This window comes from Ferrovibrio sp. (genome assembly GCF_046297595.1).
Lineage (GTDB): Bacteria > Pseudomonadota > Alphaproteobacteria > Ferrovibrionales > Ferrovibrionaceae > Ferrovibrio.
On record NZ_JBKBHT010000001.1, the window covers coordinates 108,543 to 163,433 of the forward strand.

The window sequence follows — 54,891 nt, forward strand, 5'->3', positions numbered from 1 at the left end:
TTAGATGAATAGATTACTTCTTACGGCGAACCTTGAACCGGCCCTTCGCCGCCCTACTTAATTCTCATCGCTCTTGCCCATCGTGAATCAGCATGTCCGTGCCGGCCCGCCAGCCGGCATTTTGCATTTTCAGGCCCCGGCGCGAACGGGATCGAACTGGCCCTGAACGGGATCGAACGGGTATCCAACTGGATCGAACTGGCATCGAACCGGCCATCAACTGGCCCGAACTGGTCGCCAACCGGCCCCAACAGGCCGCCGCTTCCGGCGCGGGATTGGCCGGAATTGGCAATCATTGGCGATAATTGTCGATTATTGTCGATAATTGGCGAGGGTCTGGCCGGCCCGGAACACCGCCCTGGCCGTCACGCCACCGCCTTCGCCGGGCCGTGTCGCGCAGACCGGCCCAGCTTTATCAGCAGCTTGTCGGCTATTCCGCCGCCGCCGATGCCTTGCCGCCCTGGGCCATGGCCGCCGGCTCAGGTTTCGCCTTGGCCAGCGGCACGAGGTTGTTCAGGAACTGGTCGGTGCAGGCATCCCAGGAATACTGCAAAGCCAGCGCGCGGCACGCTTCGGGCGATTTGCCCAGCGCTTTTTTGATCGCCACCGCCAGGTCCTCGTGCAGGGCGCCCACCTCCGGGTGCGGCCCCACGATGTCGATGGGCCCGGTCACCGGATAGGCCGCCACCGGCACGCCCGAGGCCAAAGCCTCCAGCAGCACCAGGCCGAAAGTGTCGGTCAGGCTGGGGAAGACGAACACGTCGGCGGCGGCGAAATAGCTGGCCAGGTGGCCGTTCTCCAGATAGCCGGCGAACACGGCCTCGGGGTATTTGGCGCGATAGCCTTCCAGGTCGGGGCCGATGCCCACCACCAGCTTGGTGCCGTCGAGCTTGAGCTGCAGGAAGGCCTCGATGTTCTTGTCCACCACCACGCGGCCGGCATAGAGATAGATCGGCCGCGGCAGATCGAGGATGTCTTTCGGGCGCGGCTTGAAGCGTTCGATGTCCACGCCGCGCGACCAGGTCTTCAGGTTCCTGAAGCCCCAGTCCGACAGGCTCTTGGCCAGGCTGTCGGTCGCCACCATCACGCCGGCCGAGCCGCCATGGAACCAGCGCATGAAGGCATAGCTCCATTTCAGCGGCAGCTTCGTGCGCTCGTGAATATATTCGGGGAATTTGGTGTGATAGGCGGTGGTGAAGATCAGGCCGTTGCGCTTGCAGTATTTGCGCGCCGCCATGCCCAGCGGCCCCTCGGTGGCGATGTGGATCGCATCCGGGTTGAAGGCCTCGATCAGTTTCACCAGCCGGCGATAGGGCAGGATCGAAAGCTCGATCTCGGGGTAAGTGGGGCATGGCACGCGGCGGAACTGCTCCGGCCCGATTACCTCCACCACATGGCCGCGGCGCTCCAGCACCTCGCGGGTCTTGGTCAGGGTCCGCACCACGCCGTTCACCTGCGGGTGCCATGCATCGGAAACGATCAGAATGCGCATGGATTGATCTCGCTTTTTTATCCGGGCCGACCAGCCGTGATTCACCGATTCCCGATCCCATCACGATTCGATGACAGGGCGATGAAAGCCTGGGGATAAGTCGGAGACAGTCGTGACACCCGCGTGACAATCCACAGGGCTGCGCCGTCGCGCCGTTTCGCTCTGGAGGCCTGCTGAGCTGCGGCATCCGGCATTGCTGCGACCGGCCGGCCTTGTCATAATTCGGCCATCCACGGGGAGCCGACCATGCGCCACAGCCGTCCTTTCGCCATCCTTGCCGCCGCCGCCCTCGCCCTGGCGGTCGCCGCCTTCGGCCCGGCCGTCCGGGCCCAGGACAAGGTGGTGAACATCTACAACTGGTCGGATTACATCGATCCGCAGGTGCTGAAGGATTTCGAGGCCGAGACCGGCATCCGCGTGCGCTACGACGTCTACGATTCCAACGACACGCTGGAATCCAAGCTGCTGGCCGGCAAGACCGGCTACGACATCGTGGTGCCGACGCAATACTACATGGCGCGCCAGGTGCAGGCCAAACTGCTGCGGCCGCTCGACAAGGCCAAGATCCCCAACCTGAAGAATCTCGACCCCGAGCTGATGCAGCGTCTGGCGAAGTTCGACCCGGAGAACAGACACGCCGCCATCTATCTGTGGGGCACAAGCGGCATTGGCCTGAACCCCGACAAGATCAAGCAGCGCATGCCCAACCCGCCGGCCAATTCCCTGCGCATGCTGTTCGATCCGGCGGTGGTGTCGAAATTCGCCGATTGCGGGGTGGTGGTGCTGGATGCGCCCGACGAGCTGATGACGGCGGCGCTGAAATATCTCGGCCTCGATCCCAACGCCAAGGATGCCGACAGCATCGGCAAGGCCGAGGCCGTGCTGATGAAGGTGCGGCCCTATATCCGCAAATTCCACTCCTCGCAGTACATCAACGATCTGGCCAATGGCGATGCCTGCCTGGCCTATGGTTTCTCGGGCGATATCCTGCAGGCCCGCACCCGCGCCGAGGAAGCCAAGAAGGGCGTGCGCGTGCAATACCTGCTGCCCAAGGAAGGCGCGCAGCAATGGTTCGACGTGATGGCGATTCCCGCCGATGCGCCGAATGCCGACAACGCCCATGCCTTCATCAACTACATCCTGCAGCCCAAGGTGATCGCGAAAATCACCAATGCCGTGCAGTATCCCAATGCCGTCCCGGCCTCGCTGCCCTTCGTCGACAAGGAGGCGATGGCAGACAAGGACGTGTTCCCCACCGCCGAGATCATCAAGACGCTGTATACCGTGCAGCCCTTCAACCAGAGCGAACAGCGCCTGCTGACCCGCGCCTGGACCCGCGTGAAGGGCGGCAACTGAGATCATGGCGCTGCTGGAGCTGCGCGGCGTCGCCAAGCAATACGGTGGCGAAACGGCGGTCGATGCCATCGACCTGAATGTCGAGGCCGGGGAAATCCTGGTCCTGCTCGGCCCTTCGGGCTGCGGCAAGTCCACCCTGCTGCGCATGATCGCCGGCCTGGAACTGCCCGATGGCGGCCGCATCCTGCTGGATGGGCAGGACATCACATCCCTGCCCGCCTATCGCCGGCCGGTGAACATGATGTTCCAGTCCTATGCCTTGTTCCCGCATCTTTCGGTGCGCGACAACATCGCCTTCGGCCTGCGCCGCGAGGGCCTGCCTTCGCCTGAAATCACCACGCGCGTGGATGAGGCCATGGCGATGCTCGAGATCGCCGGCTTCGCCGGCCGCAAACCTGATCAGCTTTCCGGCGGCCAGCAGCAGCGTGTTGCGCTGGCCCGCGCGCTGGTGAAACGGCCGCGCCTGCTGCTGCTGGATGAACCGCTCGGCGCGCTCGACAAGCGCCTGCGCCAGCAGACCCAGGCCGAACTGCGCCGGCTCAACCGCCAGACCGGCATCGCCTTCGTGTTTGTGACCCACGACAACGACGAAGCCATGGCGCTGGCCGACCGCATCGCCGTGATGCAGGCCGGCCGCCTGCGCCAGGTGGATCATCCGCGCCGCATCTATGATCGCCCGGTGGATCGTTTCGTCGCTAGCCTGATGTGCGACATCAACCTGTTCGACGCCGAGGTGCAGGCCGAAAGCGGCGACCTCGTTGTTGCCAAGGCCGGCAGCCTAGACCTGCGTTTTCCCGCCGATGCCACGCCGCGCGCGGCCGGCGGCCGGCAGTTGCTCGGCCTGCGGCTGGAGCAGATCGAGATTTCGCGCGAACCCCTGCCCGCCGCGCCCAACACGGCCTCGGGTGTGGTCACCGATATCGAGTATATCGGCGACATGACCACCATCGCGGCGAAGCTGGCCGATGGCCGCATCCTCAAGGCCTCGCAGCTCAACGCCATCCACGAGCCGCTGCTGGAGCTGGACCAGACCGTCTGGCTGCAATGGGAAGCGGCCGCCGTGATTCCGCTGGCCGACTGAGATGACCCGACGCGGCTTTGTCCTGATCGCCCTGCCGGCCCTGTGGACCGCGCTGCTGGTGGCCGTGCCGCTGCTGATGGTGCTGAAGATCAGTTTCGCCGAACCGCAGATGGCGCAGCCGCCCTATACGCCGCTATTTGCCGACGGCGCGCTGAGAATCCACTTCGGCAACTACGCCCTGCTGATGGCGGACGCGCTGTATCTGCGCGCGCTGGGCAACAGCCTGCTCTATGCCGGCATCGGCACGATCTGTTGCCTCGCGCTAGGCCTCGCCATCGCCCGCGCGGTGGAGCGCGCGGCGCCGCGCTGGCAGCCCTTTCTGCTGGTGCTGATCATCCTGCCCTTCTGGACCTCCTTCCTGATCCGCGTCTATGCCTGGATCGCGCTGCTGAAACCCGAAGGCCTGATCAATGCCGCACTGATCTGGCTCGGCCTGATCGACGAGCCGCTGGTGATGATCAACACCGGTTTCGGCGTGGCTTTGGGCATGACCTATTCCTACCTGCCGTTTGCCATCCTGCCGATCTATGCCAGCCTGGTGGGCCAGTCGCCGAAACTCACCGAGGCTGCCGTCGATCTCGGCGCCTCGCCGCTGCAGGCCTTCTGGCTGGTCACCCTGCCCCTGGCGCGGCCCGGCCTGATCGCCGCCGGCCTGATGGTGTTCATCCCCATGGTCGGCGAATTCGTGATCCCCGACCTGCTCGGCGGTTCGGCCACCATCATGCTGGGCCAGACCCTGTGGAGCGAATTCTTCTCCAACCGCGACTGGACCATGGCCAGCGCGCTGGCCGTTCTGCTCACCCTGCTGCTGCTCGGGCCGGCCTTGTGGCTGCAGCGGCTGGAACTGGGGGGCCGCACGCGATGAGGCGGTTCAGCGGCATCAACCTCGCGGCTTTGGCCTTCGGGCTGGCCTTCCTCTACCTGCCGATCCTGCTGGTGGTGATCTTTTCCTTCAACGCCTCCAAGCTGGTCACGGTCTGGGGCGGCTTTTCGCTGCACTGGTATGGCGTGCTGTTCTCCAATCCAGCCTATCTGGAAGCCGCGCTGCATTCCCTGCAGATCGCCGTCGCCGCCGCCACGCTGGCAACCCTGCTCGGCACGCTCGGCGCGCTGGCGCTCACCCGGCTTGGCCGTTTCCCCGGCCGGCAGCTTTTCGGCGGCCTGATGCTGGCGCCGATGGTGCTGCCCGAGGTGATCCTCGGCGTCTCTGCTTTGATGCTGTTCGTCGCCCTCGACCTGGAACGTGGCCTGCTCACCGTGGCGCTGGCCCATGCCACCTTCGGCACGGCCTTTGCGCTGGTGATCATCCAGTCGAAACTCGTCAGCCTCGATCCCAACCTGGAAGCCGCCGCGCGCGACCTCGGCGCCGGCCCGGTCTCGGCCTTCCTGCTGGTGACGGTGCCCAGCCTGCTGCCGGCCCTGGTGGCAAGCTGGCTGCTGGCCTTCACGCTGTCGCTCGACGACGTGGTGATCGCCTCCTTCGTCAACGGCCCCGGTGCGACCACCCTGCCCGTGCGGGTCTACAGCGCCGTGCGGTTGGGCGTCTCACCCGAGATCAACGCGATCTCGACCATCATGCTGGCGCTGGTCAGCCTCTGCGTCATCGTCGCCAGCCTGCTGCACAAGCGTACGCTGGTCGCCAGCCGCTGAGCACGGGCAGGTACGACGCAGGCGCTGGCAGAGCCGTCTCCGCCAGCACCCGCCCGCCTGTTCGTCCCGGTCAGATGACCTGGCCACCGGAGACCTCGATCCGCTGGGCATTGATCCAGCGGTTGTCCTCCGACAGCAGGTTGGCGATCATCGGGCCGATGTCATCCGGCAGGCCCACGCGGCCAAGCGCGGTCATGTCGGCGAAGGCCTTGTTGATTTCCGCATTGTCGCGCACCGCGCCGCCACCGAAGTCGGTCTCGATGGCGCCCGGCGCCACCGTGTTGACCGCGATGCCGCGCGAGCCCAGCTCCTTGGCCAGATATACGCTCAGCACTTCGATAGCCCCCTTCACTGCCGCATAGGCGGCGTAGCCGGGATAGGATATCCGGGTCAGGCCCGATGACAGGTTGACGATGCGGCCGCCATCGGCGATCAGCGGCAGCAGCGTCTGCGTCAGGAAGTAGACGCCCTTGAAGTGGACGTTAACCAGACCATCGAACTGCGCCTCGGTGGTCTCGCCGATCAGCGCATAGTCGCCATGGCCGGCATTGTTCACCAGATGGTCGAAAGTCTCGCGCCCCCAGATGTCCCGCAGGGCCGCCCGCAGCCGCTCGGCGAAGGGTGCAAAGGCGGTCATGTCGCCGCTGTCGAGTTGGAAAGCGACCGCCTTGCGACCCATGGCCTGAATCTCCGCCACCACGGCCTCCGCATCGGCGCTGCGGCTCTGGTAGGTCAGGATGACGTCGCCGCCCCGGCGGGCGATGCTGAGGGCGGCGTTGCGGCCGAGGCCGCGGCTGGCGCCAGTAATCAAGGTGATCTTGCTCATGTCGGGCTCCTGGGCTGGGGTGTCGTGACACCCTGAATATCTCCCTGGAAAACCGCCCTTTGTTGCCGGATGCTCGGCGTTCCTTGCCTAATCCTCCAAAACCTCGTGCGTCGACGGCAGCGACCCGCTAGGCTGTCGGCATGACCATGCTGCTGAACACGGCCCGCCGCTATGCCGACGCCCATGCCGATGCGAACGGCATCGCGCAGACGCCGATCCCCGGCCTGTTCCTCGTGCGCGCGACCATGCCCAGCGACCTGGTTTATGCGATCTCGCGGCCGATGGTCTGTCTCGTCCTACAGGGCAGCAAGCATGTCACCATGGGCATGCAGGGCTTCGCCTTCACCGCCGGCGATTCTCTGCTGGTCACCGCCGACGTGCCGACCGTGAGCCAGATCACGCGCGCCAGTGCCGGCGCGCCCTATTATTCGCTCGTGCTGGACCTTGACCTGCCTGTCATCGCCGAGCTGGCGGTGGAGATGAAAGCGGCGCATGTGGCCGACCCTGCCCCCGTGCGGGTCGATCCCACCGATACCGAAGTCGCCGACGCTGCGTTGCGGTTGATGCGTCTGCTGGACCGCCCGTCATCCGTGCCGGTGCTGCAGGCGCAGCTGCTGCGCGAAATGCATTACTGGCTGTTGACCGGGCGGCACGGATCGGCGATCCGGCGTCTGGGCTGGCCGGACGGCCATGTCCAGCGCGTGGCGCGGGCGGTGGCCGTGCTGAGGGCCGAGTTCGCCCAGCGCGTGCCGGTCGAACGTCTGGCGGCCGTGGCCGGGATGAGCCCGTCATCCTTCCACCAGCACTTCCGCGCCGTCACTTCGCTGTCGCCGCTGCAGTTCCAGAAGCAGCTGCGCATGATCGAGGCCCGTCGGCTGATGCTGTCGGAGGGTTTGAGCGCGAGCAACGCCGCCTTCGCTGTCGGCTATGAGAGCGTATCGCAGTTCACCCGCGAATATGGCCGGCTGTTCGGCCTGCCGCCCGTGCGGGACATAGAAGCCGCAAAGGCGAGGCTACGCTCGGTCGCCTAGAGCGAGAAACCCTAAAGCGCGGCGTCGAAACGCCGCCAGAATTCCGTTTCGTCGGCAGGCAGGCCAAACCGCATCCAGTGCGGCTGGTGCTTGAAGATGCGCACATGCACGCCCTGTTGCCTCAGCGCCGCCGCCAGCTTCGCCGCGTCGGGTATCTCGGCCAGGCGATACAGGCTGGTACCGCCCAGCACAGGGATGCCGCGCGCACGCAGGCCAAGATCGAAGCGTTCGGCGCGGGCGCGCAACTCATTCCGCATGGCGGCCTGCCAGGCTGCGTCGTTCAGCGCCGCAGCGCCAATCGTCAGCGCCGGGCCACTCACCGCCCATGGCCCCAGCGATGCACGCAGTGCCTCTGCCATCGCCGGCTGTGCCAGCACAAAACCCAGCCGCAGGCCGGCCAGGCCAAAGAACTTGCCGAACGAGCGCAGGACGATCAGCCCCTCGGTGCCAGCTTCCTTGGCAAGGCTTGCTTCCGGCGTCACGTCGGCAAAGGCCTCATCGATCACCAGCACGCCGCCCTTCGCCGCCAGCGCCTGCCGCCAGTGCCGCAGTATCTCGGGCTCAACCACGCGGCCATCGGGATTGTTGGGATTCACCACGACCAAGATGTCGGTATCCGCCAGATTGCCGGGCAGTCCCTCAAGCTCGGTCACGCTATGCCCCAGCAGACCCCAGGCATAGGCATGTTCGGCATAGGTGGGGCCGAGGATCGTCACCCGCGCCGGTTTGAACAGGCGCGGCAATACCTGGATCGCCGCCTGCGTGCCGGGCAGTGCGACGATGCCGGCCTCGACCGTGCAGCCATAGGCCTTGCGCGCCGCCGCCAGCAGATCGTCCAAGGCGGCAGCGGACGGCAGTCGCGTCCAGTCGTCGGCCAATAGCGGCGGCAGCGGATAGGCAAACGGATTGATGCCCGTGCTGAGGTCCAGCCAGTCGCCGGCATAGGCACCCGGCATGGTTTTCAACGCACTGAGATCGCCGCCATGAACCGGCGGCATATCTCCGGGGGCAGGTTGACGGGATGGCAAAGCCTCGCCCATGGTGGTGTTCTCTTTCATCGGCGGCGATCTTACGGTGTACTCGGCAACGATCAACCTCTGGCTCCTCGTCATCGCGCTCGGGCTCGATGCCGCTTTCGGCTGGCCGGATGCGCTCTATCGCGCCATCCGCCATCCGGTAGTGTGGATCGGCGCACTGATCGGCCTGCTCGACCGCAGCCTCAACCGCCCGGCCTGGCGTGTCTGGCAGCGGCAGATGGCCGGTATCATTGCCCTGCTGATCCTGCTGGGCATCTGCATTGGCACGGCCGCCGTGATCAGCGCATTCCTGCGCGCCCTGCCCTGGGGCTGGCTGATCGAAGGCCTGCTGGCCGCCAGCCTGATCGCCCAACGCAGTCTGTACGACCATGTCGCCGCCGTGGCGCGTGGACTGGAACTGGATGGCCTGGCCGGCGGCCGCAGGGCCGTGGCGATGATCGTCGGCCGCGATCCTGAAAGCCTGGATGAAGCCGGCGTCAGCCGCGCCGCCATCGAAAGTCTGGCCGAGAATTTTTCCGACGGCGTGGTGGCGCCGGCCGTCTGGCTGGCCCTGCTCGGCCTGCCCGGCATCGTGCTCTACAAGGCCGCCAACACGGCCGACAGCATGATCGGCCACAGGAACGACAAATACCGCGCCTTCGGCTGGGCGGCGGCGCGGTTCGACGACCTGCTCAACCTGCCGGCCTCGCGGCTTTCCGCCCTGCTGCTGATCCTGGCCGCGCTGCTTACGCCCAAGGCTTCGCCCGCCGACGCCTTCGCCGCCGTTGAGCGCGACGCCGGCCAGCACAAATCCCCCAATGCCGGCTGGCCTGAGGCCGCCATGGCCGGCGCGCTTGACCTGAAGCTGGCCGGGCCGCGCCGCTATGGCGAGCGCTGGGTCGAGGATCACTGGATGGGGCATGGCAGCGAAAACGCCAATGCGGCCGACATCCGCCGCGCATTACGGCTGTTTGTCGTCGCCTGCCTGTTGCTGTTCGCTGCGGCCGTGCTGGCGGCTATCGCGCTGCGCTGATCAGCGCATCGACATCCAGATGTAGCTCGATGGCGGCGGCCAGGGCATCCAGCGCGCTGTCCACGCCGGCCTCGTAATTGCCCGGCGCCACGTCGCGCCCGCCCAGCAGCGTCAGATAGGCTGCGCGAAAGGCATCGGATGCAAACAGGCCATGCAGGTAACACCCGGCCACGCTGCCATCGGCCGAGACGGCACCGTCATGTCGGTTGTCCAGCCGCAGCAGGGGCCGTTCCGCATCGGGGCCGGTGGTGCGGCCCACATGCATCTCGTAACCGCGCACGGCCTCGCCGGTGAAACGCTCGAAGCCTTCCGCCTCGTGCAGCGCCTTATTGCCGGTCAGCTCGGTCTCGACATCCAGCAGGCCAAGCCCTTCTACGGTTTCCGGCTTCCCTTCGATGCCTTGCGGATCGCTCACCGCACGCCCTAGCATCTGGTAACCGCCGCAGATACCGAGTACACGTCCGCCGCGCCGCAGATGGCCGGCCATATCCACGTCCCAGCCCTGCTGGCGCAGGAATTTCAGGTCGGCGATGGTGGCCTTGGAACCCGGCAGGATCACCAGCGCGGCATCGGCCGGCAGCGGTTGGCCGGCCGGCACAAAAACCAGCTTCACCCCGGACTGCTGCCGCAGCGGGTCGAAATCGTCGAAATTGGCGATATGGGCCAGACGCGGTACGGCGATGACGATGCCGCCATCCGTGGCCGTGGCACCGTCCAGCGCCACGCTGTCCTCGGCCGGAAGGCGCGCCACCTCGGACAGATGCGGCAGCACGCCAAAACTGCGCCAGCCGGTGCGCTGGCTGATGATCCGCAGGCCATCGTCGAACAGGCTGACATCGCCGCGAAACTTGTTGATCAGGAAGCCGACAATCTGCGCCGCCTCGTCCGGCTCCAGCAAAGCCGCCGTGCCGACCAGCGAGGCGATCACGCCGCCCCGGTCGATATCGCCCACCAACACGACCGGAACACCGGCACGGGTGGCGAAACCCATATTGGCGATGTCGTTGGCGCGCAGGTTCACCTCGGCCGGCGAACCGGCGCCTTCCACCACCACGAAATCGGCATCCTGCTTCAACCTGTCGAAGCTCTCGGCAACGAAGGGCCACAGCTCGGCCTTCTTCGCCAGATAGCCGCGCGCATCGGTGCTGCCATGGATGCGGCCCTGCACCACGATCTGGCTGGTGCGGTCGCCCTGCGGTTTCAGCAGCACGGGATTCATGTGCACGCTGGGCGCCACGCCGGCGGCACGCGCCTGCAGGGCCTGGGCACGGCCGATCTCGCCGCCATCGGCGGTGACGGCGGCATTGTTCGACATGTTCTGCGGCTTGAACGGCCGCACGCTGTGGCCGCGCCTCACCAGCGCCCGGATCACGCCGGCGCAGAGCACCGACTTGCCGACATCCGAGCCGGTGCCCTGGAACATCAGGCAGCGCGCGGTCATTTCAGAAACCCGTCACTTCAGCACCAGCGGCAGGCCCGCCGCCATGAACACGGCATGGTCGGCCCGCGCCGCGACGGCCTGGTTCAGGCGGCCCTGATGGTCGCGGAAGTCACGGGCGAGTTTGTTGTCCGGCACGATACCCAGCCCGACCTCGTTGGAGACCAGCAGCACGGGGAACCGCACGGCATCGAGCGCGGTCAGCAGGCCGGCGGTTTCCGCCGCGATGTCGCGGTTGGCATGCATAAGGTTGGACAGCCACAACGTCAGGCAATCGACCAGCACCGCGCCGGTATCGGCCGGAAGGGCCCGCAGCACCTCGGCGATGGCAATCGGCGCCTCGATATCGTGCCAGCGGTCGCCGCGCCGAGCCTTGTGTTCGGCGATGCGGGTGCGCATCTCGTCGTCCCAGGCTTCCGCCGTGGCGATATAGACCAGCTTGCCGTTGCGCTTCTGCGCCAGGTCTTCGGCCAGGCGCGACTTGCCCGACCGCGCGCCGCCGAGGATCAGGGTGATCTTCGCATCGGCACGCGCAGACGACATTATGCCTTCACCTTCTCGCGCAGGGTGACGAATTCCTCAGCTGCCGTCGGATGGATGCCCACGGTGGCATCGAAATCGGTCTTGGTGGCCTTGGCCTTGATGGCGATGGCGATGCCCTGGATGATCTCGCCGGCCTCCGGCCCCACCATGTGGGCGCCGACCACGCGATCAGACTTCGCATCCACCACCAGCTTCATCAGGATGCGTTCCTCGCGACCCGAGACGGTGGCGCGCATCGGTCGGAAGGTGGTGCGATAGACATCCACCTCGCCATAGGTCTTGCGCGCATCCTCCTCGCTCAGGCCCACGGTGCCGACGCTGGGCTGGCTGAACACGGCGGCCGGCACGTCGTTATGGTCGGCCTTGCGCGGTTTGTTGCCGAACACGGTATCGGCGAAGGCATGGCCCTCGCGGATCGCCACCGGTGTCAGGTTGATGCGGTTGGTCACATCGCCCACGGCGTAGATGTTTTCCACGCTGGAGCGCGAATAGGCATCCACCACCACCGCGCCATCGGCATCGGTCTTCACACCCACGGCGTCCAGGCCCAAGCCATCGGTGTTGGGCTTGCGGCCGGTGGCGGCCATCACGGCATCGACTTCCATCGTGCTGCCATCGGTGAGGTGCGCCAGCAGGCCGCCGGCCACCTTCTCGATCTTGGTGACGTCGGTTTTCAGTTTCAGGTCGATGCCGCTTTTAACCAACTCGCCGGCCAGGTGGTTGCGGATATCGTGATCGAAGCCGCGCAGGATCTGCTCGCCGCGATAAAGCTGCGTCACCTTCGCGCCGAAGCCATTGAAGATGCCGGCGAACTCGCAGGCGATGTAACCACCGCCGATCACGATGATCCGCTTCGGCATCTCCTTCAGATGAAACGCCTCGTTGGAGGTGATCATCAGCTCGGCGCCGGGGATGGCCGGCTTCACCGGATGGCCGCCCGTGGCGATCAGGATCGTGCCGGCCGTGACGGGCTTGTCGTTGATCAGAACGGTATGGGCGTCTTTCAGTGTGGCGCGGCCGTCGAAGGTCTTGGCGCCGGCATTCTCGAACAGGCCGCGGTAGATTTTCTCCAGCCGGCCGATTTCCTTGTCCTTGGCGGCGATCATCGCCGGCCAGTCGAAGCGGCTTTCGCCCACACTCCAGCCGAAGCCGGCCGCGTCCTCGAAGGCATGGGAGAATTCCGAGCCGTAGACCAGCAGTTTCTTGGGCACGCAGCCGCGGATCACGCAGGTGCCGCCATAGCGGTATTCCTCGGCCACCGCGACACGGGCGCCATGGCCGGCCGCGATCCGCCCGGCGCGCACGCCGCCGGAGCCGCCGCCGATCACAAAGAGGTCGAAATCATACTGGCTCATGAGGGCCGGATCCTTCCACAGCATATTCCGCAGGCAATTCATGCCCACGACCGACGCTGGAGATCAAGGTCCGAACCTCGGGATAACGATGGGCTGTGGCAATGTGGTGCAGCCGCAGGGCTTCGACAAGCGCGCCGCCCAGGCCCAGCATGCGGTCGGCATGACGGATCATGACGGTATTGGGCCAGGTCTGCGGCCGGATTTCGGCCAGCGTGGCGAAAATATCCGCCTCGCGGCCAGGATTGCGCTGCGCCATCAGGCTGACGGCCGCCGCCGTGGAGCGCGACACGCCGGCGAAGCAATGCACCAGCAGGTGATCGACGCGATCGGCCGCCAGGCGGTCACCCACTTCCAGGATGGCGGCGACATCCCGCTCGCCCGGCAGATCGCGGCCTTCGCTCGGCGTCACGATATCGTAGAAGCGGAATTCGTTGCGCCGGGCCGCCGGATGATGGGCGTAACCATCGGGCTGCGGCGTGCCGGGGTCGAGAATGCCGAGAATATGCGTCACGTCGCCGGCAAACTGATGCAGCTCCGCCACGCCGCAGATGCTGAGGCGGAACGGCAGCAGGCCACGCGCGACGACACTCATAGCATCCCTTTCAGTTGTACTTCTTCATAATGCGGTGATACGCATCGGTAACAACAGTTATTATATCTTGACTGCCGGAAAATCGGATAACGAGTGGCTTTATATTGTAGCCCGGCGTTGAGTTTCTCTCGGCTTCAAGCCATGCCGCCAGGCTTTGATAGAAAGCCTCCGGCAAATCGTTCAGATCAGCGTAGTCCTTTGAGGCGATCATCAGATCGCCATTGTCCAATGCTCGCCGCGGGTCTTGATAAACCAGCCGGCGCTGATCCTGATACAGGAAATGACGAATCACAATGACCAGATGACCGACATCCGTATCCACCCAGACAAAACCCTTCTCAGGGCAGAAATGCGGTCGACACGCGCTCGCGACGATATAGCGTTTATCGACCATACGGACCGGGTTTGGGGGGGCTCCTAATAGTATCCCAATGTGATGTCGCAGCATCTCCTCATGCTGCGATGTGCCGAGATAAAGCGGCATCGGGTTCGGTACCGCCCCGTCAAGTAACTGCTGGAACTTCCGTTCCCCAACCAGCTGATTTGTAGACAGTCCAGGCTTTGCCGCTACGTAACCAGCCAACCACTCAACTAAATCCGCTCGCTCCGGATCGCTGGCAGGCTTTGCATTTATTGGCGTCGCCATGACGAGCGCCACCACGGCGGCCCAGCCAACGATGTTTCGAAGCGCTGCCCTCATTCAACCGTAACCGATTTCGCTAGGTTGCGCGGCTGGTCCACATCGGTGCCCTTCAGCACGGCGACGTGATAGGCCAGCAGCTGCACCGGAATGGCGTAAAGGATCGGCGCCACGAAAGGCTCGACCTCGGGCAGTTCCACGGTGGCGAAAGTGCGTTCGTCGATATGCCTGAAGCCGGCCTTGTCCGACATGAAGATCACCTTGCCGCCGCGCGCCATCACTTCCTGCATGTTCGAGATGGTCTTCTCGAACAGGCTGTCGCTCGGCGCGATCACGATCACCGGCACCTGCTCGTCGATCAGGGCGATCGGGCCATGCTTCAACTCGCCGGCGGCGTAACCTTCGGCATGGATATAGGAGATTTCCTTCAGTTTGAGCGCGCCTTCCAGCGCCAGCGGGAAGCAGGCGCCGCGGCCGATATACAGCACGTCGCGCGCATCCATGATCTTCTCGGCCAGGGCCTGCAGGTCGTCGTCGTGATTGAGCACCTCGGCGGCCCGCGCCGGCACCTCGATCAGCGCCGCCATCAGCCGAGCGGCATCATCCTGGCTCAGCGACTTGCGCGCATGGGCGATGGCAAGGCTGAAGGCGGCCAGCGTGACCAGCTGACAGGTGAAGGCCTTGGTCGAGGCCACACCGATCTCGGGCCCGGCCTTGGTCGGCAGCACGCCGTCGGCCTCCCGCGCCATACTGCTTTCCGGCACGTTCACAATGGTCAGCGTACGCCCGCCATTCTGCTTCACGTAACGCAGCGCGGCGAGCGTGTCGGCCGTCTCGCCGGATTGGGAGATGAAGATGGCCAGACCCTTCGGGTCGACCGGCGCCTCGCGGTAACGGAATTCCGAGGCGACATCCACCTCGACATTGATGCGGGCGTAGCGCTCCAGCCAGTATTTCGCCACCAGGCCGGAATAATACGATGTGCCGCAGGCCACGATGGTGATGCGGGAAACCTGCGCCAGGTCGAGCCCCAGATCGGGCAGGTGCACCCAGCGGTCGGTCGGGCTGACCACGGTGTTGATGGTATCGCCCATCACCGCCGGCTGCTCGTAGATTTCCTTCTGCATGTAGTGGCGATAATTGCCCTTGCCGATCATCGCGCCGCTGATCGCGGTGGGCCGCACGGCACGGTCGACCGGGTTGTTGTCGGCATCGAAGAAGCGCGCCGATCCACGGCTCAACACCACCCAGTCGCCCTCTTCCAGATAGGCGATCTTGTCGGTCAGCGGCGCCAGCGCCAGCGCATCGGAACCGAGATACATCTCGCCATTGCCAAACCCGACCGCCAGCGGCGCGCCGCGACGGGCGCCGATCAGCAGGTCGTCCTTGCCGTGGAACAGGATGCCCAGCGCGAAAGCACCGCGCAGGCGACCCAATGCCGCCTTCACGGCCGCCTCGGGATCGTTACCCTCGGCCAGATACTGGTCGATCAGCCGCATGGCGACTTCGGTATCGGTCTGGCTCTGGAAGCTCTGTCCCTTGGCGATCAGTTCCTCGGCCAGCTCGCGGTAATTCTCGATGATGCCGTTATGCACCAGGGCGACGCGTTCGGTGGCATGGGGATGGGCATTGGATTCATTCGGCGCGCCATGGGTGGCCCAGCGGGTATGGGCAATGCCGATCATGCCCTGCAATGGCTGTTCGCCCAACCGGCCTTCCAGGTTGACGATCTTGCCCTCGGCACGACGCCGTTCGATGATCCCCTTGCCGCTCAGCGTGGCGACGCCGGCGGAATCATAACCGCGATATTCCAGCCTTTTCAGGCCGTCGATCAGCAATGGCACGACATCCCGCGTACCGACGACGCCGACAATTCCGCACATACGCCCTGCTCCTATTTCTTTTTCTTACGCGCCGCCTTCATGGCGCGGAATTTCGCCGCGAAGCCCGGCTTGTCGTCCTGGCGGCCGCGCGCCACGGTCAGGGCATCAGCCGGCACGTCGCGCGTCACCACGCTGCCGGCCGCCACCATGGCGCCGTCGCCGATCTTCACCGGCGCCACCAGCGCCGAATTCGAACCGATGAAAGCCCCCGCGCCGATATCGGTATGGTGTTTCTCGAAACCGTCGTAATTGCAGGTGATGGTGCCGGCGCCGACATTGGCCTGCGCGCCGACGCGGGCATCGCCGATATAGGTCAGGTGGTTGACCTTGGCGCCCTTCTCCACGCGGGCATTCTTGACCTCGACGAAATTGCCGATATGGGCCTGTTCGTCGATCCGGGCGCCGGGCCGCAGGCGGGCGAACGGCCCGATGGTGGCACCCGATGCGATGCTGGCACCTTCGATATGGCTGTGGCTGCGGATCGTCACGTCGTCGGCCACAGTCACGCCGGGGCCGAACACCACGAAGGGTTCAATCACCACATCGCGGCCGAGTTTTGTGTCGCTGCGCAGGTATACCGTCTCGGGCGCCGTCATGGTCACGCCGTTCGCCATGGCGGCGGCGCGCAGGCGCTGCTGCATCGCGGCTTCGGCCACGCTCAGCTCGGCGCGCGTATTGATGCCCATCACCTCGACCGGATCGGCCTCCACCACGCGGCAGGTCCAGCCCTGCGCGCTGGCATGCTCGACCACATCGGTCAGCAGGTATTCGCCCTGGGCGTTTTTGTTGCTCAGCTTCTTCAGCAGGGCCGACAGCCGCGCGCCGTCCAGCGCCATCAGGCCGCCATTGCACAGCCGCACGGCGCGCTCCTCGGCCGAGGCATTCTTGTATTCGACGATCTTCTGCAGCTGCCCCCTCGCATCGACAATCAGCCGGCCATAGGCGGCAGGATCGGCCGGCCGGAAGCCGACGATCACGGCGGCCGGATCGCTTTTCTGGCGGCGGGCCGCCACCAGGCCTTTCAGCAAATCGGCCGTCAGCAGCGGCGTGTCGCCGAACACCACCAGCACATCGCCACTGAAACCCTTCAGCGCCGGCAGGGCCGCCATCACCGCATGGCCGGTGCCCTGGGGCGGATGCTGCACCACCGTGCGGGCCGGCCTGGCGGCATCCACCACGGCGGCCTGGTCCTTGCCGGTGACGACGATGACGCGCTCGGGCTTCAGGCTGGCCGCCGCATCCAGCACGTGATGCAGCATCGCGCGGCCGGCCACCGGATGCAGAACCTTGGGCAGGCGTGACTTCATCCGCGTGCCCTGGCCAGCCGCCAGCACCACGACGGCCACACTCCGTCCCGTCGTCTTTCGCTTTGCCATTTTCCGTTTTACCGGGGGCCGTTTCGCCATCACCCTGTTCCGTGTACAAAAACGCGATTCGCCGCATTCGGCGCGGCGGGACTGTGTCATAGCCGCCCGGGGCAACGGAAATCAAATGCTCTTTCCGTCTGTTTCAGGGTCTTTCGAAATGTAACACCATGACTCGCAAGGCAATTCTGTTCGATCTCGATGGCACGCTGGTCGACACGGCACCCGACCTGGCCGCCGCCACCGACTACGCCCTCACCCGCGCCGGCCGGCCCGCCATTGGGCTGGATGCCGTGCGCAGCATGGTGGGCGACGGCGCGCGCGCCCTGCTGCAAAAGGGTTTCACGGCCAGCGGGGGGATGCCGGCGCCCGAGCAGTTCGAAAACGCATTCGCGGATTTCATGGTCTATTACGGCCAGCATCTGACCGATACCAGCCGGCCCTTTCCGGGCGTTCTGACCTGTCTCGCCGCGTTGGCGGAACAGGATTACGCGCTGGCCGTCTGCACCAACAAACCGGAAGGCCTCAGCCGCAGCCTGCTGGGCCAGCTCGGCATGCTCGACCTGTTCGGTGCGGTGGTGGGCGGCGACAGCCTCGCCATGCGCAAGCCCGATCCCGGCCATATCCACGGCACCGTGGATGCCCTGAATGCGCGGCTGGGTGCCATCCATGGCTGGGCGGCGATGGTGGGCGATTCCGCCAATGACGTGAATGCCGCCAAGGCCGCCGGCCTGCCCTGCGTGGTGGTCAGTTTCGGTTACACACGGATTCCGCCTCACGAGCTGGGCGGCGACCGCCTGATCGACCATTTCGCCGACCTGCCCGAAGCCATCGTCGCGCTGGGCGGCTGAGAACCCGTTTTATTCCGCGTCGGGCTGCTTGTCCGGCGCAGCCTTCGCAAAAGCCTCGAGCCGGCGGCATTCGGCATCGATCCGCACCACCGTCGGGAAGGCCGAGAGGTCGCAGTCGAAGCGGCGGGCATTGGCCACCTGCGGCACGAGGCAGATATCGGCCATGGTCGGGCTGTCGCCATGGCAGAAACGGCCGGTGGCCGGGCTGCCGGCCAGCATCTTCTCCACCGCCTGGAAGCCGTTTTCGATCCAGTGCTGGTACCACTGGTTCTTCTTCTCCTCCGGCAGGCCCATTTCCTTGACCAGGTATCGCAGCACGCGAAGGTTGTTGAGCGGGTGGATATCGCAAGCGATGGCGAGCGCCAGCGCGCGCACGCGGGCTTTCTCGGCGGGATCGGCCGGCAGGAAGGCCGGATCGGGATGAGTTTCGTCCAGATATTCGATGATCGCCAGCGACTGGGTCAGCATCGTGCCGTCATCGACCAGGGCGGGCACCTGCTTCTGGGGGTTCAGCCGGGCATAGTCGTCCGATAGCTGGTCGTTCTTTGCCAGATGAATGAATCGGTTGTCGTAGGCCAGCCCCTTCAGATTGAGCGCGATCCGCACCCGATAGGCGGCCGAGGACCGGAAATACCCGTACAGCAGCATGTAAAACCCTCCCGGAAAGGGCCGGATCGTAGCGCAATACCGTTGTGTTACAAAGCCTTCGGGGGAAATAGGACCAATGGAAGGGTTGCCCGGCCGGCACCCCCCGCTCTATTGTCTGCGCGCCCATCGGACCCCATCTGACCGATATGGCCAACAAGACCGCGCGTAGGCAGGGTAGCGCAGAGCATGCAGTTGACGATCAATGGTGAAGCCCGCGAGATGGGCGGCGCAGCAACGGTGGCGGAGCTTCTGACCGCCCTGTCGCTCGATGCGCGCAAGATTGCCATCGAACTCAATCGGGAAATCGTGCCGCGTTCGGCCTATGCCGAGACCGGGCTCAACGACGGCGACAAAATCGAGATCGTGCATTTCATCGGCGGCGGCAATGCCCCGCTGAAACCCGCCGAAGATGATTATTTCGAAGTGGCGGGCAAACGGTTCCGCTCCCGCCTGCTGGTCGGCACCGGCAAATACAAGGATTTCGAGCAGACCAGGCTGGCCATCGAAGCCTCGGGCGCCGAGATCGTCACCGTCGCGGTGCGCCGCGTGAACGTCACCGACCCGAACCAGCCGATGCTGGTCGATTACGTCGACCCGAAGAAATACACCTACCTGCCCAACACCGCCGGCTGTTTCACCGCCGACGATGCCGTGCGCACCCTGCGACTGGCGCGCGAGGCCGGCGGCTGGAAGCTGGTGAAGTTGGAAGTGCTGGGCGACCAGAAGACGCTCTATCCCGACATGGAAGCCACGCTGGAAGCCACCAAGCTGCTGGTGAAGGATGGCTTCGACGTCATGGTCTACTGCGCCGACGATCCGATTGCGGCGAAGAAGCTGGAAGACCTCGGCGCCTGCGCAATCATGCCGCTGGCCGCGCCCATCGGCTCGGGCCTCGGCATCCAGAACCCGGTCAATATCCGCATCATCATCGAGAATGCGAAAGTGCCCGTGCTGGTCGATGCCGGCGTCGGCACGGCTTCCGATGCCGCCATTGCCATGGAACTGGGCTGCGACGGCGTGCTGATGAACACCGCGATTGCCGAAGCGAAAGACCCGATCCGCATGGCCCGGGCCATGAAGCTGGCCATCGAAGCCGGCCGCCTTGCCTATCAGGCCGGCCGCATGCCCAAAAGACGTTATGCCGATCCCTCTTCGCCGCTTGCCGGCCTGATCTGAACCGGCGATACGGGGGAGTCCAGTGGATATCGATATTTACGGCCTCATCGAACAGTATCGCGACTGGTTCTACATCATCACCTTCATCTGGACCTTCCTGGAAGGTGAGACCTTTGTGATCTTCGCCGGTGCGGCGGCCAGCCAGGGCATGCTGCACATGTACTGGCTGATCGCGGCCGCATGGCTCGGCAGTTTCTCAGGCGACCAGCTCTATTTCTGGATCGGCCGCAAATACGGCCATCGCCTGCTAAAGCGCTTCCCCAAGCTGCAGGGCGGCGTGAATGTCGCTCTCGACATGCTGCACAAATACCATGTCGGCTTCATCCTCAGCTTCCGCTTCATCTACGGCGTGCGCAATTTCTCGTCGCTGGCGATGGGCATGAGCATGATCTCATGGCCGCGTTTCGCGGCGCTCAACTTCATCGCCGCCGGCCTGTGGGCGAATGCCTTCTCCTGGGCCGGCTATCTGCTCGGCGTCGCCTTCGAGACCGTGCTGGGCGATATCGCCAAGGATTTCGGCCTCATCATGCTGGCCATTTTTGCCCTGGTGGGTGTGGTGCTTTTCCTGGTGCATCGTCGCGGTAAGGCCCGCTTCGAAGCCCAGATCGCCGCCCAGCAGGCCAAGCAGGTGGTGCCGCCCGCTTCGGAGTGAATATACGCTGAGGAGCGACTCCGGCTTAACGTTCGGCCGTCAGCACATCCATTTTCCCATTCAGCTTGTCGATGATGCGGTCCAACTGGGCCGCCTCCTCGGCGCTCAGTGCCGTCAGCAGATCGCGCTCGAAACTCAGGGCCAGCGGCGCGATCTCGGCATAGACCTTTTGCCCCTGCTCCGACAGGGTGAGCCGCGAACGGCGTTTGTCGCCGTCGTCGCGCTCGCGCTCCAGCAGGCCCTTGGCCTCCAGCGCCGCCACCGCGCGGCTGACCGTCACCTTGTCCATGGCCGAACGTTCCGCCACCTGGTTGGCGCTCAGGCCCGCATAGCGGCCAAGGATCGCAATCACCCGCCATTCCGGGATGCCGATGCCGAAACGGTCGGCGTAATGCCGTGACAGCGCCCCGCTGACCCGGTTGGTCAGCACCGACAGCCGGTAGGGCAGAAACCGCTCCAGTGCCAGCGGCGCTTTGGCCATCTTGATATCCCCCATGACGATCTTCGGCCTTGAATATAGTTGCAAATGTAACTATTATGCGACTCAATCGCAATCCTGTTTTGGGAGGATAATCCCCATGGCCGACCTGTTCGACAACCCGATGGGCACCGACGGCTTCGAATTCATCGAATATGCCGCGCCCGAACCCGAGAAGCTCGCCGCCCTTTTCGAGCGCATGGGCTTTGCCGCCGTCGCGAAGCACCGCTCCAAGAACGTGACGCTCTATCGCCAGGGCGACGTCAATTTCATCCTGAATGCCGAGCCGGCCAGCTTCGCCCAGAGCTTCGCCCGCATCCACGGCCCCTCCATCTGCGCCATGGCCTTCCGCGTGAAGGACGCTGCCAAGGCCTACAAGCGCGCCACCGAACTGGGCGCCTGGGGCGTCGAGGCCCAGCCCGGCCCGATGGAACTGAACATTCCCGCCATCAAGGGCATCGGCGACAGCCTGATCTACCTGGTGGACCGCTATGGCGAGCGCGGCACCATCTACGATGTCGATTTCGTGCCCCTGCCCGGTGTGGAGCGTAATCCGAAGGGCGTCGGCCTCACCTATGTCGACCACCTCACCCACAACGTGCATCGCGGCCGCATGAACGAATGGGCGGAATTCTACGAGCGCCTCTTCAATTTCCGCGAGATCAAGTATTTTGACATCGAGGGCCAGCTCACCGGCCTGAAGTCCAAGGCGATGACCAGCCCCTGTGGCAAGATCCGCATTCCGATCAACGAAAGCTCGGACGACAAGTCGCAGATCGTGGAATACCTCAACGCCTATCACGGCGAAGGCATCCAGCATGTGGCTCTGGGCACCGACGACATCTACACCACCGTCAGCACCATGCGCGGCCGCGACGTGCCGTTCCAGTCGACTCTCGACACCTATTACGACCAGGTCGAGGGTCGTGTGCCGGGCCATGGCGAGAACCTGGCCCGCCTGAAGGAGCTGCAGATCCTGATCGATGGCGCGCCGACCCAGAACCAGGGCCTGCTGCTGCAGATCTTCACCGACACCGTGATCGGCCCGATCTTCTTCGAGATCATCCAGCGCAAGGGCAACGAGGGCTTTGGCGAGGGCAACTTCAAGGCCCTGTTCGAATCGATCGAACTCGACCAGATCCGGCGCGGCGTGCTGAAGGCCAATTGATCAGACCAAAAGAGTCAGGAGGAAACGCCCCATGGCCAAGACCTGGATACCCATGACCCACAGCGAGGGCCAGTCCGCGCGGCAGGCCCATGTCGCCCTGCCCCAGGGCACTTATGAGCGCGAGATGGGCAAGGAAGGCTTCTTCGGCCCCGCCGCCCATCTCTATCACCAGAATCCGCCCACCGGCTGGATCGACTGGGAAGGCCCGCTCAAGCCCCGCGCCTTCGACACGGCGAAATTCGCCGATGCCGCCGACTGCCCGTGGAAGGCAAAGCTGCTGATGGGCAACGCCCATGTGAAATACCGCCACCTGCTGATCACCCAGGCGATGGATCACCTGGTGCGCAACGGCGATGGCGACGAGCTGCTGTTCGTGCATGAAGGCAGCGGCGCGCTGTTCTGCGACTTCGGCCACATGGAATACGGCGAAGGCGACTACATCATGCTGCCGCGCGGCACCATGTGGCGGCTCGAGCCGGCCACGCCCAGCAAGATCCTGATGATGGAAGCGACCAACGACAGCTATCGCCTGCCCGACAAGGGCCTGCTGGGGCCGCATGCCATCTTCGATCCCGGCGTGCTGCAGATTCCGCGCATCGACGATCCCTTCCGCGCACAGCAGAAGAAGGGCCCGGTCTCGGGCGGCAGCAACTGGCGCGTGGTGATCAAGCGCCGCGACCAGCTCTCCACCGTCACCTATCCCTTCAATCCGCTCGACGTGGTGGGCTGGAAGGGCGACCTGACGACGGTGAAGCTGAACTGGCGCGATATCCGGCCGCTGATGAGCCACCGCTATCACTTGCCGCCCAGCGCGCATACCACCTTCCTGGCCTCGCGCTTCGTGGTCTGCACCTTCGTGCCGCGCCCGATCGAGTCCGATCCGGAGGCCTTGAAGGTGCCGTTCTTCCACAACAACGACGATTACGACGAGGTGATCTTCTATCACCAGGGCCAGTTCTTCAGCCGCGACAACATCCATCCCGGCATGATCACCGTGCATCCCTGCGGCTTCCCGCATGGCCCGCATCCCAAGGCCTTCGCAGCCGGCGCGAAAGCGGCCCGCAAGGAAACCGACGAGGTGGCGGTGATGCTGGATACCCGCGATGCGCTCGATATCGCGCCTGCCGCCGAAAGCGTCGAGTTCAAGGGCTATGTCGGCACCTGGAACCCCGAAGGCTTCAAGCAGGCCGCCGAGTAGCCTTCTTCATTACTGTCATTCCCGCCCAGAGAAGTCTTTCTTGGCGGGAATCCCATTTTTAATGGGATGCCGGGTCAAGCCCGGCATGACGATCTAAATTTCGCTCAGGGAGATAAACGCTTATGAAACTCGCCTCGCTGCGGCATGGCCGCGACGGACGCCTTTGTGTGGTCAGCCGCGACCTCACCCGCATGCTGCCAGTCGACCAGCTCTGCCCCACTTTGCAGATGGCCCTCGATTCCTGGGCCGTGATGGCGCCGAAGCTGCAGGCCGTGTACGACGCCCTGAACAAGGGCGAAGCGACCGACGCGATTCCGTTCGATGCCGGCAAGCTGGCCTCGCCGCTGCCGCGCGCCTATCAATGGTGCGACGGCTCGGCCTATCTCAATCATGTCGAGCTGGTGCGCAAAGCACGCGGCGCGCAGATGCCGCCGGAATTCCTGCATGATCCGCTGATGTATCAGGGCGGCTCGGATGACTTCTTAGCCCCCACCGCCGACATCCCGGTGGCCGACGAGGCCTATGGCATCGATTTCGAGGGCGAGGTCGCCGCCATCACCGGCGATGTGCCGATGGGGGCCTCCAGTGCCGAGGCGGCGAAGCATATCCGCCTGCTGATGCTGGTGAACGATGTTTCGCTCCGCAACCTGATCCCGGCCGAACTGGCCAAGGGTTTCGGCTTCTTCCACGGCAAACCCTCCACCGCCTTCTCGCCGGTGGCCGTCACGCCCGACGAGCTGGGCGATGCCTGGAAGGATTCGAAGGTCTGTCGTCCGCTGGTGACGCATCTGAACGGCAAAAAGTTCGGCGAACCCGATGCCGGCGCCGACATGCAGTTCAGCCTGGCCGACCTGGCTGCCCATGCGGCGAAGACCCGCAACCTGAAGGCCGGCTGCATCGTCGGTTCGGGCACGGTGTCCAACCGCGACGCCTCGAAGGGCTTCTCCTGCTTGGCCGAGATCCGCATGATCGAGACGATCAACGAGGGCAAGCCGAAGACGCCGTTCATGAAGTTCGGCGACCATGTGCGCATCGAGATGTTCGATGCCGCCGGTAAGTCGATCTTCGGCGCCATCGACCAGACAGTGGTCAGGTACTCCCTCTGATCTCCCAATCGTCATGGCCGGACTTGTTCCGGCCATCCACGTCTTGGCACTGTCAAAAAAACTCGTGGATGCCCGGGCCAAGCCCGGGCATGACGTGTATGTTATGGTGATTGCTTGATGCTCACCTTGATCGCCCACCATGGACATCACCACCGAAATCCTGATCGATGCGCCGCCGGCCCGGGTCTGGGCCGTGCTGGCCGACTTCGCCACCTATGGCGCGTGGAACCCCTTCATGCCGCAGATTTTCGGCACACCGCAGGCCGGCGCGCGCCTGCGCGTACGCATCGTGCCGCCCGGCAGCGGTGGCATGACCTTCCGTCCCCGCCTGCTGACTGTCACGCCCGAACGGGAACTGCGCTGGCGCGGCCACCTGCTGGTCCCCGGCCTGTTCGATGGCGAACACCGTTTCCGGCTTGAGCCAACCGATGGCGGGCAACGCACGCTGTTCCGCCATGGCGAGTCGTTCTCCGGCCTGCTGCTGCCGGTGATCTTCGGGGCCCGCGCACAGGCCGCGACCCGCGCCGGCTTCGAGGCGATGAATGCCGCCCTCAAGCGACGTGCCGAGTCGGCCGCGACCGCGTGACAGCCCTATGTGACAGCCGTCACGTTGATATTGCTCCGCCCTCCTCTAGCTGGGCTATGCTGCCGCAGCCATCGCATGGGAGGGGATCATGGCACTGACTTTCTACTACGGTTCGGGTTCGCCTTTTGCCTGGCGCGTCTGGCTGGCGCTCGAACACAAGGGCCTCAGCTATGACCTGAAGGTCCTCTCCTTCGACAAACGCGAACACAAGACACCGGAATTCCTGGCGATCAATCCGCGCGGCGAGGTGCCGGCCCTGGTGGATGACGGTTTCGCCATCTTCGAATCCAACGCCATCGTGGAATACATCGCCGAGCGCTGGCCCGAAGGCCCTTCGCTGCTCCCGGCCGATCTGCACCAGCGCGCCATCCAGCGCCGCATGATCCGCGAGATCGACAACCATTTCGTCGAAGCGGTCGAGATGATGGTCCGACCGCTGCTCGAACCCGGCCTGCCCGATGCCGCCGAACGCACGGCCAAAGGCCTCGCCGCCCTGCGCACGGAATTCGCCTATTGGGAAAAGCTGCTGACCAGCGACTGGTTCGGCGGCGGCGCGCCTTCGGCGGCCGATTTCACGCTCTATCCCAGCGTCGCCATGCTGGGCCGCATCGAGACCCGCAAGCCCGGCACGGTACCGGCCGATCTGGTCACGCCGAAGATGGGCGCCTGGCAGCAGCGCATGCGCGCCCTGCCGATCACCGAGAAAACCTGGCCGCCACACTGGCGGTGAAATTATCACTTTCAGAACTAATGACACTAAAGCCGAAAAACAGACCTGCGTAGCTGGTGTTGGTCACAATTAGCCAACACCAGACTCCTGCCTTAGCGCATCCTCGAAGTCAGCCAAATCTGCAATTTCCTCCACTAATGGCGATGTAGTAAAAAATCCCGCGTCATCAAAAGTCGGTGGAGTTATGACCAAGCCTGAGCGCATAGCGCTAGTTAACGCAGCGCGCAAATGTTCATCAGTGAGAAAATATTTCGGCACCGCCACAGTAACCAGCACGCGCCATAATTCTTCACAGTTGACGAAATCACCCTCAAGCTTGGTTTTGTGAAGCAGCATTATTGCAAGGACTTCTGCCCTCGACAGCATGGACAGAATATCTGCATAGCGAAAAAAATCCTCAGTGTATAAGCGATCTCGCGTAGCTTGGCCGGCCATAACTTTAGCCATAAGCCTTAAATTCAAACGGGCCTTATTTTCGCGGATAGCCGAGAAATATCTAAACAATACTCCGCCAAGCTCATCTTCACTTTCTACATTCAGTTTGTCGATTTTTGCTTTTCGAAATTCATCAATAAGGATGTCTCTCGCCTGCTCAAAGCGCCTTTTCAGATACGATCCGATAGCCGTCTGCGCAGCGAGACCAGTTATAGCTGAGCCGTTTATGCTAAAAGCAGCAAGCATGTCGCCAATAGCCGCGCCAATTAGTGATGGTAAATTTTCGCGCTCCATTGCTCTCCCTCCGCTTAGGGCGCAGGTTATTACATCCTTACTTTGAATGTTCGATCCCCAGCGCGCGGTCCGACACAAAGGGATTGCCCTGCCGCTCCTGCCCGAAGGTGGAGAGCGGGCCGTGGCCGGGCACGAAGGTGATGTCGTCGCCCAGCGGGAACAGGCGTTCGCGGATCGAGCGGATCAGGTCGGCATGGTTGCCGCGCGGAAAATCCGTGCGGCCGATCGACCCCTGGAACAGCACGTCGCCCACCAAAGCCACGCGCGACGGCGCATGCACGAACACCACGTGGCCCGGCGTGTGGCCGGGGCAGTGGTAGACATCCAGGGTGAGGTTGCCCACCGTCACCGTGTCGCCGTTTTCCAGCCAGCGGTCGGGCGTGAAGCTGCGCGAAGGCGGAAAACCATACTGCTTGGCCGCCTGCGGCATGCCCTCGATCCAGAAGGCATCGTCGCGATGCGGCCCCTCGATGGGCAGGTTCAGCTTTTCGGCAATGTCCTTCACCGCGCCGGCATGATCCAGATGCCCGTGCGTGACCAGCAGTTTTTCCAGTGTCACGCCGCGCCGTTCGGCGGCGGCCAGGAGTTGCTCGGCTTCGCCCCCGGCATCCACCAGCGCGCCGCGCATGGTCTCCGGGCACCAGATCAGCGAGCAGTTCTGCTGAAACGGGGTGACGGGGTTGATCTCGGCATGCAGGCGGGGCTGCGGGGCGGATGTCTCGGCAGTCATGCTATCGGCTTAGCCCGCAAATGCCGGATTGGCAATCGCCCAGGAGTGGAACAGCGGGCTCAGATCGTGCTGTCGAGATAACGGCCCGATCCCAGGGTGGACAACCCGGAACCCGATTGCCCATATCCGGTCAGACCGGGAGTCAGACGGTCGGATTCATCGCGGTCGAAACCGAAGCCCTTGCTGGCGTCGCGCGTGTCGCCGTCATCGATGCCGAACCGGTTGCGGTCCTTATCTTCCTCGTCGTCGGACAGGGTCACCAGTGCCTGCAGGTTCGGCACCGGCGGCGGCGGTTCGCTCAGTTTGCGCAAAGGCTGGAACTGGTCCTGGACGGCCTGATAGACCGCCACCACCCGCTCCACGATCTCCACCCTCGGCACCAGCGTGGTTTCTTCCGTCACCACCAGCTCTTTCAAGCCCGGAGTAGCCGGAACCGCCGGCTGGCCGGGAACCACCACTGTCTGGGTCGTGTTCGTCACGCTGGCATAACGATCGAGGATACTCTCCAGGCCTTCCGTGGCCTGCTGCCGCAGCCGGTCATCGGCATTGCCGGCGATGTCCTGCAGGGTGGAGACATCCTTCAGCGCCGTCTGCAGCCGCTGGATCGCCTGCAGATCGAGCGAACCGCCGCGCAGGTCGTTCAGCGTCTGGTCCAGGATGTCGGCGATCCGTGCGGCATAACGGCCATTGCCGTTCGAGGGTTCGCCGCCGATCCGCTGCAGGAAGTTTTCCAGTGCCGGCACGGCATTGGGCTCATCGTCCAGCGCCCGGCCCAGCCGCTCGATGGCCGAACCTACGGCGCGCAGGGAATCGTTGCGCGGATTGCCGTCATACAGCCGGCGGTCGCCCAGCCGGAAGATCACGTCGCGCAAAGCATCGGCAGCACGGCCGTTGGTGCTGGAGGCCAGTTCGCCCAGGCCGGCGGCGATCTTGATGAAAAAGCCCGGATCACGGAACAGGTCGGAGAATTGCAGGCCATCCTCGCCGATCACGCTGTTCTCGATGCGGCGGATGATGCCGGCCAGGGCATCGCCGGCCTCGGCGCTGCCGATCTTGTTACTGAACTGCTGCAATTCGCGGGTCAGGGCCGGCACAAAACGCGACGGCAATTCGCCGCTGCCGCGGCGGAACTGCTCGATCAGTTCATTAAGGGCGCCAAGCGCGTTCTGGTCTAGGCGACCCTCGGTGACCGTGGTGGTGGTCGTGCTGTCGGGTGTGCCCGGGCTGCCGGGCGTGCCGCCGGTCTCGATCACCTGGATGCGGCGGCGGATTTCGGCCTCCAGCCGGGTCCGCTCCTCCAGCGTCACCTCCTGGCGCACCGTGTTCAGTATCGCGCCATTCTGCAGCGCGGCGAATGTATTGTTGCTGATACGCGGGGTGTCGAAGCGCAGAATCGCCGGGGCCCGCTGCGCGCCGTTTTTTTCCGGCTGGTTCAACGGGGACGGCAGCAATGGATTCTTCCGATTGCCGGTATTTTCCGCCGTGGATGAGCCTGTCAGGACGGAGAGCGCAGCGCGCCCCCCCACGGCATCAACCATGAGGTTGTCTTAACACAACTAACAATTATGCCAATACCGCAGTTCCGCGAGCTTCCCGGCGCACCGCAACCCAGGCGTTAAGTATAAATTGCGCCGATAATTATCAGTAAACGGCGAAAATGAAGCGCGGCGGGCAAATTGCCGTTAACCTTACCCGCGCCCCGCACCACCACCGAAACGAGTACATCCTGTGGTCAGGAACAGACCTGCATTCCCATACCTATGCGGGATGCCGTAATGCAGGTTCGCCTTTTCATAGATAGAATGGCCTAGTCCGATCCGGGCGGGAGCAGCCCAGGGCGCACACCCAGCGCCGCCGGGACGGCGCGCCACCCCTTCCGCCCCTGCCCTGCTTGATCAACGGGTTGCCCGGGACGAAACGATAGTGTACGGCAAATGCCGGTCATTCGGAGCGATCACATCTCATGGCGCAGCAGCGGAAAAAGTCGGGCGGCAAGGCTTCCGGATCGAAGGCTTCCTCGCCGAAGACCTCCACGCCCGTGATCTACGTGCTGAACGGCCCGAACCTGAACATGCTGGGCCTGCGCCAGCCCGAGATTTACGGCCGCGATACCCTGGCCGACGTGGAAAAGCTGTGCCAGGCCGCCGCCAGGCGCCTGGGCATGGCCATCGTGTTCCGCCAGAGCAATCACGAGGGCGAACTGGTCGACTGGATCCAGGAGTCGCGCACCCATGCCGATGGCATCGTGCTCAATGCTGGGGCCTATACTCATACATCGGTCGCCCTGCTCGATGCGCTGAATGCCGCCGAGAAGCCCTGTGTCGAGGTGCATCTGTCCAATATCCACCGGCGTGAGGAATTCCGCCATCATTCCTATATCTCGCTTGCCGCGAAGGGGATGATCTGCGGTTTCGGCCCGAAGGGATACGTGCTGGCGCTGGAAGCGCTGGCCGATATCGTCTGAACCCATTCACAGTCTACGCATCACAGGAGTAGCGCATGGCATCCGCGCCCAAGGATAAAGCCGCCAAGCCGGCCAGCAGCCGCATCGACCAGCAGATGATCCGCGACCTCGCCGACCTGCTGAACGAAACCGGCCTGACCGAGATCGAATGGAACGAAGGTGCGCTGAAAGTGCGCGTCACCAAGGGCGGCACCGTGATGGCCGCCGCCCCCATGCCGGCCTATGCCCCGGCACCGGCCGGCGCGGCGGCGGCCGCTTCGGCGCCAGCCGCCGGCAGCGACGACGCCAATCACCCGGGCGCCGTGAAGTCGCCGATGGTCGGCACCGTCTACGTGGCGCCCGAGCCCGGCGCGGCGGCCTTCGTGAAGGTTGGCGACAGCGTCAATGCAGGACAAACCGTGCTGATCGTCGAGGCCATGAAGACGATGAACCCGATCACCGCGCCGAAGGGCGGCCGCGTGGCCCGCATCCTGATCGAGAACCAGCAGCCGGTCGAATTCGGCCAGGTCCTGCTGGTCATCGAATAAGCGCCGGCCGCCTCCATGTTTGACAAGGTGCTGATCGCCAATCGCGGCGAGATCGCGCTCCGCATCCATCGCGCCTGCCGCGAAATGGGCATCCGCACCGTGGCGGTGCATTCCACCGCCGATGCCGATGCCATGCATGTGCGCATCGCCGATGAATCCGTCTGTATCGGCCCGCCGCCCTCCAGCCAGAGTTACCTGAACATCCCGGCCATCATCTCGGCCGCCGAGATCACCGGCGCCGATGCGATCCATCCCGGTTATGGTTTCCTGTCGGAGAATGCCAAGTTCGCCGAGATCGTCGAGGCCCATGGCATCACCTTCATCGGCCCGACCTCGGAACACATCAAGCTGATGGGCGACAAGATCACCGCCAAGGACGCGGCGCGCGACCTCGGCATCCCGGTCGTGCCTGGCTCGAAGGGCGCGGTGGAGGCCGAGGAAGACGGTCTGAAACTTGCCGCCGATATGGGCTATCCGGTGCTGATCAAGGCCACCGCCGGCGGCGGCGGCCGCGGCATGAAGGTGGTGCGCTCGCCGGCCGAATTCGGCCCAGCCCTGCAGCAGGCACGCACCGAAGCGCGCAATGCCTTCGGCAACGACCAAGTCTATGTCGAGAAGTATCTCGCCCGTCCGCGCCATATCGAAATCCAGATCTTCGGCGACGGCCAGGGCGGCGCAGTGCATCTGGGCGAACGCGACTGCTCGCTGCAGCGCCGCCACCAGAAGGTACTGGAAGAAGCCCGCTCGCCCGCGCTGAACGACAGCCAGCGCAAGAAGATCGGCGACATCGCCGCCAATGCGATCGCCAAGCTGAAATATCGCGGCGCCGGCACCATCGAATTCCTGTTCGAGAATGGCGAGTTCTATTTCATCGAGATGAACACGCGCCTGCAGGTGGAGCATCCCGTCACCGAGATGATCACCGGCCTCGACCTGGTGCGCGAACAGCTGCGCATCGCCAATGGCGCGCCGCTGGGCTACACGCAGGACGACATCAAGTTCAACGGCCACGCCATCGAGTGCCGCATCAATGCCGAGAACCCGCGGACCTTTGCGCCCTCGCCCGGCCGCGTCACCGATTATCACGTGCCCGGCGGGCTGGGCGTGCGCGTCGATTCAGCGCTCTACACCGGCTATCAGATCCCGCCGCATTACGACTCGCTGATCGGCAAGCTGATCGTACACGGCACCAGCCGCAACGAATGCCTGATGCGCCTGCGCCGCTCGCTGGAGGAATATGTGATCGGCGGGCTGGAGACCACCATCCCGCTGCACTTGGCCCTGATCAACGAGTCCGATTTCGTCAACGGCGCCTACGACATCCACTGGCTGGAAGAATTCATCGCCCGCCAGGGTTAGGGATTTTCGGGATGCGCACTAGCTCCTGGCCATGAGCACGCATCCCGAACCGCTCACGCCCGAACTGCTGCTGCAGGCCTATGCCCGCGGCTATTTCCCGATGGCCGACAGTGCCGAAGATCCGGGTTATTTCTGGGTCTACCCCACGCGGCGCGGCATCATTCCGCTGGACGGGTTCCACCTGCCGCACCGGCTGGCCCGCACCGTGCGGGCCGCGCCCTATACAGTGAGGGTGGATAGCGATTTTCCGGCCGTGATCGCGGCCTGCGCCGAACCGACGTCGCATCCCCAGCGCCAGTCGACCTGGATCAACGCAACGATCCGCAATGCCTATACCGAGCTGCATCGCCTGGGCTTCGCCCACAGCGTGGAATGTTATGACGATGCCGGCGCGCTGGTCGGCGGATTATACGGCGTACGGCTGGGCGCGGCCTTCTTCGGCGAGAGCATGTTCAGCCGCGCTACCGACGCCTCCAAGATCGCCCTGGTGCATCTGGTGGGCCGGCTGATCGCCGGCGGTTTCGTGCTGCTGGATACGCAGTTCGTGACACCGCACCTGAAGCAGTTCGGTGCCATCGAGGTACCGCGCGCGCAGTATCTGGACCTGCTGTTCGACGCGTTGCCGCGCCGGGCCGATTTCTATTGCCTGCCGCCCGACGCGCCGCCGGAACTGGTTTTGCAGTCGATCACCCACACGTCGTAGACTGGGTGCTCCAGCGGGTTCAGGCCCGGGCTGGAGGCGAACATCCAACCCTTGAACAGGGCATTGGCCTCCTGCTCCGGCCGCTGCTCGACGATTTCGAGGAAGGCCGCGCTTTCCGGCGGATATTCCGGCGGCCGCTTGCGGCAGACCCGCACGGTCACTTTCAGGGTGCCGAAACCGATGGTCTGGTCCACCGGCGCCTCGAAGGTGTAGATGCGGGCGGTGATCTTGTCCAAGCCCTGCAGCACCGCGACCGGCATCGGCGTGGAGGGATATTGCGTCTGCGGTTCGGGAAACTGCGCAAATGCTGCCGGCGCGATCAGCAGCGCGGCGAAGAAAAACAAACGACGCGACAGGAAACGCACGGGCTCAGTTGGCCTTGGGCAGCGGGCTCAGCGTGGCGTCGCCGCCCTTCTCTTTGTCCTTGTCGTTGCCGGCGCCCGTGGCGCTGAAGATCGCCTGACCGATCAGGTCCATCAGGTTCACCGACCCTTGCGTGAACTGCACGAAGCTGCCGGGTTTCAGCATCTTGTCGCTGCCGCCCGGCTCGACCGAGAGGTAGTTGCCGCCCAGCAGGCCCTCGGAAGCGATCTTGAGCGCGGTATCCTCGGGCAGCTCATAACGGCTGTCGACCGTGAAGGTGACCACAGCGTCATAGGTCTTGGGGTCGAGGCTCTGCTTGGTGATGGTGCCGATCTTGATGCCACTGAGCCGCACGTCGCCGCCGATCACCAGGCCGTCGGCGCGGTTGAAGCGCGCCTGCAGTTCATAGCCCGAGACCCGGCCGCTGCCCACGCCGCCGGTGGAATAGGCGAAGGCCAGGAAAAAGCCGGCCACCAGCAGCACGACCGCGCCGATCAGGGTCTCAACAAGATTCCCGCTCATGCCGCCCTCGCCTGCCTGCTTATTCCGGTTGCCAGGCCTGGTAATCGCCCGTCGCCGCCGGACGATGGCCGCTCTTGGCCACGCTGCCTTCCGGCCGGTAGGCATAGGGCGTGCCGCTCAGGTTCGGCAGATGCTCTTTTTCCCAGGGCTTGTGCTGCACGCCATGCACCGGCGCATCGTCGGTGGTGTAATGCAGCCAGGCATGCCATTCCGGCGGCACTTTCGAGGCCTCGGGCTTGCCCTTGTAGATCACCCAGCGCTTGCGGCTGCCATCCTTGGCGCGGAAATAGCGGTTGCCGAAGGTATCCTGGCCAACGGCCTCGCCCTTCCACCAGGTAAAAAGCTTGGTGCCGATCAGACTCATGCTGTGCAACCCCGTCCCAATTCCCCTGGGCCAATAGCCACCGGGAATCCACTGGAAATTCGGGCGGACTATGGCATCGCCGCCCCGGCAGGGCAAGCCCTGCCCATCCCGGTAAACCGGCCTAACGTGCGGTAATCAGGGCGATTTCCTGGGCGAATTCGCGCTGCAGCTCGGCCCGCGCCTTGCTCTCGAAAGCCGGGTATTTGACGGCGGCCGCCTGCAAAGCCGGATTGTCGCGCGGCAGTTCCTCGGGCTTGAGGATGTCGCTGCCCTTCACCTGCCCCTTCTGGCCCAGGCCCAGCACGGCGCGGGTGATGGCGGTGGTCAGCAGGCGCTGGCCCTCGCCGCTGGCAAAATAGGCATCCAGCGCCTCCAGCTCCGAGCGGCTATAGCTCTGCGCCGCCGCGTTCACCACGGCGCCGCGAAAGCGCGGCCCGGCGGTGGGCGCGCGCTGGCGCAGGTCGGCGGCGCGCTGCTGCTCGGCCGGCGTGCCGGAAGGCAGGAAGTTGAGATAGAGCTGGGTCACCATGTCGACCCGTTTCTCGAGTCCAATGGTGGTCATCAGCTTCTCGGCCGCGGCCCGCGCCCCCTTGTCCTGGGCCAGACTCGGGCCGGCAGCCAGCCCCGCCAGCAGGGCGGAGACAATCATCACAACGGTAGGCAAAAGGCGGCGCATCGGCGAATCCTGAATAACTCAACGAGTCATAGTCATACGCCAAAATATGGCGAAATCCAGTCAAGGGAACACAAAACGAACAAGGCCAAATATAGTAAGATTTCTCGTTTGATATCCCTCGCCACACTCCACTAGATTTAGCCCTCGTTGCGGCTTTCGGTAACCAGATGTTGGGATTTTGCCCCGATAATCACAGGACCATCCAGAGCACAACATCCTGATTTTCTTAAGGTTCGGGCGGGGAGATTACGATGCGGATTCAGCGGCATTTCACGGTTGCGGGGCAAGATGCTTACGCGGGGCTGGAGTGGAAGACCACCACCAGCGAGATTCGCAATCCCGATGGCAGCGTCGTGTTCAAGCTCGACCAGCTCGAAGTGCCCGCTGGCTGGAGCCAGGTGGCCGCCGACGTGCTGGCGCAGAAGTATTTCCGCCGCGCCGGCGTGCCGGTCGCGCTGAAGCCGGTGGAAGAAGCCGACGTGCCGGATTTCCTGTGGCGCCGCGAGGCCGACACGGAAGCGCTGGCCGCCCTGCCCGAGAAGGACCGCACCACCCAGGAGACCAGCGGCAAGGAAGTCTTCGACCGTCTCGCCGGCACCTGGGCCTATTGGGGCTGGAAGGGCGGCTATTTCGATTCCGAGGACGACGCCAGCGCCTTCTTCGACGAAATGCGCTTCATGCTGGCGGCCCAGATCGCCGCGCCGAACTCGCCGCAATGGTTCAACACCGGCCTGCACTGGGCCTATGGCATCGATGGTCCCGCCCAGGGCCATTACTACGTCGATTTCAAAACTGGCGAGCTGACCAAGTCGGCCTCGGCCTATGAGCATCCGCAGCCGCATGCCTGCTTCATCCAGTCGGTGCAGGACGACCTCGTCAACGAGGGCGGCATCATGGACCTGTGGGTGCGCGAGGCGCGCCTGTTCAAATACGGCTCGGGCACCGGCAGCAATTTCAGCCGCCTGCGCGGCGAGAACGAGCGCCTGTCGGGCGGCGGCAAATCGTCGGGTCTGATGAGCTTCCTCAAGATCGGCGACCGCGCCGCCGGGGCCATCAAGTCGGGCGGCACCACGCGCCGCGCCGCCAAGATGGTGATCTGCGACATCGACCATCCCGATATCGAGCAGTTCATCGACTGGAAGGTGATCGAGGAGCAGAAGGTGGCCGCCCTGGTGGCCGGTTCCAAGACCTCGCAGAAACACCTGAACGCGATCATGGCCGCCTGCCAGCTCGGCAGCGGCGAGAGCCGTTTTGACGCGAAGAAGAACACCCAGCTGCGCCGCGAGATCGTCGCCGCCCGCAAGGCGATGATCCCGGAAAACTACATCCAGCGCGTGATCCAGTTCGCCAAGCAGGGTTACACCGAGATCGAATTCCCCACCTACGACACCGACTGGGATTCGGAAGCCTATCTCTCGGTCTCGGGCCAGAATTCCAACAACTCGGTGCGCGTCAACGACGACTTCCTGCAGGCCGTCGAACAGGATGGCGACTGGAACCTGATCCGCCGCGGCGACGGCAAGCCGGCGAAGACGCTCAAGGCCCGCCAATTGTGGGACCGCGTCGGCTATGCCGCCTGGGCCTCGGCCGATCCGGGCATCCAGTTCGACACCACGATCAACGACTGGCATACCTGCCCCGCCGATGGCCGCATCAATGCGTCGAACCCGTGCTCGGAATACATGTTCCTCGACGACACGGCCTGCAACCTCGCCTCGATGAACCTGATGTGCTTCCGCCAGGCGGATGGCAAATTCGACATCGAAGGCTTCCGGCATGCCACCCGCCTGTGGACCGTGGTGCTGGAGATCAGCGTGCTGATGGCGCAGTTCCCCAGCAAGGAAATCGCCGAACTGTCCTACAAGTTCCGCACGCTGGGCCTGGGCTATGCCAATCTCGGCGCCCTGCTGATGTCCTGCGGCTTCTCGTATGACAGCGACCAGGGCCGCGCGCTCTGCGGCGCCATCACCGCGCTGATGACCGGCGTCTCTTACGCCACCTCGGCCGAGATGGCCGGCGAGCTGGGCGCCTTCCCCGGCTACGCGCCGAATGCCGACAACATGCTGCGCGTGATCCGCAACCATCGCCGCGCCGCCCGGGGTGACCATTTCGGCTATGAAGGCCTGTCCACCATGCCGGTGCCGCTGGATCATGCCAGCTGCCCCGACCAGGCACTGCTCAATGCCGCAGAAGCCGCCTGGGATCAGGCGCTGGAGCTGGGCGAGCAGCACGGCTTCCGCAACGCGCAGGTCAGCGTGATCGCCCCCACCGGCACCATCGGCCTGGTGATGGATTGCGACACCACCGGCATCGAGCCGGACTTCGCCCTGGTGAAGTTCAAGAAGCTGGCCGGCGGCGGCTATTTCAAGATCATCAACCGCACCGTGCCGCTGGCGCTGAAGACGCTCGGCTACAATGACGGCCAGATCAAGGCCATCATCGACCATGCCGTGGGCCATGGCACGCTGGACGGCGCGCCCGGCGTGAACCACGAGACGCTGAAGGCCAAAGGCTTCACCGACGAGGCCATCGCCAAGGCCGAAAAAGGCCTGCGCGGCGCCTTCGACATCAAGTTCGTGCTGAACCGCTGGACCCTGGGTGCGGATTTCTGCCGCGGCCTCGGCTTCACCGATGCCCAGCTCGACGATCCCGCCTTCGACCTGCTCTCCGCGCTGGGCTTCTCCAGTGCCGAGATCGCCGCTGCCAATCTGTATTGCTGCGGCTCGATGACGGTGGAAGGCGCGCCGGGCCTGCGCGACATGCACCTGTCGGTGTTCGATTGCGCCAATCCCTGCGGCAAGGACGGCGTGCGCTTCCTGTCGGCGGAAAGCCATATCCGCATGATGGCGGCCGCCCAGCCCTTCATTACCGGCGCGATCTCGAAAACCATCAACATGCCCAACCTCGCCACCGTCGAGGATTGCAAGCTGGCCTACATGCTGTCGTGGAAACTCGGCTGCAAGGCGATGGCGCTATATCGCGACGGTTCCAAGCTCAGCCAGCCGCTGCAGGCGCAGGTTCTGGAAGACGATGTTGACGACGCCGTCGGCGAGACCGTCGCCGAACAGGTGGCGGAAGCTCCGATGGCCGCGCGCGCGCAGATCATCGCCGAGCGCATCGTCGAGAAGCACATCGCCGGCCGCCAGAAGCTGCCGCTGCGCCGCAAGGGCTACACCCAGAAGGCCGTGGTGGGTGGCCACAAGGTCTATCTGCGTACCGGCGAATACGACCACGGCAAGCTGGGCGAAATCTTCATCGACATGCACAAGGAAGGCGCCGCCTTCCGCAGCCTGATGAACAACTTCGCGATCGCCATCTCCATCGGCCTGCAATACGGCGTGCCGCTGGAGGAATTTGTGGATGCCTTCACCTTCACCCGCTTCGAGCCTTCGGGCATGGTGGAAGGCAACGACGTCATCAAGATGTCGACCTCGATCCTCGATTATGTGTTCCGCGAACTGGCCGTCAGCTATCTGGGCCGCACCGACCTGGCCCATGTGCAGCCCGACGACCTGCGGCACGATACGCTCGGCGCCAAGGAAAGCCCGGCATCGATCAAGCTGCAGGTGGAGAAGGAAGCCATCAAGGTGGCCTCGACCGGCTACATCCGCTCCAACCTCTATGTGCTCAAGGGTGGCCAGGATCGCGGCGAAGTGGCCGAGTTGCAGGCCACCGGCACGGATGGCCCGACCATGTCGGTCATGCATGTCAGCGCCGACACGCATACCCATGTCGAGATGTCGGCCACCGCCATGGGCGGCGGCGGCACCAAGATGGAGCGCATCGCCGAGGCGCGCATGAAGGGCTATGAGGGCGATGCCTGCCCCGAATGCGGCAACTTCACCCTGGTGCGCAACGGCACCTGCCTGAAATGCGACAGCTGCGGCAGCACGACGGGCTGTTCGTAAGGGGACTGCCCGTAAAAACGAATAAGCCGGTCTCCTCCGGCCCGCCCCGATGGCCTCCCGGCCATCGGGGCTTTTTAATGCGTCCCGGCAGCTTTTGCCGGGGTGGCAGGGATTGCCCAATGCCGGCAGCAAATCGACACTGTGTTTCAATAGGTTAAGCGCAACATTTGGTGGCCTGTCGCTTGCAAGTCCGTATCCGGACTTAAAACAGCGAGCCGCCCATGACCACGATCAACAGCGCCTATGGCTACACCGCCACCATCCTGGCCGGCACCGCCAAGCCTGCCAGCGAGCAGACCGGCGGCAGTAGCGGCGGCAGCACGCAGAAGCCGGTGATGGTCGCCACCGACCTGCGCCAGGACCTGGGCGTCGAGGTCACGTTGTCGCCGGCCGCGCTGAAGGCGCTGGCCGAACAGGCCAAGGCGGCGGCCACGCCGGACGAGGAAGAGCAGATCACCCAGAAGATGAAGGAAATCCTTTCCGCCATCTTCCTGACCAGTTCCAAACAGGCCGATGCCGCCGATACCGCCCTGCCCCCGCTCACCGGCGATGCCGCCGCCGATACCGCCCGCAAGGCCGCCGCCAAGCAGGCCAGCGACTTCCTAGACGGCAAGACGGCCAATCCCTTCCGCGGCAAGACACCAGCCGAACTGGCCGCCGTGATCGTCGATGCCGAGGGCAAATACACGGTGAACGAACGCCGCGCCGCCTTCGCCGAATTCGCCCGGCAGGACCATGTGCTGACCATGGATACGCTGACGCCGAAAAACGAATTCGAAAAGAAGGCCAACGATGCGGAAGTGCCACCATCGGGCACGGCCGAACGCCTGGCCTCGGCCAAGAAGGCGACCGACTTCCTGAACGGCAAGGGCACCAATCCCTTTGCCGCGCTGAACCGCGACCAGCTTACTGCCATCATCGCCAATGACGGCGGCGACTACACGGTGAATGAACGCCGGGCCGCGCTGGCCCGGCGCGACGAACTGGAAAAGGCCGTGCTGGCCAAAGCGGCGAAAGAGCTGAGCTATGCCGAAAAGGCGATTGCCAACAACGAAAGCGTGACCGGCACGCCCGAGCGCGTCGAGCGTGCCCGGCTGGCCACCCGTTTCCTCAATGGCTGGGACAAGACCAATCCCTTTGCTGGCCTGACCCGCGACGAACTGAACGCGATCGTCTTCGACGAAACCAAGAGTTACACCACCAACGAACAGCGCGCCGCCCTGGCCGAACTGAAGCAGTATCTGCCGGCCGGTGCGATCCCGGAGGAACCGAAAAAGGCGAATACCGACAAGACCAAGACCGGCACGAAAACCGGCACCGACAAGTCCAAGGCCGACGATCCCTACAATACCCAAGGCGCCTACAGCGCACGCCTGATGCAGCAGGCGATGCGCGCCAGCAACACGCAATACCTGCTGGGCCTGTTCGGTGGCGGCGGCTCCTTCGGTGGCGGCCTGAGCAGCTATCTCGGCGGCGGCCGCTTCGCCTGATCCCTGAAAAGCAAACCGCCTCTGCCGGGGGGCGGCAGAGGCGGTCTTCAGTCCGGGGCTACTTACTCGGGGGGAGGAAACGCTTACGCGGACAAATCGATCTGGCTGCCGATGCCGGCCTTCAGCGGACCGCGCTGGTCCGGCTTCAGTACAACGGCGCCTTGCGCCACGGGTTCCACGGGCTGGGCCAGCGGGCGGGGCGTGACAACGAGGCTGCCGCTGGCTTTGAGGGGTTCAATCACCGTGGACACGCAACGCTCCTGAAATCGTATTCATCGCACCTCTACGGCGCGGTAACCATGAGTCGAAGCCTAGACCCGAGCGGGCGCCGACGCAGCTAAAAAGCCGGTAACGTGGCCGGGCGCGGGTGACGGCCGGCCCTCGCGCAGACGGAAGTCTGCCTCACCTGCCCTTATCGCCAGTCTTGGCTGATGCATACGCCGTTAGCACACGCGCGCCGACACAGCGTTCCAGCGCTGTAACGATGCCCGGCTGCTATGCCGCTCTCTGCTTATGCCGCTCTCTGGGCCAGCGCGGCTTCCACCTGGGCGTCCAGATGCGCGCGCAGCTCCGGCGGCAGGTTCATCCGCGTCGCCAGCAGTGCGAGGTATTCGCGTTCGGCCGGCTGGTCGGGATCGATGGCAAGCCGCGAGGCCAGATAGAGTTCCGCCGCCTGCTCCTCGTTGCCGGCGCTGGCCACGATCTCCTCCAGCTTCACCGGATTGGCCAGCATGGCAAACACGGCGCTCTTGGCTTCCGAGTCCAGCGCCATGCGTTCGATCTCGGCGAACACGCGCTGTTGCTCGGTCGCATCCAGATGGCCGTCGGCCTTGGCGGCAGAGATCATGGCGCGGATCAGCGCCAGCTCGAACGGATTGCCGTCGGCGGCCGGCGCGGCCGATGGCAGGTATTTCGGCGCCATCTGCGGCATGTCGCCCGGCTGCGCCACGGGGCCTGAGGCCGGCTTCTGCCCGTCCTGCCAGTTGCGATAAGCGCGCCAGGCCAGCAGCCCAAGCGCCGCCGCGCCGCCATAGACGGCGACATTGCCAGCCATCTTGCGCGCCTTCTTGTTGGCCAGCAGCAGGCCAAGCACGCCGCCCACGGCCAGGCCGCCGGTGCCGCCCAGCCCATCGATGCCGCGTTTGGCCTGGCCGGCCTGGCCGAGGAACTGGTCCAGCAGGGATTTCGCGTCGAGCATGTCTGCGTTAGCCTCCTGATATGTCCAGATCAGGAAATCGGCGCGGCGGGTGCGGAATTCAAGTGCTGTTCTTCTGCGCGCTGCTGATGCTTGCGCCATATTTCTGCCGCAATGCGGCGGCGATGGAGTCCGAGTGGCGTGCCGAGATTCTGCATCATGTGAACGCGGCGCGCGCCGGTGCCGGCCTCGCGCCGCTCACCTGGAACAGCCGCCTCGCCGACGCGGCGACGCGTCATGCGGCCGACCTGCAATCCTGCGGCAAACTCGCCCATGACGGCTGCGACGGCAGCAACCTGCCGCAGCGCCTGGACCGCGTCGCCTATCGCTATCGTGCGGCGGCCGAGAATCTGGCGCTCTGCGCCTGCGATGCCGCTGGTGTGGTGCAATTGTGGCTGGGCAGCGAAGGCCACCGCCGCAACCTGCTCAATCCCGCTGTCACCGAACTCGGCGCCGACACGCGCGTGGACATCACCGATCCGCGCCGCGCGCTGTGGGTGCTGGTGCTGGGTCGGGAGTGATCGGCCCTAGGCCTGCCCAAACGCCAGCTTGAGCGCCACGCCCATTTCGGCCAGGGCCTGGTTGGCCTGCGGGATCGCCTTGCCCATCACCACGAAGCCGTGGATCTGGCCGGGGAATTCGCGGAAGGCCACGGGCACGCCGGCCTTTTTCAGCGCCATGGCATAGGCCTCGCCCTCGTCGCGCAGCGGATCATGGCCGGCCACCACCACATAGGCCGGCGGCAGGCCGGCCAGACTTTTGGCGCGCAGCGGCGAGGCGCGCCAGTCGTCGCGGTCGGCCTCGTTGTTCAGATACTGCAGCTGGAACCAGTCCATCGCCGAGCGCGTCAACAGATGGCCCTCGCCGAAGCGTTTATGCGAGTCCGTGGTCATGTGCATGTCGGTGGCCGGATAGATCAGCAGCTGGTAGACGATCTTCGGCACGCCGCTTTCGCCCGCCCTGGTCTTCTCGCGCACGGCGATGCAGACCACGGCCGCGAGATTGCCACCGGCGGAATCGCCGCCCACCGCGATGCGGGCCGGGTCGATGCGCAGGCGCTTGGCCTCTTCGGCCACCCACAGCAGGGCGGCATAGGCATCGTCCACCGCGCAGGGAAATTTGTTTTCCGGCCCCATGCGGTAATCGACCGAGACCACGGCGCAGCGCGCCTCGTTGGCCAGCGTGCGGCAGGCCACGTCATGGGTATCGAGGTCGCCGATCACCCAGCCGCCGCCGTGATAGAACACCACGGCCGGCAACGGTTCCTTCTTGTCCACGCCGGCCGGACGGTAATAGCGCAGCGGGATCGGCCCATGCGGACCGGGCGCCGCGATATTGTCGACCTCGGAAACCTCGGGCGGCGGCGGGGTCACGGCGCCGCGCGTATCCTTGTAGAGCTTGCGCGCGCCGGCTGCGCCCAGATCGGCATATTCCGGTCGGTTCGCCGCTTTCACGGCATCCAGCAGGGCCTTGGCTTCCGGGTCGAGCATGGCGAGGCGATCTTTCTTTTTGTGTCAGCCCGTCTTTTGTATCTGTATCAGCCCAGGGCGGGAAACAGGCCGCGCAATCCGTTGGCGAAGATTTGAACCGCAACGGCGGCCAGCAGCAAGCCGAAAATGCGGTTGAGGATGTTGAGCCCGGTGCGGCCGAGCCGGTCGCCGATGGGCTGCGCCAGCCGGAGCACCACCCAGATGCCGAAGCAGATCAGCGCCAGGATCGCCACGCTTAACCCCTTATGCTGCCAGCCGGCGCCGCGCTCCATGTAGATGATGGTGGCCGAGATCGAGCCGGGGCCGACCAGCAGCGGCATGGCGATCGGCACCACGCCCAGGGCCGAACGGTCCGTGGCCTCGCTGGCCTCCTCGGGCGTCTGCTGCTGCGGGCTGAGCTGCGCGTTGATCATGCTCAGCGCCATCAGGAACAGCACGATGCCGCCGCCGACCTGGAAGGCCGGCAGGCTGGCGCCCAGCAGGCGCAGGATCAGGTCGCCGGAAAAGCCGGCGATCACCAGGGCGGCAAAGACGGTCAGGGCGGCGGTGCGCGCGGTGGCCGAACGCTGGCCTGGCGAACGGCCGTCGGTCAGCAGCAGAAACAGCGGAATGGCCGCGAAGGGATCGAGGATCGAAAACAGCGTGACGCCGAAGCGGACATAATCGAGGCTGTCGAGCATGGCCGCTTCGCCGTCACATGATCAGGTGGACTTCTTTTCCGCGTCAGGCGCGACGACGCGGATATGCAGCTCGCGCAGCTGCTTCATCGTCACCTCGCTCGGCGCCTGCATCATCAGGTCCTGGGCCTGCTGGTTCATCGGGAACAGCACCACCTCGCGGATATTCGGCTCGTCGGCCAGCAGCATGACGATGCGGTCGATGCCCGGCGCGATGCCGCCATGGGGCGGGGCGCCGAACTTGAACGCGTTCAGCATGCCGCCGAACTTGCCTTCCACCACTTCCGGCCCGTAACCCGCGATCTCGAAGGCCTTGTACATGATCTCCGGACGATGGTTACGGATGGCGCCGGACGAAAGTTCCACGCCGTTGCAGACGATGTCGTACTGGTAGGCCAGGATATCCAGCGGATCCTTGGTGTTCAGCGCCTCCAGCCCGCCCTGCGGCATCGAGAAGGGGTTGTGGCTGAAATCGATCTTCTTGTCGTCCTCGTTATACTCGAACATCGGGAAATCGACGATCCAGCAGAACTTGAAGACATTCTTCTCGCAGATATCCAGCTCATCACCAATACGAATGCGCGCCTGGCCGGCCAGCTTGGCCGCCGGCAGCTCCTTGTCGCAGGCGAAGAAGATGGCGTCGCCATCCTTCACATTGCCGAGCTTTTTCAGCAGCGCGACGCGGTCGGCATCCAGGAACTTGGCGATCGGGCCTTTCGCTTCGCCATTGTCGAAGATGATGTAGCCCAGGCCAGCGGCGCCTTCCTGGCGCGCCCAGTCATTCATCTTGTCGAAGAAGCTGCGCGGACGGCCGGCCGCACCTGGCGCCGGGATGCCGCGCACGACCGCACCATTCTCGATGTTGCGGGCGAATACGCCAAAGCCCGAGCCGCGGAACACCTCGGTCACGTCGGCCAGGATGATCGGGTTGCGCAGGTCCGGCTTGTCCGAACCATATTTCAGCATCGCCTCGCGATAGGGAATGCGCGGGAAGTCCAGCGGGCCGCAATCGCGGCCGTTGGCGAATTCCTGGAACACGCCATGGATCACTGGGCCGACGGCGTTGAACACGTCGTCCTGCTCCACGAAGCTCATCTCGACATCGAGCTGGTAGAACTCGCCCGGGCTGCGGTCCTTGCGGGCATCCTCGTCGCGGAAGCAGGGCGCGATCTGGAAATAGCGGTCGAAGCCCGAGACCATGATCAGCTGCTTGAACTGCTGCGGCGCCTGCGGCAGGGCGTAGAAACGGCCCGGATGGATACGGCTGGGCACCAGGAAGTCGCGCGCGCCTTCCGGCGACGACGCCGTCAGGATCGGCGTCTGGAATTCCATGAAGCCCTGGTCGGTCATGCGCCGGCGGATCGACGAGATCACCTTGCTGCGCAGGATGATGTTGTTGTGCAGGCGTTCGCGGCGCAGGTCGAGGAAACGGTATTTCAGGCGGATGTCTTCGGGATATTCCTGCTCGCCGAACACCGGCATCGGCAGTTCCTGAGCCTCGCCCAGCACCTCGATGCTGGAGACCACCACTTCAACGCTGCCCGTGGGCAGGTTCGGGTTCACCGTCTCGGGCGTGCGGGCCACCACCTTGCCCACCGCGCTGATCACGTATTCCGAACGCAGGCCTTCCATCTGCCTGAAGGCATCCGAGCCGCTCTCGGCCACGATCTGGGTGATGCCGTAATGGTCGCGCAGGTCGATGAACAGCAGGTTGCCGTGGTCGCGCTTGCGGTGGACCCAGCCGGCCAGCTTGACCTCGGAACCGACCTCGGCCGGACGGAGCTGGCCACAGGTATGCGTACGATAACGGGACATCGGGGAATCCGTTGAAAAAGCAGTGGAAATCAAAGCGGGAACAGGCCCCGCCAGAGGCGGAAAGTCAAGGCCGATCCTAGGGGAAAATCGCCGCCCGGAACAGCCTGCGGGGTTGGGTCGCGGCCCCCGGCATGCTATGAGCCCCAACCATGCGTACCGACCCCGCCCCGAACACCGCCCCGATCACCGCCACCGACGAACTCAGCCGTTTCTGCGCCTCGCTGGCCACGGCCCCCTACGTGACCGTGGATACCGAGTTCATGCGGGAGACCACCTTCTGGCCCATGGTCTGCCTGATCCAGGTGGCCGGCCCCGAGGAAGCCCGGGCGATCGACCCGCTGGCCGAAGGCCTGTCGCTGGAACCGCTGTTCGAGCTGCTGCGCAACCGCGCCGTGCTGAAGGTGTTCCATGCCGCCCGGCAGGATCTGGAAATCTTCACCAAGCTGATGGGCGAAGTCCCCGCCCCGCTGTTCGACACCCAGGTCGCCGCCATGGTCTGCGGCTTCGGCGACCAGGTGTCGTACGAGCAGCTTGCCTCCAAGCTGGCCGGGGCGCAGATCGACAAATCCTCGCGCTTCACCGACTGGGCACGCCGCCCGCTGACCGACAAGCAGGTGCGCTACGCGCTGTCCGACGTGACGCATCTGCGCAAATGCTTCGACAAGCTGCGCGCGCGCCTGCTGAAGTCGGGCCGCGCCGACTGGCTGAACGAGGAAATGGCCCTGCTGGCCGATCCGGCCACCTATGAAATCCCGCCCGAGAATGCCTGGAAGCGGCTCAAGCCGCGCACCACCAAGCCGGAATACCTCGCCGTGCTGCAGGCCGCCGCCGCCTGGCGCGAGATCGAGGCGCGCAACCGCGACATCCCGCGCCAGCGCATCATCCGCGACGAGACCCTGATGGAAATCGCCGCCCATCCGCCGAAGGTGGCCGACGATCTGGAACGCATGCGCGGCCTGTCGAAAGGTTTCGCGGAAGGCAAGATGGGCGCCGGACTCCTAGCGGCCATCGCCGAGAAGCTGGCCAGTCCGCGCGAGACCTGGCCGGTGGTGGAAAAGGAAGCCGAGTTGCCGCGCGGCATCGGCCCGCTGGTCGAGCTGCTGAAGGTACTGCTGAAGATGAAATGCGACGATTTCGACGTCGCGCAGAAGCTGGTCGCCTCCTCCTCCGATCTCGACAAGATCGCCGCCGACGACAAAGCCGTCGTGCCCGCCCTGCAGGGCTGGCGCCGCGAGATTTTCGGCAACGATGCCCTGCGCCTGAAACACGGCGAACTGGCGCTGGCCGCCGAAGGCAACCGCATCAAGCTGGTCGAACTGAAGAAATAAGGCCTAGCGCTTCGCCACGCGCACTTCGCCGGCGCGGTTCAGCGCCTTGGCGAAGGCTTCCATGCGGCGCTGCACGGCCTCGCCGTCCAGGGCGGCATGCTGGGCCGGGATTTCCAGCACGATGCCGTTGCCGTTCGGCCGCAATTTGCAATCTGAAAGTATGCCCGGCACGCCGCCCGACAGGGTCTGGCCCAGCCGCATGGCCAGGCCGATGCGTTGGGCATAATCGATCTGCTCGGCATTCAGCATCTGCCAGGCCGGCGCAGCGGTGGGATCGCTGGCGGTGCCGACATAGCGCGTGAATACGATCAGGGCCAGCAGCGCGCGCTCGTCCTGGGTGATGGCCCCGAACGGTGCGTGCAGGATGATGCCCATCGACTGCTCGCCGCGATAATCGGGATGCACGCGCCAGGCCGTATCGGCCAGGATCGCTGCCGCCAGCCTGATGCGGGCACGGTCGGTCGGATCGCGGTCGAAAATCGGCGCGATGAAACGGTCGAGTTCGGCGCCATGCTCGGCGAAGCGGCTTTCGCGCTCGGCCATGTGCCGGCAATAGGCCAGCAGCGGATCTTCCGCGCGCTGCTTCTCGTTCAGCAGAGCATAGGCCAGACCCTCGCGCAGGCCATTGGCCGAAAACACCACGTCCTTGGGTTCCAGCGCCTTGATCACACGGCGCATCACCAGGGCGGCTAGCGGCAGCGCATCCTGGCGCCGGCGCGGCACGCCTTCCACGCGCAGCAGCGATTCCTTGCTCTGCTTGGCGATCAGGCGGGTGAAGTCGCTCGCCTCACCGCGCCCCAGCGTATACTGGTGAATGATGTGCAGCGGGCTGTGCTTCTGCGCCATGTGCACGCGGGCGATGGCGCGCCACGACCCGCCCACGGCATAAAGCGACCTGCCCTTCCATTTCTTCAGCCACTCGACGCCGGCAATCTTCTCGTCGATGAAGCTTTTGACCACGCCGTAATTGCCCAGATTGGCGATGCGCAGCGGGCCAAGCGGCAAGGTGACGCTGTCGCCCAGTTTGTTCCCGTCCAGCGACACCAGTTCCAGGCTGCCGCCGCCCAGGTCGCCCATCACACCACAGGCATCGGGAATACCCGAAAGGACGCCATAGGCCGAATAGGTCGCCTCTTCCTGTCCGCTCAGCACGCGCACGTTTTCGCCGGTGTCGCGTTCGATCTGCGCGACGAATTCGGCGCCGTTGCTGGCATCGCGCACGGCGGCCGTCGCCACGATCTGCAGTGAGCGCACCTCCATGTGACGCGCCAGCGTCACGAAGCGCCGGATCGCGCCTAACGCCTGCGCCGCACCATCGGCATCCAGCGCGCCGCTTTCGCTCAAGCCCCGGCCCAGGCCGCACAGCACCTTTTCATTGAACATGGCGGTCGGCAGGCGCAGCGGCTCGCCGAACACCACCAGACGCACCGAATTGGAGCCTACATCGATGACTCCGAACGGCAGCGGCGAAACCGCCTGCGAGGGGGCAACCTTACTGATTGTTTGCGCGACGGCCACTCTTGCCTACCAGGGTTTCGGCCGGCATCTCGCCCAGCCCGTCCTTGAGTTTGAGGCGCGGGATCGCCTCCGGTTTCTTCAGCGCCTTGCCACGGCCCGACAGGCTGGGATTGGTCATGAAATAGGTATGCGCGCTGAAGGCATCCGGCGCCTCGGAGGCGCGCAGATACTGGTCGTCGGCGCCGAGCCACCAGCTCTGCGCCTGGTCCTTCAGGTTGGCCACCATGATCTGGTCCATGATCTGCTCATGCACCGTCGCGTTCTCGATCGGGATCAGAACTTCCACGCGGCGGTCGAAGTTCCGCGGCATCCAGTCGGCCGAGGAGATGAAGATTTTCGCCTCCGGCGAAGGCAGCCCCTTGCCGCCACCGAAACAGACGATGCGCGAATGCTCCAGGAACCGCCCGATCAGGCTTTTCACCCGGATATTCTCCGACAGGCCCGGCACACCCGGCCGCAGGCAGCAGATGCCGCGCACGATCAGGTCGATCTGCACGCCGGCCTGGCTGGCCTGATACAGCGCGTCGATCACCACCGGATCGACCAGGCTGTTCATCTTGGCCCAGATCGCCGCCGGACGCCCCGCCTCGGCATGCTTGATTTCCTCGTTGATCAGCTCCAGCAGTCGCGGGCGCAGTGTGTAGGGCGAGATCGCCACCTTCTTCAGATTCTCCGGCGCGGCATAGCCGGTCAGGAAGTTGAACAGGCAGGTGGCGTCGTGGCCCAGGTCGTTGTCGTCGGTGAAGAAGCTGAGGTCGGTGTAGACCCGCGCCGTATAGGGGTGATAGTTGCCGGTGCCGAAATGCACATAGGTATTCAGGTGCCCGCTCTCGCGCCGCACCACCAGCGAAATCTTGGCGTGCGTCTTCAGCTCGATGAAGCCATAGACCACCTGCACGCCGACACGTTCCATGTCGCGCGCCCACTTGATGTTCGCAGCCTCGTCGAACCGCGCCTTCAGCTCGACCAGCGCGGTCACCGATTTGCCGGCTTCGGCGGCTTCGATCAGGGCGCGCACGATGGGGCTGTCGTCCGAGGTGCGGTACAACGTCTGCTTGATCGCCACCACATGGGGATCGGCCGCCGCCTGCCGCAGGAACTGCACCACCACGTCGAAACTTTCGTAGGGGTGGTGCACCACCAGGTCCTTGGCGCGGATGGCGGCGAAGCAGTCGCCGCCGAAATCGCGGATGCGCTCGGGGAAACGCGGCGAGAATGGCGGGAATTTCAGGTCCGGCAGGTCGTCAACGATCAGCCGCTTGGTATCGGCCAGGCCGAGGATGCCGTCCACTACGATCACCGCCTGCGGGCTGACTTCCAGTTCCTCGCACACGAAGCGGCGCAGATCTTCCGGCATGCCGGCATTGATCTTGAGGCGGATCACGGTGCCGCGGCGACGGCGTTTCAGCGCCGTCTCGAACAGCCGGACCAGATCCTCGGCCTCTTCCTCGATTTCGATATCGCTGTCGCGGGTGATGCGGAACAGGCCCGAGCCGAGGATTTCGTAGCCCGGGAACAGCTTGTTGAGGAACAGACCGACCAGGTTTTCCAGCGATACGAACCGGATGCCGTCGCCCGGCAGGCGGGTGAAGCGGTCGACCTGGCTCGGCAGCGGCAGCAGCGCGTTCAGACTGCGACCGTCACGAACCCGTCGCATTTGCATCACCATCGCGAAACCCAGATTCGGGATAAACGGGAAAGGATGGGCCGGATCGATCGCCAGCGGGGTCAGGACGGGAAACACATGGGCGAGGAAATAATCTTCCAGCCAGCGCCGGTCGTCGGCCGTGAGCTGCCCGGGCTGCAGCACATGGATGCCGGCCTCGGCCAGTTCGACGGTCAGCGAACCCCAGCAGGCCTGCTGGCGGTTCATCAGGTCGCCGGCGGCCTCGTTGATGCGGGCAAGCTGCTGGGCCGGCGTCAGGCCGTCCTGGCTGTGCTCCTCGATGCCGGCCTTGATCTGGCCATGCAGGCCGGCCACGCGCACCATGAAGAATTCGTCCAGGTTGTTGGCCGAGATCGAGAGGAAACGCAGGCGCTCCAGCAGCGGGTAGCGCTTGTTGTTGGCCTCTTCCATGACCCGCAGGTTGAAGGCCAGCCACGACAATTCGCGATTGATGAAGCGGTCGCGCGGGCTGACCGTGATCGGCGGGCGGCTGGGCAAAGCCACACCGCTGGTCGACGGGGTCTGGAGAATATCGGCCACTTGCTGCATATCAGATGCCTCTGTCGTTACCGGCCATCCGCCCGAACCCACCGCCGGTCGACGCCTTCGGGTATAGGTCTAACGGGGGTTTATGTCAAAGCGGCGACAGGTCGCGGCTACCCCGAAAAAATAGGATAAGTCCATGTTGCGTCTATGGCTTTTGCGCCATGCCAAATCCGCCTGGGACGACCCGGAACTGGACGACTTCGCCCGGCCCTTGAGCCCCCGGGGCAAAAAGGCCTGCCGCCTGCTGGCCCGCCATATGGCCGAGCGCAATATCAGCCCCGGCCTGGTGCTCTGCTCGCCCGCCACCCGCACGCGGCAGACCTGGGAACGGCTGCAAAAGCGCCTGAGCGGCGGCGCGCCCGACCGTATCCAGGCCCGCTTCGATCCCAGCCTCTATCTGGCCGAGCCCGCGGCCCTGCTGGCCCTCACCCGCGCCGCCCCCACCGATTGCCGCGAGCTGATGCTGATCGGCCATAATCCCGGGCTGGAGGAATTCGCCGCCAGCCTGTCGGGCAGCGCCGCCGGCGACGCGCTGGATCGCCTCGCTGAAAAATTCCCCACCGGGGGCCTGGCCGAGATCGTCTTCCCGGCCAAGGCCTGGGCCCAGGTCGCGCCCAAGGCGGGTTTCCTGGCCAGCTTCGTGGTGCCGGCGCAGCTTAAAGACGGGTAGGATGCCGCCATGGGCGACGTGCTGAATTTCAACAAGGCGCGCAAGACGCGCGAGCGCGACGAAGCGAAGGAACGCGCGGCGGAGAACCGTGCGAAATTCGGCCAGCCGAAGGCCACGCGCGAGAAGCAGAAAAAAGAAACCGCGCGCGCCGCGAAAGACCTCGACGGCAAGAAGCTGGATTAATCCGCTGCCTGCTCCAGCAGCCTGCGCGCCAGCGCCACGGTCACGGCGCGGCTTTCGGCCAAGGCGGCGGCATCCAGCGCCGCCACCCAGTGCCGCGCGGCATGGAACGAGCGCTCGATGCGCGGCACCAGGTATTTCACCACCTCTTCGCCCACGGCGAGCTGGCGGTCGGCAAACAGCTTGACCAGCACGGCGCCTAGCAATGCGTCGCCGGGTTCGGCGATGCCCTGCGCCGGCATCGCCTTCAGGCGCGACATCAGGTCGGGCAATGTGAACGGCCATTTTGCCGGCGGTGCGCTGCCGGTCAGCAGCAGGGAATGACCGCGTTCGCGCATCAGGTTGATGAGATGGAACAGCGCGGCAGGAGCGGCCACGCCGTCGGCATCGTCGACGCAGAGCGCGCCCTGCGCCAGGGCATCGACGCCGGCGGCGGTGACGGCATCGGCACCGACGATGCGTGCATTCGACTGCGTCGCCCAGATCTGCGCCAGATGGGTCTTGCCGCTGCCCGGCGGGCCGTAGAGCACGAGGATGCCGTTCGGCCAGTCGGGCCAGCGGTCGATCCAGGCGAGCGCATCGGCATTGCCGTCGGCGACGAGGAAATCCTCGCGCACCCACGAGGTCGGCAGGCTGAGGCCGAGACTGAGCTGCTTGTGCGCCATCAGATGCTACTCGGGTTTCTTCGGCGCGCCCGGTTTATACAGCCAGCTCTCGCGGTAGCGCTCCAGCGCGAAGCGGAACAGCACGCCGATCACGGCAAAAATCGGCACCGCCAGCAGGATGCCGACGAAGCCGAACAGGCTGCCGCCCGCCAGCAGCGCGAAGATGATCCACACCGGATGCAGGCCGACGCGGTCGCCGATCAGCACCGGATGCAGGAAGTTGCCCTCGATCACCTGGCCCAGGATGAACAACCCGGCCACCAGGCCGATCCACAGCGGATCGTCCCAGTATTGCGCCAGCGCCACGCCCACGCTGGTGACGAAACCCAAGGTCGTGCCGACATAGGGAATGAACGAGATCATGCCGGCGGTAATCCCGATGAACAGGCCGAACTGCAGGCCCAGCGCGGTGAGCCCGATGCCATAGAAGGCGGCAAGGCTGAGGCAGACCAGCAGCTGGCCGCGCACGAAGCCGGCCAGCACCTTGTCGATTTCGCCGGCCTGTTCGCGGATCGTGGCGGCATGATCCAGCGGCAGATAGGAATCAACCTTGCTCACCAGCCGGTCCCAGTCGCGCAGCAGGTAGAAGCTCACCACCGGCGTGATCACCATCAGCGACAGCAGGGTGAACACCGCCTGCCCGCCGCCCAGCAGGCCGGTGAGAATGCCGCCCAGCACCTTCATGATCTGCTCGCGGTTGCCGTTCAGCGCCGACTTGATATCCATGCTGAAGTCGAAACCCAGCCGCTCGGCCCAGCCCAGCAGCCAGGGCAGCACGCGCTCCTGGAACAGCGCGGCATATTCGGGCAGATGGGTGAGGAAGCGGTCGAACTGGTCGCGCACCAGCGGCACCAGCAGCACGAAGACCAGCCCCACCGCCACGAAGAACAGCGACAGGATCAGCAAGGTGGCGAGCCAGCGCGGCACGCGGCGGCGTTCCAGCCAGTCGGCGGCGGGATCGAGGAAATAGGCCACCGCCATGCCGGCCACGAAGGGCAGCAGGATGTCGCGCAGCACCAGGATCAGCGCCACAGCGACGATGAGGATGCCGCTCCAGGCGACCATCTGCTCGCGCCGTGTCATGGCTGGCGCCTCTGCATGGTCCAGTAGCCGTCCTGCTGCTGCAGCAGGATGTCGCGCTGCGCCAGCGCGGTGCCGAGCTGACCCGGCTCGCCGTAGTAATCGAGCAGCAGCTGGGCGTTGCGATGCGAGAGCTGCAGTACCTCCACCTTGCGCAGGGTCGGCACCGCGGCCAAAGCCGCGCGCAGCCTGGTCCATTCCGCCAGGCTGCCGAAGGCGGCCATGGCACTGATCTGGCCCTGCTTTTCCAGGTCGATCACGGTGGCGTATTTCCAGCGCGCCTCGATGCGGCGCGTCAGTTCGAGCGCTGCGGTCAGCAGCGTTTCTTCCTGCGTGCCGCCGGTGACCGTCATGGTCTCCAGTCCGTTCAGGAAGGCGGCCCCACCTTGATGATGCACATAGAGGTCGATGCGCATGTTGCCCGGATCGGCCTGCTGCAAGGTGGCAGTCAACACCAGGGCATCGTCGAAGCTGCCCTTGCGCATCATGCCCTGCAGCTCTTCGGGGCTGCCGAGCAGCCGCTCCAGCGACGGGCCGCCGCCATCGGGCGTGGCCGGCGCGATGCTCAGCGGCACCAGGCTGTCGCCTTCGGGCCGGCGCTGCCAGGCTTCGCGCCACGGATTGCCGGCCTCCCAGATGCGCACACCCTCCGCCGTCTGCCAGACCGGCACCACCAGCACCGGCCGGCTGGTCGTCTCGGAATACGGGATGCGCGCCTCCTGCAGCAGGCGGCGCACGGCGTCCGGCCGGAACTGCACGGTGATTTTTCCGATATAGCGCGTGGCCGAGGTGCGTTCCTCGTCGATGCCGAAACCGGCCACAGTGTCGTTCAGCAAGGCCTCGCTGGGGCGCGGCAGGCGGCCGTAATCCTCGGGCAGGGTCAGGCGGCGCAGCAGCTGGGCGAAGGCGCGGCGCTGCCCCTCGGCCAGCGCCAGCGGACGGGCGGCCGCCGCGCTCTCGGCGCTGGCATCCACCGCGATGCCGCGCACGCTGAACGGATCGGCCGGGCGCATCTGCTGGGTGGCGGCCTGAGTCACGCCCTGCGCCATGGCCGGCAGGCTGCCGCCCAGGCCCGCCACTGCGGCAAAAATCAAGAGAAAACAGGCCGTTAGCGGTCGCCGAAGGAGCATTGCAAAGACAGGGGGAATGAGTATGTTGCCACGATTAGCGCACACCGCCCACCATAGCCCATCGTGGAGGCCACCATCAACACGTCGCCGCTTTATAAGGCCGCCGGAGTCGACATCGACGCTGGCGAGGCCCTGGTCGATGCCATCAAGCCGCTGGCCGCCTCCACCCGCCGCAAGGGCGCCGATGCCAGCCTCGGCGGTTTCGGCGCGCTGTTCGACCTCAAGGCCGCGGGCTTCCAGGACCCCATTCTTGTGTCGTCGACAGACGGCGTCGGCACCAAGCTGAAAATCGCCATCGAGACCGGCCGGCATGACGGCGTGGGCATCGATCTGGTGGCCATGGTGGTGAACGACATCCTGGTGCAGGGCGCCGAGCCGCTGTTCTTCCTCGACTACTACGCCACCGGCAAGCTCGACGTCGCCGTCGCCACCAAGGTGGTGGCCGGCATCGCCGAGGGCTGCCGCCAGGCCGGCTGCGCGCTGACGGGGGGCGAAACCGCCGAGATGCCCGGCATGTATGCCGCCAAGGATTACGACCTCGCCGGTTTCGCCGTGGGCGCCGCCGAACGCGGCAAACTGCTGCCGCGCGACGTGAAGCCGGGCGATGTGCTGCTGGGCATCGAATCCTCGGGCGTGCATTCCAATGGCTTCTCGCTGGTGCGCAAGGTGATCGCCGACAATGGCCTCACCTTCGAATCGCCCGCGCCGTTCGAAACATCGAAGCCGCTGGCCGAGATCCTGATGATGCCAACGCGCATCTATGTGAAAAGTTGCATGCCGCTGGTGCGCGAGGGCCTGATCAAGGCGATGGCGCATATCACCGGCGGCGGCCTGGTCGACAACATCCCGCGCGTGCTGCCCGACGGCACCGATGCCATCGTCGACGCCAGTGGCTGGACCCTGCCGCCGGTATTCCGCTGGCTGAAATCGGCCGGCAGGATCGACGACGCCGAGATGGCGCGCGCCTTCAATTGCGGCATCGGCCTGGTAGTGGTGGTGGCGAAGGAAAAGGCCGACACCGTGATGCAGAAGCTGAAAACTGCCGGCGAACAGGTGCACCGCATCGGCGTGATCGAGGCGCAGCAGGACCGCGGCGCCGAGCCGATGGTGAGCATGCGCAACTGCGACACGGCCTGGAACTAAGCAGATCATGCCCGCGCGTAAACGTGTCGCCGTGCTGATCTCCGGGCGCGGCAGCAACCT

At 64.9% G+C, this 54,891-nt stretch carries 56 protein-coding genes (2 of these 56 running past the window's edge); 27 read left to right on the plus strand and 29 right to left on the minus strand.

Translation table 11 applies throughout. The features are described from left to right. Nucleotides 1-12, plus strand: the 3' portion of a protein-coding gene (locus ACK4FJ_RS00585) for a hypothetical protein (protein WP_409762421.1). Its footprint begins 705 nt before the window's first position; only the last 12 of its 717 coding nucleotides appear in the window; its start codon lies off the left edge, out of view; its stop codon occupies nt 10-12. 418 nt (nt 13-430) lie between these two features. Here the strand turns inward: ACK4FJ_RS00585 and ACK4FJ_RS00590 are convergent, their stop codons facing one another. Next, nucleotides 431-1,492 carry a glycosyltransferase family 4 protein gene (locus ACK4FJ_RS00590; protein ID WP_409762424.1) on the minus strand — a complete coding sequence of 354 codons (1,062 nt, stop codon included), beginning with the start codon at nt 1,490-1,492 and terminating at the stop codon, nt 431-433. A gap of 246 nt (nt 1,493-1,738) precedes the next feature. On the opposite strand from ACK4FJ_RS00590, the gene ACK4FJ_RS00595 reads away from it, so the two are divergent. The 4 genes from ACK4FJ_RS00595 to ACK4FJ_RS00610 are packed head-to-tail and all read left to right on the plus strand — an operon-like array spanning nt 1,739 to nt 5,579. Then, entirely contained in the window at nt 1,739-2,848 is a 1,110-nt protein-coding gene (locus ACK4FJ_RS00595) for a polyamine ABC transporter substrate-binding protein (RefSeq protein WP_409762427.1), read from the plus strand. Nucleotides 2,849-2,852: 4 nt separating this feature from the next. Beyond that, on the plus strand, nt 2,853-3,929 hold the full coding sequence (locus ACK4FJ_RS00600; protein WP_409762430.1) for an ABC transporter ATP-binding protein: 1,077 nt from the start codon (nt 2,853-2,855) through the stop codon (nt 3,927-3,929). A gap of 1 nt (nt 3,930) precedes the next feature. Beyond that, a complete protein-coding gene (locus ACK4FJ_RS00605) occupies nt 3,931-4,794 on the plus strand; it encodes an ABC transporter permease (RefSeq protein WP_409762433.1) in 864 nt (287 codons plus the stop codon). Continuing rightward, on the plus strand, nt 4,791-5,579 hold the full coding sequence (locus ACK4FJ_RS00610; protein ID WP_409762436.1) for an ABC transporter permease: 789 nt from the start codon (nt 4,791-4,793) through the stop codon (nt 5,577-5,579). Before ACK4FJ_RS00605 ends, ACK4FJ_RS00610 begins: the two co-directional genes overlap by 4 nt. A gap of 70 nt (nt 5,580-5,649) precedes the next feature. Here the strand turns inward: ACK4FJ_RS00610 and ACK4FJ_RS00615 are convergent, their stop codons facing one another. Beyond that, on the minus strand, nt 5,650-6,405 hold the full coding sequence (locus ACK4FJ_RS00615) for an SDR family oxidoreductase (protein ID WP_409762439.1): 756 nt from the start codon (nt 6,403-6,405) through the stop codon (nt 5,650-5,652). A gap of 140 nt (nt 6,406-6,545) precedes the next feature. Between ACK4FJ_RS00615 and ACK4FJ_RS00620 the strand changes: the two genes are divergently transcribed. Beyond that, nucleotides 6,546-7,436 carry an AraC family transcriptional regulator N-terminal domain-containing protein gene (locus ACK4FJ_RS00620; RefSeq protein ID WP_409762442.1) on the plus strand — a complete coding sequence of 297 codons (891 nt, stop codon included), beginning with the start codon at nt 6,546-6,548 and terminating at the stop codon, nt 7,434-7,436. An 11-nt stretch (nt 7,437-7,447) separates the two neighbouring features. Here ACK4FJ_RS00620 and cobD read toward each other — a convergent pair whose 3' ends face one another. Beyond that, entirely contained in the window at nt 7,448-8,494 is a 1,047-nt protein-coding gene (gene cobD / locus ACK4FJ_RS00625) for a threonine-phosphate decarboxylase CobD (RefSeq protein WP_409762445.1), read from the minus strand. Here cobD and cbiB point away from each other — a divergent pair. Beyond that, nucleotides 8,475-9,485: an adenosylcobinamide-phosphate synthase CbiB gene (cbiB, locus tag ACK4FJ_RS00630; RefSeq protein WP_409762448.1), complete on the plus strand. Its 1,011-nt coding sequence runs from the start codon at nt 8,475-8,477 to the stop codon at nt 9,483-9,485. The genes cobD and cbiB overlap by 20 nt on opposite strands. Here cbiB and ACK4FJ_RS00635 read toward each other — a convergent pair. Genes ACK4FJ_RS00635 through glmU form a run of 7 tightly spaced genes read right to left on the minus strand, consistent with a single transcriptional unit; the run spans nt 9,469 to nt 17,312 of the window. After that, nucleotides 9,469-10,926, minus strand: coding sequence for a cobyric acid synthase (locus tag ACK4FJ_RS00635; protein ID WP_409762451.1), 1,458 nt, complete (start codon nt 10,924-10,926; stop codon nt 9,469-9,471). The two genes, cbiB and ACK4FJ_RS00635, sit on opposite strands and share 17 nt — an antisense overlap. A gap of 12 nt (nt 10,927-10,938) precedes the next feature. Beyond that, nucleotides 10,939-11,466, minus strand: a complete 528-nt coding sequence (gene cobU / locus ACK4FJ_RS00640; RefSeq protein ID WP_409762454.1) for a bifunctional adenosylcobinamide kinase/adenosylcobinamide-phosphate guanylyltransferase — start codon at nt 11,464-11,466, stop codon at nt 10,939-10,941. Then, nucleotides 11,466-12,821: a glutathione-disulfide reductase gene (gor, locus tag ACK4FJ_RS00645; RefSeq protein ID WP_409762457.1), complete on the minus strand. Its 1,356-nt coding sequence runs from the start codon at nt 12,819-12,821 to the stop codon at nt 11,466-11,468. The genes cobU and gor overlap by 1 nt, the downstream gene beginning before the upstream one ends. Next, nucleotides 12,808-13,413: a tyrosine phosphatase family protein gene (locus ACK4FJ_RS00650; protein WP_409762460.1), complete on the minus strand. Its 606-nt coding sequence runs from the start codon at nt 13,411-13,413 to the stop codon at nt 12,808-12,810. Before ACK4FJ_RS00650 ends, gor begins: the two co-directional genes overlap by 14 nt. A 10-nt stretch (nt 13,414-13,423) precedes the next feature. Beyond that, nucleotides 13,424-14,113 carry a hypothetical protein gene (locus tag ACK4FJ_RS00655; protein WP_409762464.1) on the minus strand — a complete coding sequence of 230 codons (690 nt, stop codon included), beginning with the start codon at nt 14,111-14,113 and terminating at the stop codon, nt 13,424-13,426. After that, nucleotides 14,110-15,936, minus strand: a complete 1,827-nt coding sequence (gene glmS, locus ACK4FJ_RS00660) for a glutamine--fructose-6-phosphate transaminase (isomerizing) (protein ID WP_409762467.1) — start codon at nt 15,934-15,936, stop codon at nt 14,110-14,112. Before glmS ends, ACK4FJ_RS00655 begins: the two co-directional genes overlap by 4 nt. Before the next feature lie 11 nt (nt 15,937-15,947). Further along, a complete protein-coding gene (gene glmU / locus ACK4FJ_RS00665) occupies nt 15,948-17,312 on the minus strand; it encodes a bifunctional UDP-N-acetylglucosamine diphosphorylase/glucosamine-1-phosphate N-acetyltransferase GlmU (protein WP_409762470.1) in 1,365 nt (454 codons plus the stop codon). Nucleotides 17,313-17,470: 158 nt separating this feature from the next. Between glmU and gph the strand changes: the two genes are divergently transcribed. Then, the gene (gene gph, locus ACK4FJ_RS00670; protein ID WP_409762473.1) at nt 17,471-18,151 is read left to right on the plus strand and encodes a phosphoglycolate phosphatase; all 681 of its coding nucleotides are present in this window, start codon (nt 17,471-17,473) and stop codon (nt 18,149-18,151) included. A gap of 9 nt (nt 18,152-18,160) precedes the next feature. Here gph and maiA read toward each other — a convergent pair whose 3' ends face one another. After that, complete coding sequence (maiA, locus tag ACK4FJ_RS00675; RefSeq protein WP_409762476.1) at nt 18,161-18,799, minus strand: maleylacetoacetate isomerase; 639 nt, start codon at nt 18,797-18,799, stop codon at nt 18,161-18,163. A gap of 186 nt (nt 18,800-18,985) precedes the next feature. Between maiA and thiS the strand changes: the two genes are divergently transcribed. Beyond that, the gene (gene thiS / locus ACK4FJ_RS00680) at nt 18,986-19,975 is read left to right on the plus strand and encodes a sulfur carrier protein ThiS (protein WP_409762479.1); all 990 of its coding nucleotides are present in this window, start codon (nt 18,986-18,988) and stop codon (nt 19,973-19,975) included. A gap of 22 nt (nt 19,976-19,997) precedes the next feature. Next, nucleotides 19,998-20,627, plus strand: coding sequence for a DedA family protein (locus ACK4FJ_RS00685; protein ID WP_409762482.1), 630 nt, complete (start codon nt 19,998-20,000; stop codon nt 20,625-20,627). A gap of 25 nt (nt 20,628-20,652) precedes the next feature. Here ACK4FJ_RS00685 and ACK4FJ_RS00690 read toward each other — a convergent pair whose 3' ends face one another. Next, complete coding sequence (locus ACK4FJ_RS00690) at nt 20,653-21,108, minus strand: MarR family winged helix-turn-helix transcriptional regulator (RefSeq protein ID WP_409762485.1); 456 nt, start codon at nt 21,106-21,108, stop codon at nt 20,653-20,655. 97 nt (nt 21,109-21,205) lie between these two features. Here ACK4FJ_RS00690 and hppD point away from each other — a divergent pair, with 97 nt between their 5' ends. From hppD to ACK4FJ_RS00715, 5 genes are all read left to right on the plus strand, one after another. Then, entirely contained in the window at nt 21,206-22,273 is a 1,068-nt protein-coding gene (hppD, locus tag ACK4FJ_RS00695) for a 4-hydroxyphenylpyruvate dioxygenase (RefSeq protein ID WP_409762488.1), read from the plus strand. 31 nt (nt 22,274-22,304) lie between these two features. Next, nucleotides 22,305-23,471: a homogentisate 1,2-dioxygenase gene (locus ACK4FJ_RS00700; RefSeq protein ID WP_409762491.1), complete on the plus strand. Its 1,167-nt coding sequence runs from the start codon at nt 22,305-22,307 to the stop codon at nt 23,469-23,471. A gap of 122 nt (nt 23,472-23,593) precedes the next feature. Further along, nucleotides 23,594-24,577, plus strand: a complete 984-nt coding sequence (locus ACK4FJ_RS00705; protein WP_409762494.1) for a fumarylacetoacetate hydrolase family protein — start codon at nt 23,594-23,596, stop codon at nt 24,575-24,577. 139 nt (nt 24,578-24,716) lie between these two features. Then, complete coding sequence (locus ACK4FJ_RS00710) at nt 24,717-25,163, plus strand: SRPBCC family protein (RefSeq protein WP_409762497.1); 447 nt, start codon at nt 24,717-24,719, stop codon at nt 25,161-25,163. Between the two features lie 88 nt (nt 25,164-25,251). Continuing rightward, a complete protein-coding gene (locus tag ACK4FJ_RS00715) occupies nt 25,252-25,893 on the plus strand; it encodes a glutathione S-transferase family protein (RefSeq protein WP_409762500.1) in 642 nt (213 codons plus the stop codon). A gap of 69 nt (nt 25,894-25,962) precedes the next feature. Here the strand turns inward: ACK4FJ_RS00715 and ACK4FJ_RS00720 are convergent, their stop codons facing one another. Genes ACK4FJ_RS00720 through ACK4FJ_RS00730 form a run of 3 tightly spaced genes read right to left on the minus strand, consistent with a single transcriptional unit; the run spans nt 25,963 to nt 28,788 of the window. After that, complete coding sequence (locus ACK4FJ_RS00720) at nt 25,963-26,622, minus strand: hypothetical protein (protein ID WP_409762503.1); 660 nt, start codon at nt 26,620-26,622, stop codon at nt 25,963-25,965. A 37-nt stretch (nt 26,623-26,659) separates the two neighbouring features. Next, a complete protein-coding gene (locus ACK4FJ_RS00725) occupies nt 26,660-27,352 on the minus strand; it encodes an MBL fold metallo-hydrolase (RefSeq protein ID WP_409762506.1) in 693 nt (230 codons plus the stop codon). A 59-nt stretch (nt 27,353-27,411) separates the two neighbouring features. Continuing rightward, nucleotides 27,412-28,788, minus strand: a complete 1,377-nt coding sequence (locus ACK4FJ_RS00730; protein ID WP_409762509.1) for a hypothetical protein — start codon at nt 28,786-28,788, stop codon at nt 27,412-27,414. Nucleotides 28,789-29,315: 527 nt separating this feature from the next. Here ACK4FJ_RS00730 and aroQ point away from each other — a divergent pair. Genes aroQ through aat form a run of 4 tightly spaced genes read left to right on the plus strand, consistent with a single transcriptional unit; the run spans nt 29,316 to nt 32,405 of the window. Continuing rightward, the gene (aroQ, locus tag ACK4FJ_RS00735) at nt 29,316-29,816 is read left to right on the plus strand and encodes a type II 3-dehydroquinate dehydratase (RefSeq protein WP_409762512.1); all 501 of its coding nucleotides are present in this window, start codon (nt 29,316-29,318) and stop codon (nt 29,814-29,816) included. Between the two features lie 35 nt (nt 29,817-29,851). After that, nucleotides 29,852-30,343, plus strand: a complete 492-nt coding sequence (accB, locus tag ACK4FJ_RS00740; RefSeq protein ID WP_409762514.1) for an acetyl-CoA carboxylase biotin carboxyl carrier protein — start codon at nt 29,852-29,854, stop codon at nt 30,341-30,343. Nucleotides 30,344-30,358: 15 nt separating this feature from the next. Then, a complete protein-coding gene (accC, locus tag ACK4FJ_RS00745; protein WP_409762517.1) occupies nt 30,359-31,702 on the plus strand; it encodes an acetyl-CoA carboxylase biotin carboxylase subunit in 1,344 nt (447 codons plus the stop codon). A 31-nt stretch (nt 31,703-31,733) separates the two neighbouring features. Then, on the plus strand, nt 31,734-32,405 hold the full coding sequence (gene aat, locus ACK4FJ_RS00750) for a leucyl/phenylalanyl-tRNA--protein transferase (protein WP_409762520.1): 672 nt from the start codon (nt 31,734-31,736) through the stop codon (nt 32,403-32,405). Here the strand turns inward: aat and ACK4FJ_RS00755 are convergent. From ACK4FJ_RS00755 to ACK4FJ_RS00770, 4 genes are all read right to left on the minus strand, one after another. Next, nucleotides 32,342-32,770 carry a DUF2155 domain-containing protein gene (locus ACK4FJ_RS00755; protein ID WP_409762523.1) on the minus strand — a complete coding sequence of 143 codons (429 nt, stop codon included), beginning with the start codon at nt 32,768-32,770 and terminating at the stop codon, nt 32,342-32,344. The genes aat and ACK4FJ_RS00755 overlap by 64 nt on opposite strands. A 4-nt stretch (nt 32,771-32,774) precedes the next feature. Further along, nucleotides 32,775-33,290 (minus strand): outer membrane lipid asymmetry maintenance protein MlaD, encoded by a 516-nt coding sequence (gene mlaD / locus ACK4FJ_RS00760; protein ID WP_409762526.1) that lies wholly within the window; start codon nt 33,288-33,290, stop codon nt 32,775-32,777. 19 nt (nt 33,291-33,309) lie between these two features. After that, entirely contained in the window at nt 33,310-33,654 is a 345-nt protein-coding gene (locus tag ACK4FJ_RS00765; protein ID WP_409762529.1) for an NADH:ubiquinone oxidoreductase subunit NDUFA12, read from the minus strand. A 121-nt stretch (nt 33,655-33,775) separates the two neighbouring features. Then, on the minus strand, nt 33,776-34,303 hold the full coding sequence (locus ACK4FJ_RS00770) for a hypothetical protein (protein ID WP_409762532.1): 528 nt from the start codon (nt 34,301-34,303) through the stop codon (nt 33,776-33,778). Between the two features lie 278 nt (nt 34,304-34,581). On the opposite strand from ACK4FJ_RS00770, the gene ACK4FJ_RS00775 reads away from it, so the two are divergent. Next, a complete protein-coding gene (locus ACK4FJ_RS00775; protein WP_409762535.1) occupies nt 34,582-38,238 on the plus strand; it encodes a vitamin B12-dependent ribonucleotide reductase in 3,657 nt (1,218 codons plus the stop codon). Between the two features lie 221 nt (nt 38,239-38,459). Continuing rightward, complete coding sequence (locus tag ACK4FJ_RS00780; protein ID WP_409762538.1) at nt 38,460-39,728, plus strand: hypothetical protein; 1,269 nt, start codon at nt 38,460-38,462, stop codon at nt 39,726-39,728. A gap of 83 nt (nt 39,729-39,811) precedes the next feature. Here ACK4FJ_RS00780 and ACK4FJ_RS00785 read toward each other — a convergent pair whose 3' ends face one another. Next, complete coding sequence (locus tag ACK4FJ_RS00785) at nt 39,812-39,979, minus strand: hypothetical protein (protein ID WP_409762541.1); 168 nt, start codon at nt 39,977-39,979, stop codon at nt 39,812-39,814. Between the two features lie 260 nt (nt 39,980-40,239). Continuing rightward, nucleotides 40,240-40,926: a tellurite resistance TerB family protein gene (locus ACK4FJ_RS00790; RefSeq protein WP_409762544.1), complete on the minus strand. Its 687-nt coding sequence runs from the start codon at nt 40,924-40,926 to the stop codon at nt 40,240-40,242. Nucleotides 40,927-40,988: 62 nt separating this feature from the next. Here ACK4FJ_RS00790 and ACK4FJ_RS00795 point away from each other — a divergent pair, with 62 nt between their 5' ends. Next, entirely contained in the window at nt 40,989-41,444 is a 456-nt protein-coding gene (locus ACK4FJ_RS00795) for a CAP domain-containing protein (protein ID WP_409762547.1), read from the plus strand. 6 nt (nt 41,445-41,450) lie between these two features. Here ACK4FJ_RS00795 and ACK4FJ_RS00800 read toward each other — a convergent pair whose 3' ends face one another. The 3 genes from ACK4FJ_RS00800 to aspS are packed head-to-tail and all read right to left on the minus strand — an operon-like array spanning nt 41,451 to nt 44,905. After that, nucleotides 41,451-42,413, minus strand: a complete 963-nt coding sequence (locus ACK4FJ_RS00800; protein WP_409762550.1) for an alpha/beta hydrolase — start codon at nt 42,411-42,413, stop codon at nt 41,451-41,453. A gap of 47 nt (nt 42,414-42,460) precedes the next feature. Next, nucleotides 42,461-43,093, minus strand: a complete 633-nt coding sequence (locus tag ACK4FJ_RS00805; RefSeq protein WP_409762553.1) for a MarC family protein — start codon at nt 43,091-43,093, stop codon at nt 42,461-42,463. Nucleotides 43,094-43,114: 21 nt separating this feature from the next. After that, entirely contained in the window at nt 43,115-44,905 is a 1,791-nt protein-coding gene (gene aspS / locus ACK4FJ_RS00810) for an aspartate--tRNA ligase (RefSeq protein WP_409762556.1), read from the minus strand. A gap of 149 nt (nt 44,906-45,054) precedes the next feature. Here aspS and rnd point away from each other — a divergent pair, with 149 nt between their 5' ends. Then, the gene (gene rnd / locus ACK4FJ_RS00815) at nt 45,055-46,233 is read left to right on the plus strand and encodes a ribonuclease D (protein ID WP_409762559.1); all 1,179 of its coding nucleotides are present in this window, start codon (nt 45,055-45,057) and stop codon (nt 46,231-46,233) included. A 3-nt stretch (nt 46,234-46,236) separates the two neighbouring features. On the opposite strand, the gene ACK4FJ_RS00820 is transcribed toward rnd, so the two are convergent. Further along, nucleotides 46,237-47,751: a hypothetical protein gene (locus ACK4FJ_RS00820; protein ID WP_409762561.1), complete on the minus strand. Its 1,515-nt coding sequence runs from the start codon at nt 47,749-47,751 to the stop codon at nt 46,237-46,239. Beyond that, nucleotides 47,726-49,966, minus strand: coding sequence for an RNA degradosome polyphosphate kinase (locus ACK4FJ_RS00825; RefSeq protein WP_409762564.1), 2,241 nt, complete (start codon nt 49,964-49,966; stop codon nt 47,726-47,728). Before ACK4FJ_RS00825 ends, ACK4FJ_RS00820 begins: the two co-directional genes overlap by 26 nt. A gap of 133 nt (nt 49,967-50,099) precedes the next feature. Here ACK4FJ_RS00825 and ACK4FJ_RS00830 point away from each other — a divergent pair, with 133 nt between their 5' ends. Both ACK4FJ_RS00830 and ACK4FJ_RS00835 read left to right on the plus strand, forming a co-directional pair. Beyond that, nucleotides 50,100-50,633, plus strand: coding sequence for a SixA phosphatase family protein (locus ACK4FJ_RS00830; RefSeq protein ID WP_409762567.1), 534 nt, complete (start codon nt 50,100-50,102; stop codon nt 50,631-50,633). Between the two features lie 9 nt (nt 50,634-50,642). Next, nucleotides 50,643-50,816, plus strand: coding sequence for a DUF4169 family protein (locus ACK4FJ_RS00835; RefSeq protein WP_409762570.1), 174 nt, complete (start codon nt 50,643-50,645; stop codon nt 50,814-50,816). Here ACK4FJ_RS00835 and ACK4FJ_RS00840 read toward each other — a convergent pair. From ACK4FJ_RS00840 to ACK4FJ_RS00850, 3 genes are read right to left on the minus strand one after another with little or no spacing between them, the layout of a single operon-like run. After that, nucleotides 50,813-51,478, minus strand: coding sequence for an HdaA/DnaA family protein (locus ACK4FJ_RS00840; RefSeq protein WP_409762573.1), 666 nt, complete (start codon nt 51,476-51,478; stop codon nt 50,813-50,815). The two genes, ACK4FJ_RS00835 and ACK4FJ_RS00840, sit on opposite strands and share 4 nt — an antisense overlap. A gap of 6 nt (nt 51,479-51,484) precedes the next feature. Next, a complete protein-coding gene (locus tag ACK4FJ_RS00845) occupies nt 51,485-52,561 on the minus strand; it encodes an AI-2E family transporter (RefSeq protein ID WP_409762576.1) in 1,077 nt (358 codons plus the stop codon). Beyond that, nucleotides 52,558-53,652 carry a DUF2066 domain-containing protein gene (locus tag ACK4FJ_RS00850; RefSeq protein ID WP_409762579.1) on the minus strand — a complete coding sequence of 365 codons (1,095 nt, stop codon included), beginning with the start codon at nt 53,650-53,652 and terminating at the stop codon, nt 52,558-52,560. The genes ACK4FJ_RS00845 and ACK4FJ_RS00850 overlap by 4 nt, the downstream gene beginning before the upstream one ends. A 99-nt stretch (nt 53,653-53,751) precedes the next feature. Between ACK4FJ_RS00850 and purM the strand changes: the two genes are divergently transcribed. Next, on the plus strand, nt 53,752-54,831 hold the full coding sequence (purM, locus tag ACK4FJ_RS00855; protein WP_409762582.1) for a phosphoribosylformylglycinamidine cyclo-ligase: 1,080 nt from the start codon (nt 53,752-53,754) through the stop codon (nt 54,829-54,831). Between the two features lie 7 nt (nt 54,832-54,838). After that, nucleotides 54,839-54,891, plus strand: partial view of a phosphoribosylglycinamide formyltransferase gene (gene purN, locus ACK4FJ_RS00860; protein ID WP_409762585.1) — the start only. 559 nt of this gene lie beyond the right edge of the window; 53 of the gene's 612 nt are visible here — the first part of the coding sequence; it begins with the start codon at nt 54,839-54,841; its stop codon lies beyond the right edge, outside the window.

Excerpts from the sequence above, each read along its gene's own strand:
- cobD (WP_409762445.1), bottom strand. The coding sequence starts at position 8,494 with ATGAAAGAGAACACCACCATGGGCGAGGCTTTGCCATCCCGTCAACCT.
- ACK4FJ_RS00780 (WP_409762538.1), top strand. The coding sequence starts at position 38,460 with ATGACCACGATCAACAGCGCCTATGGCTACACCGCCACCATCCTGGCC.
- gor (WP_409762457.1), bottom strand. The coding sequence starts at position 12,821 with ATGAGCCAGTATGATTTCGACCTCTTTGTGATCGGCGGCGGCTCCGGC.
- ACK4FJ_RS00635 (WP_409762451.1), bottom strand. The coding sequence starts at position 10,926 with ATGACCGCGCGCTGCCTGATGTTCCAGGGCACCGGCTCGGATGTCGGC.
- glmU (WP_409762470.1), bottom strand. The coding sequence starts at position 17,312 with ATGGCAAAGCGAAAGACGACGGGACGGAGTGTGGCCGTCGTGGTGCTG.
- ACK4FJ_RS00765 (WP_409762529.1), bottom strand. The coding sequence starts at position 33,654 with ATGAGTCTGATCGGCACCAAGCTTTTTACCTGGTGGAAGGGCGAGGCC.
- ACK4FJ_RS00720 (WP_409762503.1), bottom strand. The coding sequence starts at position 26,622 with ATGGAGCGCGAAAATTTACCATCACTAATTGGCGCGGCTATTGGCGAC.
- aspS (WP_409762556.1), bottom strand. The coding sequence starts at position 44,905 with ATGTCCCGTTATCGTACGCATACCTGTGGCCAGCTCCGTCCGGCCGAG.
- ACK4FJ_RS00715 (WP_409762500.1), top strand. The coding sequence starts at position 25,252 with ATGGCACTGACTTTCTACTACGGTTCGGGTTCGCCTTTTGCCTGGCGC.
- cbiB (WP_409762448.1), top strand. The coding sequence starts at position 8,475 with ATGGTGGTGTTCTCTTTCATCGGCGGCGATCTTACGGTGTACTCGGCA.
- ACK4FJ_RS00605 (WP_409762433.1), top strand. The coding sequence starts at position 3,931 with ATGACCCGACGCGGCTTTGTCCTGATCGCCCTGCCGGCCCTGTGGACC.
- ACK4FJ_RS00710 (WP_409762497.1), top strand. The coding sequence starts at position 24,717 with ATGGACATCACCACCGAAATCCTGATCGATGCGCCGCCGGCCCGGGTC.
- ACK4FJ_RS00610 (WP_409762436.1), top strand. The coding sequence starts at position 4,791 with ATGAGGCGGTTCAGCGGCATCAACCTCGCGGCTTTGGCCTTCGGGCTG.
- ACK4FJ_RS00600 (WP_409762430.1), top strand. The coding sequence starts at position 2,853 with ATGGCGCTGCTGGAGCTGCGCGGCGTCGCCAAGCAATACGGTGGCGAA.
- ACK4FJ_RS00590 (WP_409762424.1), bottom strand. The coding sequence starts at position 1,492 with ATGCGCATTCTGATCGTTTCCGATGCATGGCACCCGCAGGTGAACGGC.
- ACK4FJ_RS00835 (WP_409762570.1), top strand. The coding sequence starts at position 50,643 with ATGGGCGACGTGCTGAATTTCAACAAGGCGCGCAAGACGCGCGAGCGC.
- ACK4FJ_RS00800 (WP_409762550.1), bottom strand. The coding sequence starts at position 42,413 with ATGCTCGACCCGGAAGCCAAGGCCCTGCTGGATGCCGTGAAAGCGGCG.
- ACK4FJ_RS00700 (WP_409762491.1), top strand. The coding sequence starts at position 22,305 with ATGGCCAAGACCTGGATACCCATGACCCACAGCGAGGGCCAGTCCGCG.
- glmS (WP_409762467.1), bottom strand. The coding sequence starts at position 15,936 with ATGTGCGGAATTGTCGGCGTCGTCGGTACGCGGGATGTCGTGCCATTG.
- aroQ (WP_409762512.1), top strand. The coding sequence starts at position 29,316 with ATGGCGCAGCAGCGGAAAAAGTCGGGCGGCAAGGCTTCCGGATCGAAG.
- ACK4FJ_RS00830 (WP_409762567.1), top strand. The coding sequence starts at position 50,100 with ATGTTGCGTCTATGGCTTTTGCGCCATGCCAAATCCGCCTGGGACGAC.
- ACK4FJ_RS00595 (WP_409762427.1), top strand. The coding sequence starts at position 1,739 with ATGCGCCACAGCCGTCCTTTCGCCATCCTTGCCGCCGCCGCCCTCGCC.
- ACK4FJ_RS00725 (WP_409762506.1), bottom strand. The coding sequence starts at position 27,352 with ATGACTGCCGAGACATCCGCCCCGCAGCCCCGCCTGCATGCCGAGATC.
- ACK4FJ_RS00790 (WP_409762544.1), bottom strand. The coding sequence starts at position 40,926 with ATGCTCGACGCGAAATCCCTGCTGGACCAGTTCCTCGGCCAGGCCGGC.
- mlaD (WP_409762526.1), bottom strand. The coding sequence starts at position 33,290 with ATGAGCGGGAATCTTGTTGAGACCCTGATCGGCGCGGTCGTGCTGCTG.
- gph (WP_409762473.1), top strand. The coding sequence starts at position 17,471 with ATGACTCGCAAGGCAATTCTGTTCGATCTCGATGGCACGCTGGTCGAC.
- ACK4FJ_RS00705 (WP_409762494.1), top strand. The coding sequence starts at position 23,594 with ATGAAACTCGCCTCGCTGCGGCATGGCCGCGACGGACGCCTTTGTGTG.
- ACK4FJ_RS00845 (WP_409762576.1), bottom strand. The coding sequence starts at position 52,561 with ATGACACGGCGCGAGCAGATGGTCGCCTGGAGCGGCATCCTCATCGTC.
- cobU (WP_409762454.1), bottom strand. The coding sequence starts at position 11,466 with ATGTCGTCTGCGCGTGCCGATGCGAAGATCACCCTGATCCTCGGCGGC.
- rnd (WP_409762559.1), top strand. The coding sequence starts at position 45,055 with ATGCGTACCGACCCCGCCCCGAACACCGCCCCGATCACCGCCACCGAC.
- hppD (WP_409762488.1), top strand. The coding sequence starts at position 21,206 with ATGGCCGACCTGTTCGACAACCCGATGGGCACCGACGGCTTCGAATTC.
- ACK4FJ_RS00825 (WP_409762564.1), bottom strand. The coding sequence starts at position 49,966 with ATGCAGCAAGTGGCCGATATTCTCCAGACCCCGTCGACCAGCGGTGTG.
- maiA (WP_409762476.1), bottom strand. The coding sequence starts at position 18,799 with ATGCTGCTGTACGGGTATTTCCGGTCCTCGGCCGCCTATCGGGTGCGG.
- ACK4FJ_RS00620 (WP_409762442.1), top strand. The coding sequence starts at position 6,546 with ATGACCATGCTGCTGAACACGGCCCGCCGCTATGCCGACGCCCATGCC.
- ACK4FJ_RS00840 (WP_409762573.1), bottom strand. The coding sequence starts at position 51,478 with ATGGCGCACAAGCAGCTCAGTCTCGGCCTCAGCCTGCCGACCTCGTGG.
- ACK4FJ_RS00770 (WP_409762532.1), bottom strand. The coding sequence starts at position 34,303 with ATGATTGTCTCCGCCCTGCTGGCGGGGCTGGCTGCCGGCCCGAGTCTG.
- ACK4FJ_RS00655 (WP_409762464.1), bottom strand. The coding sequence starts at position 14,113 with ATGAGGGCAGCGCTTCGAAACATCGTTGGCTGGGCCGCCGTGGTGGCG.
- accB (WP_409762514.1), top strand. The coding sequence starts at position 29,852 with ATGGCATCCGCGCCCAAGGATAAAGCCGCCAAGCCGGCCAGCAGCCGC.
- accC (WP_409762517.1), top strand. The coding sequence starts at position 30,359 with ATGTTTGACAAGGTGCTGATCGCCAATCGCGGCGAGATCGCGCTCCGC.
- thiS (WP_409762479.1), top strand. The coding sequence starts at position 18,986 with ATGCAGTTGACGATCAATGGTGAAGCCCGCGAGATGGGCGGCGCAGCA.
- ACK4FJ_RS00690 (WP_409762485.1), bottom strand. The coding sequence starts at position 21,108 with ATGGCCAAAGCGCCGCTGGCACTGGAGCGGTTTCTGCCCTACCGGCTG.
- ACK4FJ_RS00805 (WP_409762553.1), bottom strand. The coding sequence starts at position 43,093 with ATGCTCGACAGCCTCGATTATGTCCGCTTCGGCGTCACGCTGTTTTCG.
- ACK4FJ_RS00650 (WP_409762460.1), bottom strand. The coding sequence starts at position 13,413 with ATGAGTGTCGTCGCGCGTGGCCTGCTGCCGTTCCGCCTCAGCATCTGC.
- ACK4FJ_RS00615 (WP_409762439.1), bottom strand. The coding sequence starts at position 6,405 with ATGAGCAAGATCACCTTGATTACTGGCGCCAGCCGCGGCCTCGGCCGC.
- aat (WP_409762520.1), top strand. The coding sequence starts at position 31,734 with ATGAGCACGCATCCCGAACCGCTCACGCCCGAACTGCTGCTGCAGGCC.
- ACK4FJ_RS00775 (WP_409762535.1), top strand. The coding sequence starts at position 34,582 with ATGCGGATTCAGCGGCATTTCACGGTTGCGGGGCAAGATGCTTACGCG.